The organism is Pseudoalteromonas sp. bablab_jr010 (genome assembly GCF_016464105.1).
Taxonomy (GTDB): domain Bacteria; phylum Pseudomonadota; class Gammaproteobacteria; order Enterobacterales; family Alteromonadaceae; genus Pseudoalteromonas; species Pseudoalteromonas simplex.
The window spans coordinates 1-46188 of the sequence record NZ_JACDWV010000084.1; the positions used below are offsets into that span (position 1 = coordinate 1).

Annotated in this window: 42 protein-coding genes, 1 tRNA gene and 1 pseudogene; 27 read left to right on the plus strand and 17 right to left on the minus strand. The window is 40.3% G+C overall.

The window, feature by feature from the left end:
- The 4 genes and pseudogenes from JIG37_RS07530 to JIG37_RS07545 all read right to left on the minus strand — a co-directional run.
- Nucleotides 1-270 (minus strand): annotated as a pseudogene (locus JIG37_RS07530) (transposase); the annotation flags it as partial.
- Nucleotides 271-476: 206 nt separating this feature from the next.
- Complete coding sequence (locus JIG37_RS07535; protein ID WP_199529092.1) at nucleotides 477-2192, minus strand: AMP-binding protein; 1716 nt, start codon at nucleotides 2190-2192, stop codon at nucleotides 477-479.
- Nucleotides 2193-2427: 235 nt separating this feature from the next.
- Nucleotides 2428-2880 (minus strand): DUF3010 family protein, encoded by a 453-nt coding sequence (locus tag JIG37_RS07540; protein ID WP_138601074.1) that lies wholly within the window; start codon nucleotides 2878-2880, stop codon nucleotides 2428-2430.
- Nucleotides 2881-2944: 64 nt separating this feature from the next.
- The gene (locus JIG37_RS07545) at nucleotides 2945-3958 is read right to left on the minus strand and encodes an endonuclease/exonuclease/phosphatase family protein (RefSeq protein ID WP_138601076.1); all 1014 of its coding nucleotides are present in this window, start codon (nucleotides 3956-3958) and stop codon (nucleotides 2945-2947) included.
- Between the two features lie 249 nt (nucleotides 3959-4207).
- Here JIG37_RS07545 and thrS point away from each other — a divergent pair, with 249 nt between their 5' ends.
- From thrS to JIG37_RS07595, 10 genes are all read left to right on the plus strand, one after another.
- Complete coding sequence (gene thrS, locus JIG37_RS07550) at nucleotides 4208-6118, plus strand: threonine--tRNA ligase (protein ID WP_054554889.1); 1911 nt, start codon at nucleotides 4208-4210, stop codon at nucleotides 6116-6118.
- A 57-nt stretch (nucleotides 6119-6175) separates the two neighbouring features.
- Complete coding sequence (gene infC, locus JIG37_RS07555; protein WP_082389338.1) at nucleotides 6176-6739, plus strand: translation initiation factor IF-3; 564 nt, start codon at nucleotides 6176-6178, stop codon at nucleotides 6737-6739.
- A gap of 209 nt (nucleotides 6740-6948) precedes the next feature.
- Nucleotides 6949-7149, plus strand: a complete 201-nt coding sequence (gene rpmI / locus JIG37_RS07560) for a 50S ribosomal protein L35 (RefSeq protein WP_054554888.1) — start codon at nucleotides 6949-6951, stop codon at nucleotides 7147-7149.
- Between the two features lie 15 nt (nucleotides 7150-7164).
- Nucleotides 7165-7524: a 50S ribosomal protein L20 gene (gene rplT, locus JIG37_RS07565; protein WP_036968189.1), complete on the plus strand. Its 360-nt coding sequence runs from the start codon at nucleotides 7165-7167 to the stop codon at nucleotides 7522-7524.
- A 199-nt stretch (nucleotides 7525-7723) separates the two neighbouring features.
- Complete coding sequence (locus JIG37_RS07570; protein WP_194441422.1) at nucleotides 7724-9520, plus strand: M14 family metallopeptidase; 1797 nt, start codon at nucleotides 7724-7726, stop codon at nucleotides 9518-9520.
- A gap of 1 nt (nucleotide 9521) precedes the next feature.
- On the plus strand, nucleotides 9522-10163 hold the full coding sequence (locus JIG37_RS07575; RefSeq protein WP_199529093.1) for an MBL fold metallo-hydrolase: 642 nt from the start codon (nucleotides 9522-9524) through the stop codon (nucleotides 10161-10163).
- A gap of 146 nt (nucleotides 10164-10309) precedes the next feature.
- Nucleotides 10310-10768: an Lrp/AsnC family transcriptional regulator gene (locus JIG37_RS07580; RefSeq protein ID WP_036968198.1), complete on the plus strand. Its 459-nt coding sequence runs from the start codon at nucleotides 10310-10312 to the stop codon at nucleotides 10766-10768.
- A 143-nt stretch (nucleotides 10769-10911) separates the two neighbouring features.
- Nucleotides 10912-12468 (plus strand): SulP family inorganic anion transporter, encoded by a 1557-nt coding sequence (locus JIG37_RS07585; protein ID WP_054554885.1) that lies wholly within the window; start codon nucleotides 10912-10914, stop codon nucleotides 12466-12468.
- 155 nt (nucleotides 12469-12623) lie between these two features.
- A complete protein-coding gene (locus tag JIG37_RS07590; protein ID WP_199529094.1) occupies nucleotides 12624-13697 on the plus strand; it encodes a histidine kinase in 1074 nt (357 codons plus the stop codon).
- Nucleotides 13694-14518 (plus strand): LytTR family DNA-binding domain-containing protein, encoded by an 825-nt coding sequence (locus tag JIG37_RS07595; protein WP_054554883.1) that lies wholly within the window; start codon nucleotides 13694-13696, stop codon nucleotides 14516-14518. Before JIG37_RS07590 ends, JIG37_RS07595 begins: the two co-directional genes overlap by 4 nt.
- A 244-nt stretch (nucleotides 14519-14762) precedes the next feature.
- Here JIG37_RS07595 and pyk read toward each other — a convergent pair whose 3' ends face one another.
- The gene (gene pyk, locus JIG37_RS07600; RefSeq protein WP_199529095.1) at nucleotides 14763-16196 is read right to left on the minus strand and encodes a pyruvate kinase; all 1434 of its coding nucleotides are present in this window, start codon (nucleotides 16194-16196) and stop codon (nucleotides 14763-14765) included.
- Nucleotides 16197-16619: 423 nt separating this feature from the next.
- Between pyk and gndA the strand changes: the two genes are divergently transcribed.
- A complete protein-coding gene (gene gndA / locus JIG37_RS07605) occupies nucleotides 16620-17993 on the plus strand; it encodes an NADP-dependent phosphogluconate dehydrogenase (RefSeq protein ID WP_054553937.1) in 1374 nt (457 codons plus the stop codon).
- 54 nt (nucleotides 17994-18047) lie between these two features.
- Here the strand turns inward: gndA and ansA are convergent, their stop codons facing one another.
- The gene (gene ansA, locus JIG37_RS07610; protein WP_054561413.1) at nucleotides 18048-19058 is read right to left on the minus strand and encodes an asparaginase; all 1011 of its coding nucleotides are present in this window, start codon (nucleotides 19056-19058) and stop codon (nucleotides 18048-18050) included.
- A 59-nt stretch (nucleotides 19059-19117) separates the two neighbouring features.
- Entirely contained in the window at nucleotides 19118-20983 is a 1866-nt protein-coding gene (gene sppA, locus JIG37_RS07615; RefSeq protein WP_199529096.1) for a signal peptide peptidase SppA, read from the minus strand.
- Between the two features lie 199 nt (nucleotides 20984-21182).
- Between sppA and JIG37_RS07620 the strand changes: the two genes are divergently transcribed.
- The 7 genes from JIG37_RS07620 (at nucleotide 21183) to JIG37_RS07650 (ending at nucleotide 26414) form a co-directional block, all read left to right on the plus strand.
- Nucleotides 21183-23144, plus strand: a complete 1962-nt coding sequence (locus tag JIG37_RS07620) for an NADPH-dependent 2,4-dienoyl-CoA reductase (RefSeq protein WP_199529097.1) — start codon at nucleotides 21183-21185, stop codon at nucleotides 23142-23144.
- A 61-nt stretch (nucleotides 23145-23205) separates the two neighbouring features.
- Nucleotides 23206-23916 (plus strand): DoxX family protein, encoded by a 711-nt coding sequence (locus JIG37_RS07625; RefSeq protein WP_199529098.1) that lies wholly within the window; start codon nucleotides 23206-23208, stop codon nucleotides 23914-23916.
- Between the two features lie 63 nt (nucleotides 23917-23979).
- Nucleotides 23980-24528: an NAD(P)H nitroreductase gene (locus JIG37_RS07630; RefSeq protein WP_199529099.1), complete on the plus strand. Its 549-nt coding sequence runs from the start codon at nucleotides 23980-23982 to the stop codon at nucleotides 24526-24528.
- Nucleotides 24529-24727: 199 nt separating this feature from the next.
- Complete coding sequence (locus tag JIG37_RS07635; protein ID WP_054553932.1) at nucleotides 24728-25105, plus strand: hypothetical protein; 378 nt, start codon at nucleotides 24728-24730, stop codon at nucleotides 25103-25105.
- A gap of 73 nt (nucleotides 25106-25178) precedes the next feature.
- Nucleotides 25179-25269, plus strand: a tRNA-Ser gene (locus JIG37_RS07640).
- 52 nt (nucleotides 25270-25321) lie between these two features.
- Nucleotides 25322-25723, plus strand: coding sequence for a hypothetical protein (locus JIG37_RS07645; RefSeq protein WP_054553931.1), 402 nt, complete (start codon nucleotides 25322-25324; stop codon nucleotides 25721-25723).
- Nucleotides 25724-25796: 73 nt separating this feature from the next.
- Nucleotides 25797-26414, plus strand: a complete 618-nt coding sequence (locus JIG37_RS07650; RefSeq protein WP_054561418.1) for an FKBP-type peptidyl-prolyl cis-trans isomerase — start codon at nucleotides 25797-25799, stop codon at nucleotides 26412-26414.
- A gap of 68 nt (nucleotides 26415-26482) precedes the next feature.
- Here the strand turns inward: JIG37_RS07650 and fur are convergent, their stop codons facing one another.
- The 5 genes from fur to JIG37_RS07675 form a co-directional block, all read right to left on the minus strand.
- Nucleotides 26483-26926: a ferric iron uptake transcriptional regulator gene (fur, locus tag JIG37_RS07655; protein WP_054561419.1), complete on the minus strand. Its 444-nt coding sequence runs from the start codon at nucleotides 26924-26926 to the stop codon at nucleotides 26483-26485.
- 190 nt (nucleotides 26927-27116) lie between these two features.
- Nucleotides 27117-27644: a flavodoxin FldA gene (gene fldA / locus JIG37_RS07660; protein ID WP_054553928.1), complete on the minus strand. Its 528-nt coding sequence runs from the start codon at nucleotides 27642-27644 to the stop codon at nucleotides 27117-27119.
- Between the two features lie 14 nt (nucleotides 27645-27658).
- Entirely contained in the window at nucleotides 27659-27937 is a 279-nt protein-coding gene (ybfE, locus tag JIG37_RS07665; RefSeq protein ID WP_004586673.1) for a LexA regulated protein, read from the minus strand.
- A gap of 2 nt (nucleotides 27938-27939) precedes the next feature.
- Nucleotides 27940-28161, minus strand: a complete 222-nt coding sequence (locus tag JIG37_RS07670) for a DUF2788 domain-containing protein (RefSeq protein WP_036968243.1) — start codon at nucleotides 28159-28161, stop codon at nucleotides 27940-27942.
- 99 nt (nucleotides 28162-28260) lie between these two features.
- Nucleotides 28261-29025: an alpha/beta fold hydrolase gene (locus tag JIG37_RS07675; protein ID WP_138616804.1), complete on the minus strand. Its 765-nt coding sequence runs from the start codon at nucleotides 29023-29025 to the stop codon at nucleotides 28261-28263.
- Between the two features lie 131 nt (nucleotides 29026-29156).
- Here JIG37_RS07675 and seqA point away from each other — a divergent pair, with 131 nt between their 5' ends.
- The 6 genes from seqA (at nucleotide 29157) to JIG37_RS07705 (ending at nucleotide 36586) form a co-directional block, all read left to right on the plus strand.
- Nucleotides 29157-29759 carry a replication initiation negative regulator SeqA gene (gene seqA / locus JIG37_RS07680; protein ID WP_054553926.1) on the plus strand — a complete coding sequence of 201 codons (603 nt, stop codon included), beginning with the start codon at nucleotides 29157-29159 and terminating at the stop codon, nucleotides 29757-29759.
- 16 nt (nucleotides 29760-29775) lie between these two features.
- A complete protein-coding gene (pgm, locus tag JIG37_RS07685) occupies nucleotides 29776-31413 on the plus strand; it encodes a phosphoglucomutase (alpha-D-glucose-1,6-bisphosphate-dependent) (RefSeq protein ID WP_199529100.1) in 1638 nt (545 codons plus the stop codon).
- 79 nt (nucleotides 31414-31492) lie between these two features.
- Nucleotides 31493-32548: a succinylglutamate desuccinylase gene (gene astE, locus JIG37_RS07690; protein ID WP_199529101.1), complete on the plus strand. Its 1056-nt coding sequence runs from the start codon at nucleotides 31493-31495 to the stop codon at nucleotides 32546-32548.
- 269 nt (nucleotides 32549-32817) lie between these two features.
- Nucleotides 32818-34032: a thiamine pyrophosphate-dependent dehydrogenase E1 component subunit alpha gene (locus JIG37_RS07695; protein ID WP_199529102.1), complete on the plus strand. Its 1215-nt coding sequence runs from the start codon at nucleotides 32818-32820 to the stop codon at nucleotides 34030-34032.
- Nucleotides 34032-35009, plus strand: a complete 978-nt coding sequence (locus JIG37_RS07700; RefSeq protein ID WP_054553922.1) for an alpha-ketoacid dehydrogenase subunit beta — start codon at nucleotides 34032-34034, stop codon at nucleotides 35007-35009. Before JIG37_RS07695 ends, JIG37_RS07700 begins: the two co-directional genes overlap by 1 nt.
- 8 nt (nucleotides 35010-35017) lie before the next feature.
- Nucleotides 35018-36586: a dihydrolipoyllysine-residue acetyltransferase gene (locus JIG37_RS07705; RefSeq protein ID WP_199529103.1), complete on the plus strand. Its 1569-nt coding sequence runs from the start codon at nucleotides 35018-35020 to the stop codon at nucleotides 36584-36586.
- Between the two features lie 61 nt (nucleotides 36587-36647).
- Here the strand turns inward: JIG37_RS07705 and JIG37_RS07710 are convergent, their stop codons facing one another.
- Both JIG37_RS07710 and JIG37_RS07715 read right to left on the minus strand, forming a co-directional pair.
- The gene (locus JIG37_RS07710; RefSeq protein ID WP_199529104.1) at nucleotides 36648-37820 is read right to left on the minus strand and encodes a putative manganese transporter; all 1173 of its coding nucleotides are present in this window, start codon (nucleotides 37818-37820) and stop codon (nucleotides 36648-36650) included.
- Nucleotides 37821-37891: 71 nt separating this feature from the next.
- Entirely contained in the window at nucleotides 37892-39517 is a 1626-nt protein-coding gene (locus tag JIG37_RS07715) for a M28 family metallopeptidase (protein ID WP_199529105.1), read from the minus strand.
- 110 nt (nucleotides 39518-39627) lie between these two features.
- Between JIG37_RS07715 and JIG37_RS07720 the strand changes: the two genes are divergently transcribed.
- Genes JIG37_RS07720 through JIG37_RS07730 form a run of 3 tightly spaced genes read left to right on the plus strand, consistent with a single transcriptional unit; the run spans nucleotide 39628 to nucleotide 42426 of the window.
- Nucleotides 39628-40440: a DUF3025 domain-containing protein gene (locus tag JIG37_RS07720; protein WP_199529106.1), complete on the plus strand. Its 813-nt coding sequence runs from the start codon at nucleotides 39628-39630 to the stop codon at nucleotides 40438-40440.
- The gene (locus JIG37_RS07725; RefSeq protein ID WP_054553917.1) at nucleotides 40437-41225 is read left to right on the plus strand and encodes an ATP-binding cassette domain-containing protein; all 789 of its coding nucleotides are present in this window, start codon (nucleotides 40437-40439) and stop codon (nucleotides 41223-41225) included. The genes JIG37_RS07720 and JIG37_RS07725 overlap by 4 nt, the downstream gene beginning before the upstream one ends.
- Nucleotides 41218-42426 carry an ABC transporter permease gene (locus JIG37_RS07730; protein ID WP_054553916.1) on the plus strand — a complete coding sequence of 403 codons (1209 nt, stop codon included), beginning with the start codon at nucleotides 41218-41220 and terminating at the stop codon, nucleotides 42424-42426. The genes JIG37_RS07725 and JIG37_RS07730 overlap by 8 nt, the downstream gene beginning before the upstream one ends.
- Nucleotides 42427-42475: 49 nt before the next feature.
- On the opposite strand, the gene JIG37_RS07735 is transcribed toward JIG37_RS07730, so the two are convergent.
- From JIG37_RS07735 to tsaA, 3 genes are all read right to left on the minus strand, one after another.
- On the minus strand, nucleotides 42476-43309 hold the full coding sequence (locus JIG37_RS07735; RefSeq protein WP_199529107.1) for a UDP-2,3-diacylglucosamine diphosphatase: 834 nt from the start codon (nucleotides 43307-43309) through the stop codon (nucleotides 42476-42478).
- A 141-nt stretch (nucleotides 43310-43450) separates the two neighbouring features.
- Nucleotides 43451-45175, minus strand: a complete 1725-nt coding sequence (locus JIG37_RS07740) for a proline--tRNA ligase (protein WP_138599556.1) — start codon at nucleotides 45173-45175, stop codon at nucleotides 43451-43453.
- 113 nt (nucleotides 45176-45288) lie between these two features.
- Nucleotides 45289-45993, minus strand: coding sequence for a tRNA (N6-threonylcarbamoyladenosine(37)-N6)-methyltransferase TrmO (gene tsaA, locus JIG37_RS07745; protein WP_138599557.1), 705 nt, complete (start codon nucleotides 45991-45993; stop codon nucleotides 45289-45291).
- Between the last annotated feature and the right edge of the window lie 195 nt (nucleotides 45994-46188).

Genomic DNA, 46188 nt, shown 5'->3' on the forward strand with positions numbered 1-46188 from the left:
CGCTTTATTATTCAAACGATTTGCTTTTGCTATATCAATATGAAGTACTAGATGAGTATGGTTACTCATAACTGCGTAAGCACAAACATCAATACAAAATATACGACCAAGTTGAAGTAGTTTCTTTTCAACCCAATCGCGCCTGTGTTCATATGAACGACCAGTTAGTGGGTCTTGCCCGCACAAAAAAGCGCGACGAACGCAGCGTGAAATGCAGTGATAATAAGGCGTGTTTGAAACGCTAATTAAGTTTCTACGTGGGGTTGCCATGCTCTTCTCCTCCATGAGTTGAACACTATAAGCTTAGCTGTAATTCCAAAAATTGAGAAATATTAAGTTGGATGTCTACATAAATTTAGTCTTTATATATGAAGCTCGGTTAACTCTTCAAATTTAAAATGGGTGTCTTAATAAATTAAAAAAGCTCAGCGGTGCTGAGCTTGCTTTAAATTAGGGTGTACTTTGCAAGTGAATGATTACGAAAATGCCTTTTCGCTTAGGAGTTCTTGCATTTGTTCGCGCATTTTAAATTTTTGAAGCTTGCCTGTTACTGTCATTGGGTATTCTTCAACAAAGCGGATGTGCTTTGGTACTTTGAAATAGGCAAGTTTATCTTTTAAAAAATCACGAATGGCATTTTCATCAAGTACCGCATCATCTTTTGGTTTGATCCAGGCGCACACTTCTTCGCCGTATTTTTCATCGCTAATACCAAATATGGCTGCATCTTGAATACCTGGATAGGTGTAAAGTACTTCTTCTATTTCTCTTGGATAAATGTTTTCTCCACCGCGAATGATCATGTCTTTTATCCGGCCAACGATAGCAACAAAGCCATCTTCGTCCATCACACCTAAGTCACCAGAATGTAACCAGCCGTCTTGATCAATTGTTGCTTTCGTTTTTTCTTCATCATTCCAATAGCAGCGCATAATTCCAGCACCACGGCTACATACTTCACCCGGTATACCAACTTTTTGAATATCACCCAGCTCGTCGATGATTTTCACTTCAGTATGGGCTAATGCACGGCCCACTGTGGTAACTTGTTTTTCGAGAGGCGAGTCGGTTTCGGTTACGTTATTTATCGGGCTACATTCAGTTTGGCCATAACCAATTACAACTTCTTTCATATGCATTAATGAGTGAACTTTACGCATAACTTGCTCAGGGCAGGTTGAGCCGGCCATTACGCCTGTTCGGAGGCTAGATAAGTCATAGTTTGCAAAATCTTTAAGCTCTAACTCGGCGATAAACATTGTTGGAACACCATGTAAGCCTGTACAGCGTTCTTTTTCAACAACTTCAAGGGTTGTTTTAGGGTCGAAAGAATCACCCGGAAAAACAGCGGTAGCGCCTTTACTTATACATACTAAATTGCCAAGCACCATACCAAAGCAGTGATATAGCGGTACCGGAATACAGAGTTTATCTTCATGTGTCAGCTTCATCGCTTGGGCCATCAAAAATCCGTTATTGAGGATGTTTTTATGGGATAAGGTCGCTCCTTTTGGATTACCCGTAGTACCAGAAGTAAATTGAATATTGATATCTTGGTCACAATGTAAAGTGGCCGCAATGGCATCAAGCTCCAGCTTATGGGCATCTGTAGCGCGCTGCATGATATCGCTAAAGCTAAACATGCCAGCAGCAGGTTCATCACCAATACGAATAATGTTTTTTAGGTGTGGCAGGGCGTTTAAATTTAATTTACCTGCTTGTGAATCTGCAAGCTCCGGTGCGAGCTCATTGAGCATGTTTATATAATTACTGGCTTTAAATTCAGTTGCTGTGATAAGTTTTGAGCACTCAACACTATTGAGTGCGTATTTCAATTCGCTTGGTCGATATGCAGGGTTAATGCACACCATGATTGCACCAATTTTAGCTGTGGCAAATTGAGTTAAACACCATTCGATATTATTGGGTGACCAAATTCCAACACGATCGCCAGGTTTAACGCCAAGTGATAATAATCCCATTGCTAACTGGTTAATCTGCTGCTGGTATTGTCTATAGTTTAATCGGATCTGTTGATGATGAACCACAATTGCGGGGTGATCAGGGTGATTGTCGACAATATTATCAAGGTACTGTCCAATTGTTTGTTCTATCAATGGAATGTCTGTACGGCCTTGATAATAGCTTTGAGTAAGTGGAAGCGCATTACAGTGTGTGTTCTTTGTCTGCATTGTATTCTCCGTGTCCGGTTAATTTGTTGTCATGGACTTGATGCAAAAGAATTGAAACAACCATTTAAGTTGATTTCAAAACATGCGTACCTGATTAACTAAACATAGATTGTCGACAAAGAAAAGCTTTATAAGACTAATGTACAGAGTGTAATTTTAATAAAGCAGAATAAAGAATGGGTTTTGAGGTATAAAAAAACGTGCCGTAGCACGTTTTTTTAAGAATAAGCAGCAATTAAGCTTTTGACTCATCTTGCTTATAAGTTTTACGCATGATGTACACGTAAGCACTAATGAATGCGTTTTCTTGGAATTTTTTCAGGCCTGTGTCTTCAAAATCAATAGGCACTGGGTTGCGCTTAAGCTGCTCTTTGATTTCAGTTGCAGATAAAATTTGCACATCTAAGCGTTCAATTAACTGAATAGCCGTTTCCATTTTGAAACCTTTTGCGCTGCCAGCAAACTTACCTTTAGCTTGGCGCTCTTTAATTGCTACAGAGTCAATTTGGTAATCCTCCATTAATTTTTTGAAATCAAATTGGAATTTACGCATTACTTCTGTGTCATTACCATTGCCTAAGGTAAAACGTGTTTGTCTGACATCACGTATATCAAATACGTCATTGTCTTTGGTTAAAATGCACAGCAGTACATCACTACCTGTAATTTCTACACCACATGTTCTCATGGTCTTTCTCTAAATAACTTAATTTGCGCAATTATAGCAATTAACGTTATGAAAAACAGGTGCTTTAAAAATGAATTTTAATAGAGATAACACCGTGGTCACTTACACTAATATCTTCGGTTAATTTACTTGGCGAAATATGCTTATCATAACTTTCGTAGTCGAGCACTTTAACTTTCGAAGCTTGGCAATCGGGATTAAAATGCGCTGAAGCAAGAATATAATCTAATACATTCCCTTTTCCTTGGTAATAATGGCTAAATGGTTTGTTTTTATTATCATAATATGAGCGGCTAAACTCATAGCTGTCGGTCAGACCAACAACGAGTTCGTTCTGTTCTATACAAGGTTCACAGCGAGTGGGGTGAAAGCCTTGAGTCATAAATGATAAAGTTGGGCTGGTAAGTACATCATTAAAGTCTCCCATAACAAGTGTTGCACATTGCATTTCTCGCTGCGTTTTCAGTGCATCATAATAGACAATAGACGCTTCTAATGAGCGGGATATTTGCGACTGCATGGTACCTACCGTTTGATGTAGTAACTGCAGGAGCGGATCTTCAAGGTTATGAATATTAAGAATGTGAGCCATTGATTGCACACGCTGTGACTTAAAATGAACAACATAAAAACAGACTTCACCAAAATCAGGTAAATCAATGATGCATTTAATCGGTGTGCGATTAAATTTGAACTCATTTTGATTGTTTAAGTACTCAAGTAATTCAGGGCATGGCGTCAGTGCATCGGCTGATTTAAACGGGTATTTACTCGCAATTGCAACTACAGGGTTGAATAACACTTGCGGATAGAGCGCATCATGGGACGGGCTATCGACTGTTTTAAAATAATCATAACCCGCTTCTTTACACTGCACTTCTAATGCGTGTTGACTAAACACTTCTTGAAATGCCACCACATCAGGGGTTGACTCACTTAAGAAATTAGCAACAAATAATTGTTTTTGCAGCCATTGTGTATTGTTATAGCGTTCATGTAATTGGTAAAACGAGTAGGGTGGCGCGGTATAATTTAATAAGTTAAATGTAGCAAACTTGAAAGAACGCGTGTTTGGCATTTTCATCACCCTAAAAGTACTGACTCATTAAGTATGAAATGAGTTAACTAATTGTCAATTTACTCTTCTAACTACTTGTATTTGAGCACGTGAGCAGCGACAATAGCCGCTTGTATTTGCGAAGACTCAGTAAATACAAGCTTAAATAGCAATGCTTATTCGTAAAAGCGTTGCAGAGTTACATAAAATTTTTTTAAAAATATTACATGTGATGCATTGTAGGCATCACCACTGTATTAAGGATTTATAATGCCAGTTATTACCCTCCCTGACGGCAGTCAGCGTAGTTTTGAAAACCCAGTAAGCACATTTGACGTAGCGAGCGATATCGGTCCAGGTCTTGCCAAGGCAACGATTGCAGGCCGTGTTAATGGTACTCGTGTTGATGCATGTGACTTAATCACCGAAGATGCGCGTTTAGAAATTATCACAGCAAAAGATGATGATGGTTTAGAGATTATCCGTCACTCATGTGCGCACCTTATTGGTCATGCAGTTAAGCAGCTTTTCCCTGAAGCAAAAATGGCAATCGGTCCGACCATCGATAACGGTTTTTATTACGATATCGACATGGAACACTCTTTAAGCCAAGATGATTTAGATGCTATCGAAAAGCGTATGCTTGAGCTTGCTAAAACAAACTACGACGTTGTTAAAAAGACCGTAAGCTGGCAAGAAGCACGCGATACTTTTGAAGCGCGTGGTGAAACATATAAAATGGAAATCCTAGACGAGAACATCGCGAAAGATGATCGTCCAGGCTTATACCATCACGAAGAATACATCGACATGTGTCGTGGTCCACACGTTCCAAACATGAAGTTCTGTCAACATTTCAAAATCATGAAAGTGGCAGGTGCTTATTGGCGCGGTGATTCTGAAAACAAGATGCTGCAACGTATCTACGGCACTGCATGGGCAGATAAAAAGCAACTTAAAGCGTATTTAAAACGCTTAGAAGAAGCTGAAAAACGTGATCACCGTCGTATTGGTAAAGCGCTTGATTTATGGCACTGGCAAGAAGAAGCGCCAGGCATGGTGTTTTGGCACAATGATGGCTGGAGCATTTACCGTGAACTAGAAGACTTCGTTCGTGAAAAATTACGTGAGTACGATTACGAAGAAGTTAAAGGCCCATTAATGATGGATCGTGGTTTATGGGAAAAATCAGGTCACTGGGACAAATACGCAGATGCGATGTTCACAACTGAATCTGAAAAGCGTGAATACGCAATCAAACCAATGAACTGTCCGGGTCACGTACAAATCTTTAACCAAGGTTTAAAATCATACCGTGATCTTCCATTACGTATGGCTGAGTTTGGTTGTTGTCACCGTAACGAACCATCAGGTGCATTACACGGCTTAATGCGTGTACGTGGCTTTACTCAAGATGATGCGCATATCTTCTGTACTGAAGAGCAAATCATGGATGAAGTTTCTGCATGTATCAAAATGGTTTACGACACATACGAAACGTTTGGTTTTGAGAAGATCGTTGTAAAACTATCTACTCGTCCAGAAAAACGCATCGGTGAAGATGAAATGTGGGATAAAGCTGAGCTTGCGCTAGCTGATGCATTAAAAGCAAACGACATTGAGTTTGATTACCTACCAGGTGAAGGTGCATTCTACGGTCCTAAGATTGAGTTTACACTTTATGACTGTTTAGACCGTGCATGGCAATGTGGTACTGTACAGCTAGACTTCGCATTACCAGGTCGTTTAGGTGCAACTTATGTTGCTGAAAATAACGAACGTCGTACACCTGTTATGATCCACCGCGCGATTTTAGGTTCAATTGAGCGTTTCATCGGTATTTTAACTGAAGAATACGCTGGTTTGTTCCCAACGTGGCTTGCTCCTAAGCAAGTTGTGATCATGAACATCACGGACAAACAAGCAGATTATGTGCAAGAAATTGTACAAAAATTAAATAAACTTGGAATTAGAGCCGCTGCTGACTTGAGAAATGAGAAGATTGGCTTTAAAATCCGTGAACATACGTTAAAACGTATTCCATATTTACTTGTTGTTGGCGATAAAGAAGTTGAACAACAAGAAGTGGCAGTACGCACTCGCACAGGTGAAGACCTAGGCAAATTTAGTGTTGATGATTTCATTGCAAAAGTAAGCGAAGAAATTAAAAATCGACAATAAATCATGAGCGTGTAGGGCAAAACAAACAGCCAACTACACGCTTTTTATTTTATATTCTTGGAGGATCGTACCATTAGAGGCGGCAAGAAAGGGCAACAAACAGCTCAAAAAAATCGTATCAACGAAGATATTACAGCTAAAGAAGTTCGTTTAATTGGCATCGACGGCGAGCAAGCTGGCATCGTGTCATTAAAAGAGGCGCAAGCTATCGCTGATGATGCGGGTGTAGATCTTGTAGAAATCAGTCCTAATGCTGAGCCACCTGTTTGTAAGGTTATGGACTACGGTAAGTTCATCTTTGAAAAAAGCAAAGAACTAAAAGAACAAAAGAAAAAGCAAAAGCAAATCCAGGTTAAAGAAATCAAATTCCGTCCAGGTACGGATGAAGGTGACTACCAGGTTAAGCTACGCAACTTACGCAAGTTCTTAGAAGCGGGTGATAAAGCTAAAATCACTATCCGTTTCCGTGGTCGTGAAATGGCTCACCAAGAAATTGGTATCGAATTATTAAACCGTGTTAAAGCCGATTTAGAAGATGTTTCACAAGTTGAATCATTCCCAAATCGTGTTGAAGGTCGCCAGATGGTTATGATGATGGCACCTATTGCTAAAAAGCAATAAACAGGGTATATTACGCACCGATTTTATTTCAGGTCTGCAAGTGACAGTTTACTGTTCACCTGAAATAACCGGTTATAAGTAAGGTTGCACTGCTTTTGTAGTGAGCCTTCACCGGATTATGGCAGTAAGTTAGGCCTTAAAAAGTAGAGCTATTTTTATATCTCTCGCCTGCTTGCTAATTTTTAAGCAATACATTTGGAGTTATTGCAATGGCTTACAAGCTAAAAACTCACAGAGGCGCGGCTAAGCGTTTCAAGAAAACTGCTTCTGGCGGTTTCAAGCGTAAACAAGCGCATCTTCGTCACATTCTGACTAAGAAAACTTCTAAGCGTAAATTACACTTACGTCCTAAGATGATGGTTCATAAGAATGACCATGGTCTAGTTTCACGTATGTTACCATTCGCTTAATAGGAGTCTTCAGAAATGGCAAGAGTTAAACGCGGTGTTATCGCACGTGCACGTCACAAAAAAGTTTTAAAGCAAGCTAAAGGTTACTACGGAGCACGTTCACGTGTTTACCGCGTAGCTTTCCAGGCAGTTACTAAAGCGGGTCAATACGCTTACCGTGACCGTCGTGCTAAGAAACGTACTTTCCGTCAACTTTGGATTGCACGTATCAATGCAGCAGCTCGTCAAAACGGTCTTTCATACAGCCGTTTTATCAATGGTCTTAAAAAGACTTCTGTAGAAATCGATCGTAAGATCCTTGCAGATATCGCTGTTTATGACCAAGTTGCATTCGCAGCGCTTGTTGCAAAAGCAAAAGAAGGCCTAGCGGCTTAATTTCGCTTTTCATAAAGTTTAAAAAGGAGCCTAGTGCTCCTTTTTTTGATCTTAATTAATATTCATAACTAACAACGATTTTGCATAGCGTATGTCGTTTGCTCCATTTTTTTGTTGAATCACCGCAGTTTACGCAATCCATTCAGATTAGTTGTTATAATTTCCCCAATATAGAATAAGTACCGCACTTGAGAGTGATATGTTTGCGAGTTTAGTGTTTTTATCTGCTGCAGTAACTTTAGACAGCCACTTACCCCCATTATTGCCATGGCAAGGCGATAGTGTGTCTTTAATGCAAGAAAAAGGACCTTTAACCACAGATTTTGAATTAAGCGAAGGCACTTTATCGCCTGATTATGCAGACACTATGGCGTTCGTAGATCGCCTTGTTGCCGCAAACCCAACACAATTCAAAGTAACGACTATTGCGACAAGCAGTGCGGGTCGTGCGGTTAAGATGTTAGTGGCGAATGAGCAAGGTTTGTTTGATGCCAAACAACTTGTTGCTGATACAAAACCAACCATCTTTATTCAAGCAGGCATTCACAGTGGTGAAATTGATGGCAAAGACGCCATGTTTATGTTGCTACGCGATATTGCAACAGGTAAACGCCGCGATATTCTTAGCAAAGTCAATATTCTTTTTATTCCTATTTTAAACGTTGATGGTCACGAGCGTAGTAGCCAATACAACCGAATTAATCAGCGTGGCCCAGTAGAAATGGGCTTTAGAACGAATGGTCTAAATTTAAATTTAAATCGTGATTACACTAAGCTTGATACACCCGAAGTACGAGGTGTGATGCAGGTTATTAATCAATTTAAGCCAGATTTATACGTGGATGTCCATGTAACCGATGGCGCTGATTATCAGTATGACGTGACCTACGGTTATAATCCGGTTTTTTCGAGTGAATCACCGAGTGTCTCACAAGCGCTGGATAATCTATTTAAACCTGTTATTGATGCCAAACTCGAAAAAGCAGGGCATATTCCTGGTCCACTTGTGTTTGTAATGGACAAGCGGGAATTTAAAAAAGGGTTAGCGGGTTGGGTGGCAACACCACGTTTTTCAAATGGCTGGGGTGATTTACGTTCATTACCGACTATCTTAGTTGAGAACCACTCTTTAAAACCTTATAAGCAGCGCGTATTAGGTACTTATGTATTTATTGATGGTGCCATTGATGCTTTAGCTGCAAACGATAAAGCCCTTAATGAAGCAGTTCAAAAAGAGCTCGATTTCAAACCTACGCAATTAGTTGTTGAACGTGGTTATGCAAAAGAGCCAGATACCATCGAATTTAAAGGGATCGCCTATTCAAGAACTGAAAGCGCATTGTCTGGGCAACCTGAAGTTAAATATTTAGGTGAAGCTAAAAACTATGACGCTTTGCCTATTTTTTGGCAAAAAGAAGTTAAAAAGACTGTTAACGTACCTGCTGCGTTTTATATTCCGCCGGCGTACAGCCAATTGGTAAGTAAGCTTAAATTACACGGCGTAGAGGTAACGACGTTGAATGGTTCTGTTTCTGAGCCATTAACGCAAGCAAGCGTTGCTGATTACTCATTTGCAAAAGCACCTTTTGAAGGACGTTTTCGTGTAGAGGCGACATTTGATTACAATACCGTAGAAAATGTCGATATGACCAGCTGGTACAAAGTCTCAACTGAGCAGCCATACTCAGAACTGGCTACACACTTACTACACCCAGAAGCACCAGATTCATTCTTTGCTTGGGGCGAGTTTAATACTATTTTTCAGCGCACTGAATACGTTGAGAATTACGCTTTAATGCCGTACGCACGTCAAATGCTAAAAGAAAAACCTGCATTGGCTTTAGAGTTCGATAAAAAAATTCGTGAAGATAAAAACTTTGCTAAAGATGCTGATGCGCGCTTGCATTGGCTTTATGAGCGTACACCGTTTTATGATCAAGGCTATTTAAAATACCCAATTTTAATGGCGTTTGAGCAGTTACAAAAAGGACAATAACATGAAAGTGAAAGCTGTTCCTGTTACTGGCTTTGCGCAAAATTGCCGCATTATTATTTGTGAGCAAACGAATAAAGCGGCCTTGGTTGACCCTGGTGGCGATGCTGAAAAACTTCAAGCAGAACTTGCTGCTTTAAGTTGCCAATTGGAGGCAATTTATTTAACACATGGTCACTTAGACCATGTCGGCGCTGCAAAGCAACTCGCAGAGCATTTTAGCGTTGATATCATTGGCCCACATTTAGATGATAAATTTTGGTTTGATGCCTTGCCAATGCAAGCGCAAATGTTTGGTTTTGCACCAATTACACCATTTTATCCAACGAAGTGGCTAAATCATGGCGATACAATCACAGTGGGTGAACTTGAATTATCTGTACGCCATTGCCCAGGGCATACGCCTGGTCATGTTGTTTTTTACCACCAAGCTTCAGAACAGCTGATAGTGGGTGACGTGATTTTCCAAGGCTCTGTTGGTCGTACTGACTTTCCAAAAGGGGATAGTGCGCAATTAATCGAATCAATTAAGTCTGAGATTTTATCATTCTCTGATGAAGTTGCTATTTTGCCAGGCCACGGTCCGAATACCACCGTAGGGCATGAGCGAAAAACAAATCCATTTATTAGTGGGCGTTTTGGTTGATATTTACTCGCAATAATGGCTAATTTTTTAATTAAGTGGATTGGTATAAAGTTGCAATTTTTTTGCACAAACAGTAGAAAATAGGCAGACTGATATTTAAATCAGTTATATAATTTAACCAGTATTTTTACAGAAAAAGAAATAAAATGTCTCTGAACCAAGTAGATCGCCAAATTTTGGCATTATTACAGCAGGATGCTAGCTTATCTACGGCAGAAATTGCCGATAAAGTTGGTTTATCTCAATCTCCATGTTGGCGTCGTATTGCTAAGCTTGAGCAAGATGGTTATATCAAAGGTAAAGTTGCTTTGCTTGACGAGAAAAAGCTTGGCTTTGATATGTTGGTTTATGCCCATGTTCGTCTATCTAACCACGGTAGAACGAACCTAGCTGAGTTTGAACGTTTAATTATGAGCTATGATGAAGTAACCGAGTGTTACAGTATGGCGGGTACGATGGACTTCATGCTTCGTATTATTTCAAAAGGTATTGAAGGTTATGAGCAGTTTGTTCGTGATAATCTACTAAACCTTGAGTTTGTTCAAGAAGTTCACTCAAACGTGACCATGACATGTGTTAAGCGTAGTACGTCTTTACCTCTTTAATCTTTTTCTACTACGTTTTATTTTTCGAAAACGGTTAGTGCTTTTAGGTACTAGCCGTTTTGTTGTTAATAATTGTTAACTTTTGCGGATTTTGCTAGAATTCTGCGCCTTGCCGAAATGCATTCACTATAAAGAGGATCTTAATGTTTAACTTACTCAGCAAAGCGCCAAGCTCTGCTAAAAACGATATTCTATCAGGCCTGACTGTTGCGTTGGCATTGGTACCAGAAGCGGTTGCGTTTGCTTTTGTTGCTAATGTTGAGCCTTTGGTTGGTTTATATGCCGCATTTATTGTTGGCTTAATTACGGCTATTTTTGGTGGTCGTCCAGGTATGATTTCTGGTGCTACCGGTGCACTAGCCGTTGTAATGGTAAGTTTAGTTTTAGATCATGGTGTAGAGTATTTATTTGCAACCGTCTTATTGATGGGGATTCTGCAAGTACTCGCAGGTATCTTCAAGCTTGGCAAGTTTATTCGCATGGTTCCGCACCCTGTAATGCTTGGTTTTGTAAATGGTCTTGCGATTGTTATTTTCTTGGCGCAACTGGGTCAATTTAAAGTACCAGACGGTATGGGTGGCCAACAGTGGATGGAAGGGCAAGCACTTTATATTATGCTTGGCTTAGTAGCGTTAACTATGGCTATTATTCATTTCTTACCTAAGCTAACTACTGCTGTACCTTCATCGTTAGCTGCCATTGTAACGGTAACAGCGATTGTGATTGGCTTTGATTTAGAAGCGCGCACTGTACTAGATTTCTTAAAAGGAATGACAGGTAATGAGCAGGCAACGATCGCCGGTGGCTTGCCGGAGTTTCATATTCCTATGGTGCCATTTAATCTTGAAACATTAAAAATTATCTTCCCTTACGCTTTAGTTTTAGCGGCGATTGGTTTAATTGAATCGTTATTAACACTGACCTTAATTGACGAAATTACTGAAACCCGTGGTCACAGTAACAAAGAGTGCATTGGTCAAGGCGCTGCAAACATTACCTGTGGTTTCTTCGGTGCAATGGGTGGTTGTGCGATGATTGGTCAATCTATGATCAATATTAACTCGGGCGGTCGTTCACGTTTATCTGGTATTAGTGCCGCAATAATACTGCTAGCATTCATCATTTTTGCAGCCAGCCTCATTGAGATGATCCCACTCGCTGCCTTAGTTGGCGTAATGTTCATGGTTGTACTTGGTACCTTCGAGTGGGCAAGCTTCAAAATGATGAAGCGTGTACCTAAGTCTGATGCTTTTGTTATCGTACTTGTTTCTGGCGTAACCGTAGTAACAGATCTTGCGATCGCGGTATGTGTGGGTGTGATTGTTTCGGCTTTAGTTTTTGCTTGGCAGCATGCGAAACACATTTACACAAGCAATTACATTGATGAGCAAGGCTCTAAAGTGTACGAGCTTCATGGTCCTTTATTCTTTGGTTCGGTTAAGAACTTTGCCGAGTTATTTGATGTTAAAAATGACCCAGAAGACGTGATCATTGAATTCAAACATAGCCGTGTTGCTGATCACAGTGCGATTGAAGCGATTGACAGTCTTGCAGAAAAATACGCAAAAGTGGGTAAGAAACTGCATTTGCGTCATTTAAGCCCTGATTGTATTCAACTATTACACAATGCGCGTGATTTAGTTGAAGTGAATGTGATTGAAGATCCAAATTATAAAGTGGCTTCAGATAAACTAGCTTAAAAATAAAGCAGAGAAAAAGCGAAGGCTGTTGTGGCCTTCGCTTTTTTAATGTCTGAAGAATGCGGTAAGGCTATAAAAAATTAAGATAGGCGGCAGTGCTTTGCTCTCGTGACTATCGGTATAATAAAAATAATTATGAAAGGTAATCTGATATTTTGAATTGGCAATCATTAGTTGATAATCGACAACGCTTTTTCTGGGTTTTGCAAATTGCAGGCTGGATAGGGTATGCGTTAGTTAATTATATCGGCTCAAAAGTCTTTGAAATGCGTGATATTTACGTATTTGTTATTGTATTAAACGCTTATGCAGGCTGTTTAATGACAGTACCTTTACGTTATATGTATCGTAAAGTGTGGAATGCCTCACCTTGGGTATTAATGGTTGTCGTTTTTGGTGCTTCCTATGTAACTGGCACATTATGGGCCGTTGTACAAAAATTCAATTTATGGGAAATCTACCGTCACGGTTACCGTCCAAATGAATGGTTTTATTACTTTCAACAAGGTTTAGATTCAGTTTATATCATCCTTTGTTGGAGTGGTTTGTATTTTGGTATTAAGTATTACCAGCTATTGCAAAGTGAGCGTCAAAAGGCTCTAAAAGCAACCACTATGGCTCATGAAGCTCAGCTGAAAATGCTGCGCTATCAACTTAATCCGCACTTTTTATTTAATACCCTAAATGCAATCTCAACCTTAATTTTGGTAAAAGAGAACAAAGATGCAAATTTAATGGTGTCAAAATTGAGTGACTTCTTACGATACACACTCAATACTGACCCAATAAAAAAGGTGCCGTTAGAGCAAGAAATTCATGCCCTCATGCTGTACTTAGAAATTGAAAAAGTACGCTTTGATGAACGTTTACAAGTCAATGTAGATGTAAGCGAGCAGGCAAAAGAAGCCTTGGTACCAAGCTTGATCCTCCAACCTATTATCGAAAACTCGATAAAGTATGCGATAGCGCAACTAAATGAAGGTGGTGTGATTGATATTAAAGCACAAGTTTTTGCAAATGAACTATTATTGGAAGTAGGCGATAATGGTCCTGGCACTGAGCTTAAAAATGGCCAACTGGTTAATTCTCAAGGCGTTGGCATAGCTAATACACAGGACCGCTTAAAAACACTTTATGAGAACAACTACTCGTTTGTTCTCTCTGACAATACGCCAAGTGGATTAAAAGTTAATCTGCGCGTTCCGTTTGAAAAGGCTGTTAAGAAATGAGCAAAATTAGAACTTTGATCGTTGACGATGAACCGCTAGCAAGAAAGGGCTTAGCTGTTCGACTTTCTGAATTTGACGATTTAGAAGTCATTCGTTTATGTAGCAATGGTCAAGAAGCAATTGATGAATGCTTATCGGGCAATATTCAATTGGTTTTCTTAGATATTCAAATGCCAAATATGAACGGTTTTGAAGTTGCAAGAGCACTTAGCGAGAGTGTTAATCCATTACCCGCTATTGTGTTTGTAACGGCTTTTGACCAGTTTGCAGTTAAAGCATTCGAGATTCATGCGTTGGATTATATTCTTAAACCAGTCGATGACAACAGACTAAAACAGGCGGTAGAAAAAGTGCATACCTATTTAAAAACGCAACAAGATAACGCCCATAAGAAAAAACTAGCGAGCTTTGTTGCAGGTATTACAGGCAATAATTGCGAAGAAATTTTAAAGAAGTTAGCAACGGGCGATAGCCTTGCTGATCGTCGTTACCCGGAATCATTAGCAGTAAAAGAGCAGGGCGAAATTGTTCGTGTGCCAGTCATTACGATTCAATGGGTTGATGCGGCTGGTGATTATATGTGCCTTCATTGCCAAGATGGGCAAACACATATCCTTCGTAAAACAATGAAAGAGCTTGAACAAGAGCTTGATCCACAACTATTTGTGCGAGTTCATCGCAGTGCCATTGTGAATACAAAGCAAATTAGCAAACTTGTAACTCAAGTAAGCGGTGAATATCTTTTAGTGTTAGATAATGGCCAAGAACTAAAAGTAAGCCGTAGCTATCGCGATAAAGTGAAAGCAGCTCTGGCGAGCTAATACCAACCCGCAATAATACTTAATCATTTTGAGGGATCAAACCTGTCGCTAACTGCGTTAAAAATTTCTCATTTAGAACAACTAAATAACGAAATTTTTGCCTTGTAATCAACGAGGTTTTATTGCCTCAAAATAGACTACTTAATTAAGCGGATTGGTATAATAGCTATTCAAAATTTAATAAGTTAAAAACAAAAAAGGCGCAATTATTAATTGCGCCTTTTTAATGAAAATTTGTAATAGTTTAAACTGTTACAATCTTCATAGTGTTAGTTGCACCAATCGTTTCCATTGCATCACCATGAGTTAAAATCACAGTATCACCTGCAACTAGTGAGCCTTGCTCAACAAGTGTGTTTAATGCATCACGTACCATGCTTTCGTCTTCACACTTCGTTGAATCAAAGAATACAGGATAAACACCACGGTAAAGTGCTGTTTGGCCCAGCGTACTTGGATGACGTGATAATGAATAAATTGGTAAACCAGAGCTGATGCGTGACATCAATTTAGCTGTGCTACCTGATTCAGTCAGAGTCACAATTGCTTTAACAGAATCTAAGTGGTTAGCTGCATACATCGCAGATAATGCAATTGATTCAGCATTTGATGAAAAACGGCTGTCTAAACGGTGCTTAGAAACGTGTGTTTCTTTTTGTGATTCAGCACCTAAACAAACGCGAGCCATAGTCGCTACTGTTTCTTCAGGGTAGTCACCAGCGGCTGTTTCAGCAGATAACATAACTGCATCAGTACCATCTAATACGGCGTTTGCTACGTCCATAACCTCTGCACGTGTTGGCATAGGGTTATCGATCATTGATTCCATCATTTGTGTTGCAGTAACAACGGTACGGTTAAGTGAACGAGCACGGCTAATGATAAGCTTTTGTTTACCAACTAGGGCTGCATCACCAATTTCAACACCTAAGTCACCACGCGCAACCATCACTGCGTCAGAAGCAAGTACGATATCGTCAATTGCTTCAACAGTTTCAACGGCTTCTGCACGTTCGATTTTTGCTAATAGTTGTGCGTTTGAGCCAGCAGCTTCTGCTAAAGAGCGAACATAACGCATGTCATCACCACTGCGTGGGAATGAAACAGCAATATAATCAACGCCAATCTCAGTGGCAGTGATTAAATCTTCTTTATCTTTATCAGTGAAAGCAGGGGCTGTTAAACCACCGCCTAAACGGTTGATACCTTTGTTATTTGAAAGTACGCCACCAACAGTAACAGTCGTGTGAACTAGGTCACCGTCAACGCTATCTACTGTTAATTGAATTAAACCGTCGTTTAATAACAGTAAGTCGCCTGTTTTAACGTCGTTAGGTAGCTCTTTATAGTCGATACCTACTGCATTAACGTCGCCTTGGCCTTTTTCCATTTTCGCATCAAGGGTAAATTTTGCGCCAACTTCTAGGTTTACTTTACCGTCTTTAAACGTTGATACACGAATTTTAGGACCTTGTAAGTCTGCAAGGATAGCAACGTGTTTGCCTAAACGCTTAGCAATGCTGCGTACCGATTCTGCGCGGTCTTTGTGATCTTGTGCTACGCCATGTGAGAAGTTCAAACGAACCACATTTGCACCTGCACGAATAATTTTTTCTAGGTTGTTATCGCGATCGGTTGCCGGTCCAAGGGTCGCAACAATTTTTGTGCGTCTTAGCATCAAATTCTCCTGTGCGCTCAAATATATTAAGCGAATTGATGGTTATCTATTAAAATGTCGTGCTATAAACCTTTAATATCGGCTTATACATAAGCACAATGTAGAACTCATAAGTAAAAAATGATTGTTTTTACTTATGAGAATCTGGCTCTTTGTATTAATTATAGAGTATACAAAGGGTGAATGACGTTATTATGACACCGGTGTCAGTTAGCGTCAATACACATACCTTTTTAAAGGGTATTATAAAAATCTGGTCCGATGCCTTGGTTATTTTGATATACTGGGGGCAACGTCGCTTCATGATTTCGATGATTTATCTCAAGTTGGCTGTCAAGCTCGCATTTTTGGGCTGCTTGGGTATAATGCGCGCGTAATTATTTTGATTAACTAACCAATAGTTGTTACCGAGGAGGACACTAAATGCAAGTTGCATTAGTAGGGTTAGGCGTTATGGGTAAAAATCTTGCCCTCAACCTGATTGAAAAAGGGCTGACATTAGTAGCTTATGATAAAAACCCAGATGCGGGTGCCGAGTTACTAAGCTGTGCGAAAGCACTAGGTTTGGCAGACCGTTTACATATTGTGTCTGATTTAAATGATATGGTTAGACGCTTAGAGCCGCCTCGTTCGATTCTTCTTTTAGTTCCTGCTGGTGAATTGGTTGATAAAGTATGTACAGAGCTTGCAGAAGCAGGTGTTGACTGTGATGACATTATCGTAGATTGCGGCAACAGTAACTACAAAGATGGCATTAGCCGTAAACTTAAATATCAAAACAAATTTGAATTTGCCACTATGGGTATTTCTGGCGGTGCAGAAGGCGCACGTCACGGTCCTGCAATGATGGCAAGTGGTTCAGAAGGCGGCTGGGAGCGTGTTGAGCCGTGGTTTGAAAAAGTAGCGGCAAGCTACAAAGGTGAGTCGTGTTTTGCACGTGTAGGCCAATCTGCAAGTGGTCACTTTGTGAAAATGGTTCATAACGGTATTGAATATGCGTTAATGCAATTAATTGCAGAAATGTATCAACTATTACGTTTAGGTACTAATCGTTCACCAAAAGAAGTGGCTGACATTTTCAATGAATGGTCTGAAGGCACTTTAAATAGCTACTTACTGTCAATTTCAAGCCATATCTTAAGCCTTGAAACGACAGAAGGCGAGCCGCTAGTTGATTTAATCGACAATAAAGTTGGCGCGAAAGGCACGGGTTTATGGACTGCACAAAATGCTCTAGAGCTTGGTATTGCAGTGCCATCACTAGTTGCAGCTGTTCAAGCACGTCACTTAACAAATACGTGTGATACGCATGCTGCTAAAGAAATGACTTACGCTGCTAAAGCAACTGATACCGTTGATTTAGACTTAGCAGAGCTAAAAGATGCATTCACATTGGCAAGTTTACTTGCTTACCGTCAAGGTTTAGCCCTTATCAAAGGTGCGTCTCGTGCTCATCAGTGGAAAGTAGATCTTTCTAAAACGCTACAAACGTGGCGCGCAGGTTGTATCATCCGTGCTGATTACTTAGACAATGTCGCTGAAGGTGTAGAATTTATTGATTCTATGCAGCGTGAATCAGCAGCATTACGTAAGGTAACGGGTGCAGCAGTTGCATCTGGTCTTGCATTCCCAGTGTTAACTGCAACGCAAACTTACATTGCGACGTTAACAACACCAAGTAATGGTCACCTTGTTCAAGCACAACGTGACTACTTCGGTGAGCATGGTATTAAAACTCACAGTGGTGAGATATGCCATTTAACAGACTTAGTTGAGATTGACGAAAAAGTTCGTTAATTATCAAAAAGCATAAAAAAGGCACCAATTGGTGCCTTTTTTCTATTTGCTGCATTAACGACTTAGCTCACCGCGCAGGTTGTCTTGCATCAAGTGACGAATTGTTTCTACTTCAAGCTTTTGACTAAATAAGTAGTGTAACTTGGTCAAACAGGCTTCTAATGTCATATCGTAGCCACTGATCACACCACAATTTAATAAGGCATTACCGGTTGCATAACCGCCCATATTAACTTGGCCTTTTAAGCACTGCGTTAGATTAACAATCACCATACCGCGTTTACTTGCATCATTAAGAATATCTAAAAATGCGGGATCTTGCGGGGCATTACCGACTCCAAAACTTAATAACACAAGTGCTTTGATGTCGTCATTAACTAAACTTTTAACCACTTTTGGGCTGATCCCAGGATAGAGATAAAGCACACCAATTGGCTGTGGTGTGATATTTGACACCTGTAGTTCGTTATCAACATATGGGCTAAGTTGCCCTTTGATCAGTTGAATATTAATTCCAGACAGTGCTAATGGTTCAAGGTTTGGTGATGCAAAGGCATCAAAGCCATCAGCATGGGCTTTTGTTGCACGGTTACCACGGAACAACTGGTTATTAAAAAACAGGCTTACTTCAGCAATTGGGTAATTAGCGGCTAAATACATGGCATTAAGTAAGTTTACTTGGCCATCAGAACGAAGTTGCGACAATGGAATTTGTGAGCCTGTCACAATCACAGGTTTTGTTAGGTTTTCGAACATGAATGACAAAGCAGAAGCTGTGTAGGCCATGGTATCGGTACCATGCAAAACCACAAAGCCATCATAGTCTTGGTATTTACTCTTAATATCGTCAGCAATTAATTGCCAGTGGGCAGGGGACATATCTGAAGAATCAATGAGCGGGCAATATTCGTGAATATCAAACAAAGGCATTTCATCACGATTAAACTCTGCATTATTGACCACTGTTTCGGTTAAAAAACCTTCCGCTGGAACATAGCCACGGCTCGATTTTTTCATACCGATAGTACCACCCGTATAGGCGATATATATACGTTTACGTTTCATAAAAAAAGCCCAGTTAAATAACTGGGCTTAGTATACCTAAAATCGCTTAGCTAAGTAACTTATTGAATTACATTACACACTAAACAACGAGCGTAAACGCCTTGTGGATCGTTGTAATCTTTTAGATTATCGATCTCACTACTTAACTGATTAATAAGGCTTTGTAAGTTAGCTTGTGTTGCGAGTACTGAGTGTGATGAATCAGACTTAGCAAAGAAGCTCTTAACAGCCGCGGTGCCAAAGATATCTTGCAGCATTTGCTCTTGTGGTGTTAATGACTGTTTGATGGTCTTAACATCATAATGATTAAGCTTAGCAAGCTCAGCTGCCGCCTTAATTGCATCTTGCTTATCGCCAAGTTTATCAACTAAACCCAGTTCTTTTGCTTGAGTTGCAATCCATACACGGCCTTGGGCAATTTTATCAACTTGCTCAGGCGTCATGTTACGTGCTTCAGCCACTACATTTAAAAAGCGTTTATATGCATTTTCAACGCTCATTTGAATGATGTCTGACATTTTCTCGTCAAGTGGGCGTGCAATAGAGAAGCCAGCAAGGTCAGTTGTTGCAACACCATCTGAGTAAATACCTAATTCAGCCATGGTATTTTCAAACGTCATGAAAGTACCAAATACACCAATTGAACCTGTAATTGTGCTAGGGGCTGCCCAAATTTCATTGGCTGCAGATGCAATCCAGTAACCACCTGATGCAGCCACTGAGCTCATTGAAGCGATAACCGGTTTACCCGCTGCTTTAAGAGCTAATACTTCAGCACGGATAACTTCAGAAGCAAACATACTACCACCACCTGAATCGATGCGTAGTACAACGGCTTTCACTTTGTCATCAAGACGTGCTTTGCGAAGCAGGGCAGCAGTAGAGTCTCCACCGATTTCACCTGCTTTACGTTCGCCATCGACAATGGTGCCTTTAGCAACAACCACAGCTACTTTTTCAGTAATTGGGTTATCGAACTCAACAGGCGGTTTTACAAGGGATAAATACTCACGGAAGCTTACTTGTTTAAATGTTTTACCTGTTTCTTCTGCACCCACTAACTCAATAAGCTGTTGGCGAATTTGTTGTGAGGTTTTTAAAGAATCAACCCACTGATTATTTAGCGCGTATTGGCCCGAGTTACCGTCAACTGCTTGCATTTTTGCAAGGTAAACATCCATGTCTTCATCGAAATTGCTTTCATCGAATGGACGGCTCGCAGCAACGTCAGTCTTATACTCGTTCCAAAGTGCAGTTAACCAAACGCTATTCGCTTCTTTTGCCGCATCTGACATATCATTACGAATGAATGGTTCAACCGCTGATTTATAAGTACCCACACGGAAAATATGTTGAGTTACTTTTAATTTTTCAAGTGCATCTTTGAAGTAAAGCGGGAACATACCGTAGCCTTCAATGCTCACACCACCATAGGGGTGCATAGACACTTCATTAGCATGGGCAGCAATATAATATTGTGCTTGTGTATAGTAGTAGCCCGTTGCAATAACTTGCTTGCCTGCATCTTTAAAGGCATCAATTGCTTTCGTTATTTGTTTTAGCTTATTGATGTGAGCACTTGGCATTTTTTGTAGATCAAGAAGCATCACACTGATGCGATCATCTTTAGTTGCTTGGTTGATCACCTCAATGACATCATCAAGAAGAATTTCTGATGGTGCTTCTTTACCCATAGTTGCATCGTTGATTGCTGCTTCAACAGGATCAACATAGGTTTTTTCTTCAACAATAGGGCCATTTAAGTTCAGGCGTAGCACGGTTCCGTCTGCTACTTTTACTTGGTCTTCTTCACCTGTGATGGCAACAAAGAAGAGTATTACTAGTAATAGAAATAATATGTTTAGGACCAAACGGCGGGAGAAATTAATCCCGGTCCAAATGCCTTTAAATATCTTTGCTAGCAAAATAAATCCTTAATTCAGTACAGCTTAGTAGTGATCTCATCTTAGCTTAGAATAACTTTAAAATTAACTGTTAAATAGTAACAGAGTGTTTAAAACGACAATTTGCTACAGATTAATTAGCAGTGAAAAGTTGATTATTCTAAGTTATTGCCGCAGAATCTATTTCAAATAGAGGTTCGACCAGTTAACGGGGCACACAATGTTAGAACAAAAATTACAATTACCGCATACCGAACTTCGTAATCGTTTGGTTATGGGCTCAATGCATACCGGCTTAGAAGAAGGCTGGCATAACCGTAAACGCTTACGTGCATTCTACGAAGCACGTGCTAAAGGTGGCACGGGTTTAATCATTACAGGTGGCTACAGCCCAAATATTCGTGGCAAGTTATCTCCGTTCGCATCAACATTTAATTCTTTCTATGATGTGATCAAGCACAAAGCATATACTGATGCAGTGCATCAACATGGCGGAAAAATTTGCTTACAATTATTGCATGCAGGTCGCTACGCGTATCATCCATTCAATCAAGCACCAAGCTCGATTCAGGCTCCTATTAATCCATATAAACCTAAAGAAATGTCGTTAGGTTCAATTAAAAAAACCATCAAAGACTTTGCAAACTCAGCAAAACTGGCTGAAAAAGCAGGCTATGACGGTGTTGAAATTATGGGTTCTGAAGGCTATTTGATTAATGAATTCATGGCTAACCACACCAATAAAAGAACAGACATCTATGGTGGTAGTCTAGAAAACCGCATGCGCTTGGCGGTAGATATTGTTAAAGCTGTACGCGCTAAAGTAAGTCAAAAGTTCATTATTGTATTTCGTTTGTCTGTGATGGATTTAATTCCTAATGGATCAACGCCTGATGAAGTAAAGCAACAAGCCCTGGCACTTGAACAAGCTGGCGTTGATATCTTTAACACGGGTATCGGTTGGCACGAAGCTCGTGTCCCAACCATTGCCAGTATGGTACCAGCAGGTGCCTTTAAAGAAGCATCAAAACGCTTAAAAGATACGGTATCAGTGCCAGTTATCGCGGTTAACCGTATTAACACTCCAGAAATTGCCAATGGAATTTTAGAAGCAGGCGAGTCTGATTTAATCTCAATGGCGCGTCCTTTATTAGCAGATCCAGAGTTTTTCAATAAATACGTTAATAATAAGTCTGAACAAATCAATATTTGTATTGGTTGTAATCAGGGTTGCTTAGACCATGTGTTTAAAAATAAACGTGCCACCTGTTTGGTTAACCCACAAGCGGCTTTTGAGTTAGATTACAGCCTTGAAAAAGCTCCATCTTCTCGATTAGTTCTGGTTGTGGGTGCTGGCCCTGCTGGCCTTGCTGCAAGTTGTTACTTAGCAGCGAAAGGTCACAAAGTGACTTTAATTGAACGTAAAGAACAAATGGGTGGCCAATTTAATTTAGCCATGCAAGTGCCGGGTAAAGAAGACTTTAACCATACCCTTAACTACTTTACTAATGAATTAAAGCGTTTAAATGTCGATTTACAGCTCGGTACTGAATTTACTGACAATATGCTCAATCAATACGATGATGTGGTTTTTGCAACAGGCGTACGTCCGCGCGAAGCCAAAATAGAATGCGGTGATGGCAAACGTGTATTCGCTTATGATGAAGTAATTCGTGGTGAAGTAGAACTCGGTGAGAAAATTGCGATTCTAGGTGCCGGTGGTATCGGTTTTGATATGGTTGCCTTTTTAAGTGAACACAAAGGCCAAACAATTGAGCAATTCAAAACTCAATGGGGTATTGAATGCGAAGCTAAGCCTGAAAAAGACAATCGCCAAATTTATATGCTTAAGCGAAGCGCAGGGCGTTTTGGTAGTGAACTGGGTAAAACAACGGGTTGGATCCACCGTCAAGTTGCCAAACAGCATGGTGTTAAACAAATCGCTGAGTGTCAGTATCTAAGCTTTGATAAGCAAGGTTTGAAGATAACGGTAAAAGGTGAAGAGCAAATCCTCGATGTTGATACCGTGATTGCTTGTATTGGTCAGGTATCAAATACTGAAACGTTCGACAATCAAACCGAAAACGCGAAAGTACACGTTATTGGTGGCGCAAAACTAGCTGCCGCTATCGATGCTAAACGTGCAATTTTTGAAGCGTTACAAGTCGCTCGTAAAATTTAATTGAAAGTAAACTAGAAAACGTGCGGTCTATGTGATTAATCTATTTAGTCACGAGACCGCTATGTTGAACACACACCTAATACCCCTTTACCAACACACCTTAAAGAAACTGCAGTTTTTAGATGGACTACCGAGTCTATTAATTCGCTTGATTTTAGCCCCAGTGATGATCATTGCAGGCTTTAATAAGCTTGCTTTAAGCGGTGATGTTACTCATTTTTATCAATACTTTTTAGCATCTGAAGATATTGTTGCATGGTTTGGAAATAGTGACCGGGGTTTAGGCCTACCCATGCCCTCTGTATTGGCCTTTTTAGCTGCATGGACTGAGTTTTTAGGGGGGATCTTTATATTATTGGGTTTATTTACTCGTTTAACCGCAATTCCTTTGATGATCACCATGCTGGTTGCAGCAACAACAGTACATGCCAGTAATGGCTGGTTTGCTGTAACACCTACCGATGCCAGCACCAGCCCAGCGAGAGTACTCAATTGGCTTGCAATACCTGGTAGTGAAGCTAGCCTAGTTAATTCTGATGAAGCCAGCGAAAGATTAACCAAAATGCGTGAGTTGCTAGAAACGCATGGTTATACAGAGTACCTTTATGCGAAAGGGAAACCTGTGATCTTAAATAATGGTATTGAGTTTTCTGCCATATATTTTGTTATGTTATTGAGTTTATTTTTTACAGGGGGTGGTCGTTACGTTAGTTTAGATTATTGGTTAACTAGAAAAGTATCGAATAGCTTTCTTGCTCATAAAGATAAATGATAAGCTTGGGTTTTCTGCCCCGATTATTAAGGGGCGTCGTACTTAAGCATTTACGGAATATTCATGGACGCTTTAACGCTATTACAAACTCGACAATCAGATCCTCGCCTTATCGCACCTGGACCTACTGCAGAACAACTTGAAATTATTAAGCGAGCGGCCATTAAAGTGCCTGATCATGGCTGTATTGCGCCTTGGCGATTTATTGTCGTTGAAGGCGATGCACGTAATAAATTAGGCGATATCTATCATCAGGCCGCTGTTGCTGAAAACCAAGATGATAGAACCATTGAGCGCGCTAAAGAACTACCGCTGCGATCTCCGATGATGATCATTGCCATTGCAGATGTAACTGAAAACCTAAAAGTGCCACGTATTGAACAAGTACAAAGTGCAGGCTGCGCTGTACTTGCAATGCAACAAGCGGCATTCGCCCAAGGTTTAGGGGGTATTTGGCGCACAGGTTATTTTGCACAGAGCCCAGCTGTTAAAGCGGCACTCGGTTGTAAAGAACAAGATGAGATTGTTGGTTACCTCTATTTAGGTACGCCAGAAATAGACATTAAAAAACCTATCAGACACAAGCCAGAGACGTTTTTTGAGAATTTATAAATAGTAGGAACTTTTTTGCAGTTAAGCAGTCTGAGACTATTAAGCTTACTTATGTTAGTTTTTTTAGATTTAGCTTAGCTGTAAGAAGCGCACGGATGCAAAAAACGAAATAATTCTTCTTCAGTGTGTTTTTTAATCGGTTATTTTTTGTTAACGTATGGAAAGTCTTAAAAAAATAACGATAAAGAAGACGAGAACAATGGGAAACTTATTTTTACGTGAAAAAGAAAATTGGTTCGCTTGGTCAATTTGGGGCTTAGTTGGCGCTGTTGTCACATTTTTTGTTGCCATGTCTACAAAACAACCTCATTACCTTGGCTTGTCTGCTGTAGTGGTATTACTTCTATTGACATGGTGGATGCAAAGCACTAAACGTTTCGATTTCGGCCGCGCTTTTAAAATTTGTTGCTACGTTTTAACGATCACCTGCTTACCCGCCTTCGCATTAGTTATTGTACCGAGTTATAACCTCAATAAAATTGACGTAATAGTGCAGGGCTCAGGTTTTGCAATTGTTAGTTTAATTGTTTGTTTAGTTTGCTCTTTAATCGCAAAGCGTCCGAAGCAGTACTATTAAAAATACTTTTTTAAAGTTTTTTACATTTAAGGCTTTACAACGAACGCAGTAAACACTATTATGCGCGCCGTACGGAGAGATGGCAGAGTGGTCGAATGCACCGGTCTTGAAAACCGGCAGGGGTTTGTAGCCCCTCTAGGGTTCAAATCCCTATCTCTCCACCATTATTTAGAAAAACCGCCTTTAGGGCGGTTTTTTGCTATCTGGAGATAGGTAATGTCAGCAAGCGAGTCTTCTTCTACACTAATGCGCATTGTTAAACATGTTCTGCTTTGGTGTATCTTTTCTTATTTTTATCACAGCGGGATCAATGTACTTGTAGCTATGGCCCATGATGCCCAGCCTGATTACGGGCTAATATCTTCAATCGCTTATGGTATTGGGTTTAATGTGTTAGTAGGGCACCTTATTGGCAAATACGACAAGCATTGGCCTGTTATTGCAGCATGTGTGATTTCTACTGTGGGTCTTATTGCTGTGCCTTTAATTATGTTAGGCAAAGATGGTTTAATGAGCGGCTTTTTTATTGCTTCGATGATCGCTACATTACCTGTTGCGACATTTGTAATTGATAAAATAAAGCAGCGAATTAGTGCAAACACTGAGCAAACGCAGTAAAACTAGGCGATATTCGTTGTTTTTTTATGTTAGTATGAGCACGTCTTTTAACTAAATAAACGTGAATTAAAACATGTCAGATAATTTTACAACAGACGCTGAAAAAGCAAGTTACGGTATTGGTTTACAAATGGGTGAGCAATTAAAAGCGAATCCATTCGAAGGTTTAAACTTAAATTCTGTATTTGAAGGTATGAAAGACGCATACACTGGTAATGATTTCCAAGTTGAAATCCCAGAAATTCAAGCAGCTTTTGAGAAAATCAACGCTGAGATCCAAGCTCGTCGTGAAGAAGAAGCTAAAGTTCTTGCAGCTGAAGGTATTGCATTCTTAGAAGAAAATGCAAAACGTCCTGAAGTAACAGTAACTGAATCAGGTCTTCAATACGAAGTACTTACTGCAGGCGACGGTGAAAAACCAACTGCAGATTCAACAATCCGTGCACACTACCACGGTACACTAATCAACGGTACAGTATTTGACAGCTCATACGAGCGTGGTCAACCAGCTGAATTCCCAGTTGGCGGTGTAATCAAAGGTTGGACTGAAGCAGTGCAAATGATGGGTACTGGTTCTAAGTGGCGTTTATACGTACCACACGAACTTGCTTACGGTGAGCGCGGTGCTGGTGCAGCAATCGCTCCTTTCTCAACGTTAATCTTTGACGTTGAGCTATTAGAAATCATCTAATCGATTTCAAATAGACATAAAAAAACCTGCTTTAAGCAGGTTTTTTTATATCTGAACCAAACAGCTAATTAGCTATTTGATTCAGCGTATTCTTTACACGCAGCAGTGTCTTCACATTCACCATATAGGTAAAGAGAGTGGTTCGTCAGTTTAATACCATTCTCTGTTGCGATTTCTTCTTGACGACGTTCAATAGTGTCGTCTTCAAATTCAACTACCTTACCACATTTTAGGCACACTAAGTGGTCATGGTGAGTGCTACCTGATAATTCAAATACTGACTTGCCGCCTTCGAAGTGGTGGCGAGATACAATACCTGCATCATCAAATTGGTTAAGAACACGGTAGACAGTTGCAAGACCAATCTCTTCGCCTTTGTCTAAAAGAATTTTATAGACATCTTCAGCGCTGATGTGTTGGTTGTCTGGAGATTGTAGAATCTCTAAAATTTTAATACGTGGCAAGGTTACTTTTAACCCTGCTTTTTTTAATTCCAAGTTGTGATCAGTCATTCAATCTGTCTCAATTTTATTTAGTTATACTAGGCATCATCAAGATGCACACGACACATTAGCAACTATTAGAATAACGTGCCTAGTTACTAAGTGCAAAGAACAATTCGTCTATTTGCCGATTTTTCAAACAAAAATGAACTGGTTGTGCATCTTTACATCAGCTAGTAAATGCGAGTAGTACTTGTTATTAATCAGCAAGTTCCGCTAAACACATTTCGTCATAAACCTGAGCACACCAGTCTTTAACACGCTTTTCAGTAAGCTCTGGTTGACGGTCTTCATCAATACCAAGGCCAACAAAGTTGCTGTCATCTACGAGTGCTTTTGAAGCTTCGAAGTCGTAGCCTTCAGTCGACCAATGGCCCACTACGATTGCGCCACGCTCAGTAACGATATCGTTGATCATGCCCATTGCATCTAAGAAGTACTCTGCATAGTCTTCTTGGTCACCGCAGCCGAAAATAGCAACGAGTTTACCTTCGAAGTCAACTTCTTCTAATTCAGGGAAGAAATCATCCCAGTCACATTGAGCTTCACCGTAGTACCAAGTTGGAATACCGAATAACAATAAATCGAATTCAGCAATCTCTTCTTTAGAACTTTTTGCAATGTCGTGAACAGCTACAAGCTTTTTACCTAATTCTTTTTGAATCATTTTAGCTACGTGTTCAGTATTGCCTGTGTCACTTCCGAAAAAAATACCTACGCTTGACATGGATTTAAAACCTTCTATCTATCAATAGCCAATCTTTCTTGTAAAATTGTTTCAATCAACGCGCTACGGCTAATATTCTGCGCATCTGCCATATCGCTTAATGCTTGATATAACTGTGATGAAACCTTAAATTCTACACGCTTTAAACCACGTGCTTTATCTCGTTTTATTTGGTTACGTTTATTTACTTTTAATTGCATATCGCGAGGTAGGGGATTTGTTTTCGGCCTACCTGGACGCTTTTCGTATTCAAATAAATCGGGTGTTGTTCTATCTGTTTCTGACTTTGCCATGTCTAGCCCACACCTGCGCCTTGCCAGAAGACTTGAATAAGTCCTTTCGCTATAAACCCAGAACAGCCTAAAAATAGCACTAACCAAACGATGTATCGGCCAAATCGTGGTACATCACCTTTTTTAAGGACGTCTTGAATTGCCATTCCAATAAAAAAGAAAATACCGGCTAAGCCAAAATACAACCCTAAGGTATCAAATTCGTTAATTAACTGACTGACCATCAACGTATAAACCTTTAAATTAAACGGCGCGTACTATATCACACAAATTTGTAATAATTTAGTGCGCACGATCAAAAACAGCGAATTTAATCAGCTCTATTAATGAGCTAAAAAATCGCTGATTGCTTTATTAACAGCAAGTGGTTTTTGGGCATGTAGCCAGTGACCAGCACCATGAATAATTTTTGCTTTTGCATTAGGGAACAACGCCATAATAGCAGGGCGGTGCTCTGCTAAAATGTAGTCAGAATCATTACCTTTAATGAACAAAGTATCACATAAACAAGAATCATTTTCACTAACTTGCGCTAAAATATTTTCATATTGCTGGTATAAAACAGCTAAATTAAAGCGCCATTGATAGTGACCTTCATCATTTTTAGCAAAGCTTTTTAATAAAAATTGACGTACGCCCATTTCCTCAATGTGCTTGGCAAGTATTTCATCAGCCGATTTTCTATCTTTGATATTAGACTGTGCAACTTCGTTTAGGCCTGCAAATATGGCACTGTGGCGAGGGTTATTAGCAACAGGAGAAATATCTAACACGACAAGCTTATCGATAAGTGAAGGGTGATTAAGTGCTAATTGCATGGCCACTTTGCCACCCATTGAATGACCTATGATGTGCGCTTTACTAATAGTTAGATGTTCAAGTAACTCACTGACATCTTTAGCCATAGCATGATAATTCATGGTATCGCTATGGAATGATTTACCGTGGTTACGTAAATCGATATTCGTTACACGATAATTTTCAGCTAATGCTTTTGCGATTACATTGAGGTTTTCAAGTGAGCCAAACAAACCGTGGATCAATACAACGTCTGAACCTTGACCCATTTGTTGGTAGTTTAATAGCATTTTCAACTCCTATTTTTAATGGCAGTATTTTGCCTAGTGAAATTACAAAATGCAAAACATAGAGAATTGCTGCGAGCTTAGGTATAATCATTGAGAACTTTTAAAATGTGACCCGTAAAGACAGGAATAACATGAAAAAAATCGACATAGACGACGAGTTATATCAATACATTGCAAGCAACACGCAAAGTATTGGTGAAAGTGCATCAACCATTTTGCGTCGTTTATTAAACCTCTCTGATGGCACCAATGCCCCAGTTGAAACAACTACTAAAACTGAACAAGAAACCCCAGTTGTTGAAGTACAAGAACAAGCAGAACAAGAATCAAGCCCTGAACCAAGCAACGAAAATGTTGAAGAGGCTGCAGAAACTGTCACAGCATCGACACAAGTGAAAGGTAATGTGTTTAATGTATTAAACAAAGAAGAGCTGGCAATGCAAAAAGGTGTTGTTGGTCGATTCTTATTTATACTTGCTGCTTTATATAGAACGCATAAAAAAGATTTTGCTAACGTGCTTGAAATTAAAGGCCGTGATCGAGTTTATTTTGCCACAAGCAAAGAAGCACTTCTGGAAAGCGGTAGCAGCATGAATCCAAAAAATATCACTGATACTGAGTATTGGGTGATGACAAATTCAAATACAACCAGAAAAAAAATGATGCTTCACGAAGTAGCACTGTGCTTAGGTTACAGCGCAGATGAAGCAGAAAAAATTCGTGATTACTTATAATCCATAAGGAAATAATATGGCGATTCATCCAGATGCAGGTAAACCTGCACCGCAATCAAGCTTAGTGAATGTACCAAAACTGATCTCGGCTTATTACTTAAATGAACCAGACCTAGAACAAAACCCAGAGCATTGTGTTGCTTTTGGTACATCTGGCCATCGTGGTTGTTCGTTCGATGTAAAATTTAATGAATCGCATATTTTAGCGATCACTCAAGCAATTTGTGATTACCGTAAAGAAAACAATATTTTTGGCCCACTTTTCTTAGGTAAAGATACACATGCATTGAGTGAAGCGGCTTTTAACTCTGCTATTGAAGTACTTGTTGCAAACGAAGTGCAAGTCATTGCACAAGAAAATGACGATTACACGCCAACGCCGGTAATCAGTCATGCTGTTGTTTGCCATAACAAAGAAAATCCAAATGAACTTGCTGATGGTATTGTGGTAACACCTTCACATAACCCGCCAGAAGATGGTGGTTTTAAATATAACCCGCCAAATGGTGGCCCAGCAGATACTGATGTTACTAAGTGGATTGAAGACAGAGCAAATCAATTACTTTTAGAAGACTTAGTTGAAGTAGAGTTATTTCCATATGCTAAAGCATCACGTTCTGGTTTTATTAAGTACCAAGACTTAATTACCCCTTATGTTGATGACTTAGTTAATATCGTTAATCTAAAAGCAATTAGCGATGCGAAAATCAAAATTGGTGTGGATCCACTTGGTGGCTCTGGTATCAACTTTTGGCCAGTCATTGCAGAAAAATATAATTTAGACTTAACGGTCGTAAATGAATCTGTTGACCCAACATTTTCGTTCATGCCTTTAGATAAAGACGGCAAAATCCGTATGGATTGTTCATCTCCTTATGCAATGACAAACCTTATTGCATTGAAAGATGACTATGATATCGGTATAGGTAACGACCCTGATTATGACCGCCATGGTATTGTTACGCCTGACGGCTTAATGAATCCAAATCACTTTTTAGCAGTTGCAATTGACTACTTGTTAAATAACCGCGAATGGTCAAAAGAGGTCGAAATTGGTAAAACGCTGGTATCAAGCGGCATGATTGATAAAGTAGTTGCACGGAATAACCGCGAAGTAAAAGAAGTACCGGTAGGCTTTAAATGGTTTGTTGAAGGCTTAAGCAAAGGTACCCTTGCTTTTGGTGGTGAAGAAAGTGCAGGGGCGTCATTCTTACGCTTTGATGGTACAGTTTGGAACACTGATAAAGATGGTTTCATCTTAGGTCTACTTGCTGCAGAGATTTTAGCTGTAACAGGTAAAACACCATCACAGCTTTATAAAGAACTTGAGCAAGAGTTCGGTGCGCCTATTTATAAACGTATTGATGCGCCAGCTAATGCAGAACAAAAATCACGTTTAAAAGCGTTATCAGCGGATGATGTAACTGCAAGTACCTTAGCGGGTGATGCCATTACGCAAAAACTAACCCATGCTCCTGGTAATAACGCTGCTATCGGCGGTTTAAAAGTTGTTACTGAAAACGGTTGGTTTGCTGCACGCCCATCTGGCACTGAAGACATCTATAAAATTTACCTTGAATCATTCAAAGGTGAAGAACATTTAGCATTATTAGAAAAAGAAGCGAAAAAGCTGGTTGATTCAGTAATTAGCTAATTCCTCTTTTACCTATTAAAACGGCTGAGTTTCTCAGCCGTTTTTGTATTCTACTCTCACGCATTTTTAGGATAGAACAATGAGCTATTCAACTCCTTCATATCTCGAACAATTAAAAAGTACTGGCGACTTTTTAACCCTGACTCGTAACAATGAATTTTCACTCGAACCTTGTGCATTTACCCTTGAAAACGGTACTGATGTCACTGTTCACGACACGGGTATCATTGAGTTTCAACCTGCGCAGCAGACAAACAAAGATATTGTACTTTCAAGTGCGGTACATGGTAACGAAACTGCGCCAATTGAAATCTGCGATCAATTAATCAAGTCAATCGTTACAGAACAACTTACCTTGCAGCAGCGTGTACTGTTTATTTATGGTAATCCTAAATCTATTAATATCGGTAAGCGTTTTGTAGATGAAAACTTAAACCGTTTGTTTAATGGTCATCATACTGTAGAAGGCATTGCTTCAAACCCTGAGCGAGTTCGTGCAAAGCTACTTGAAGACGTGGTTACTGATTTCTTTGCTAGAGGCAACCAGGACAGTGAGCGTTTTCATTATGATCTTCACACAGCAATTCGTGGCTCTAAAAATGAAAAGTTTGCAGTCTATCCTTTCTTACATGGTAAACCGTGGAAAAAATCACAACTGCAATTTTTACTTAGCTGTGGCGTAAACACGGTACTAATGATGAAATCAGCGGCAACTACCTTCAGTTACTACTCGTCGTTTGTACATGGAGCTGACTCATTTACGGTAGAACTTGGCCAAGTAAAACCATTTGGCGAAAACGACATGTCGCGATTTGAGAAAACCAAACAAACCTTAATTGCATTAATTAGTCAAAAATATGTTGAATATAAAGAATTCAATGCAGAAGATTTCGAGTTGTTTTCTGTATATAGAACAATAAACCGTACTTGCGAAGACTTTAGTTTTCCATTTGCTGATGATGTGGAAAATTTCACCGGTTTCGCAAAGGGCGAATTAATGGCAACTGATGGTCAGACCAGATATGAAGCGGAAGTAGACGGTGAAGCTATTATCTTCCCAAACGCTGATGTAGCCTTAGGTCAGCGCGCTTTGCTTACCGTTATTCCAATGCAAGTTGATAGCAACTTTATTTAAAATCTCTGCATTAACACCCATCTAAATTTAGTTAACTATATGATTGTAAGGAATTTATCTTGTTGTATAGTTAACTTTCCATGCGTTTTTAGCCATTTGTCATCTATTCGTCTATGATTAGTTGAATAACAACTTACGTTAACGTAAAGTGACGGCAGTTTAATTTAATTAGATTGAATATTGCGCAAACTTTATCCTTACAGCTCATGCTGATAAAAATATAATTAAGGGCAGTAGCGTAGGTTTCTGACAACGAAAGAAGGTAGGTTATGAGTAATCCAAATAACGTATCGCTAAGCATTAATCATGAACTGTCATTTATTGATGGTCACGCATTAACGATCCCTACATTAAGTATTCTTAATGAGGAAGGCGACATCTACGAAGGTGCAACCGCACCTGATATCGACAAAGCAACGGCAATCCGTCTATATGAAACAATGCGTTTTATTAGGGCACTTGATGAGCGTATGCAAGCAGCACAGCGTCAAGGCCGTGTTAGCTTTTATATGCAATGTCTAGGCGAAGAAGCGGCTGTAACAGCATCAGCTGCTGCGCTTGATCAAAACGATATGATCATGGCCCAATACCGTGAGCAAGCAGCTTTACGTTATCGTGGTTTTAGCCTTGACCAATTCATGAATCAAATGTTCTCAAATGAAAAAGATTTGGGTAAAGGTCGCCAAATGCCAATTCACTATGGCTCACGCGAACTTAACTACATGACTATTTCATCACCGCTTGGTACACAAATTCCACAAGCAACAGGTTATGCATATGGTCAAAAAGTTCGTCATATTGATGCCCAAACCGGTGAGTTAAACAGCACTATTGATAACATCACTATTTGTTACTTTGGTGAAGGCGCTGCGTCTGAAGGTGATTTCCATGCTGGTTTAAATATGGCCGCAGTTCATGAAGCACCGGTAATTTTCTTTGCTCGTAACAATGGTTATGCGATTTCTACACCTGCTGATGAGCAATTTAAAGGTGATGGTATTGCATCACGTGGTGTTGGCTATGGCATTAAAACAATTCGTGTTGATGGTGCTGATGCACTTGCTGTTTATGCAGCAACTAAAAAAGCCCGTGAAATTGCAACGACTAAAGGTGAACCTGTTTTAATTGAATCGATTGCCTATCGTCTTGGCGCTCACTCAACCAGTGACGACCCTAGTGGCTATCGTACAAAAGATGAAGAAGCAAAACATAAAGGCTGTCCAATCGAGCGTTTCCGTAAGTGGTTATTAAAACAAGGTTGGTTAGATGAAGCGCAAGACGCAAAAGACAAAGAAACAATTCGTGAAGAAATTTTAGCGGCTCTTAAACGCGCTGAAAAAGTAGCAAAACCATCATTAGAAGACCTTATTTCTGATGTGTATGATAAGCCAATCCCATCACTGCAAAAACAATATGAAGAACTAAAAGAGCACATTTTGCAGCATCCTGATGCTTATCCAACAACTGCAGGGAGATTAAAGTAATGGCTAAAATGAATATGCTTCATGCAATTAACTCTGCCCTTGATATCACCATGGCAGAGCATCCAAATGCATGTATTTTCGGTGAAGATGTTGGTTATTTTGGTGGTGTATTCCGTGCTACATCTGGCTTACAAGAAAAATATGGTAAGCATCGTGTGTTCAATACTCCGTTAACTGAGCAAGGTATTTTAGGTTTTGCTAATGGTTTAGCGGCGTTCGGTGCACCTGCTTTAGCTGAAATTCAATTTGCTGATTATATTTTCCCTGCATTTGACCAAATCGTGAATGAATCAGCTAAATTCCGTTACCGTAGTGGTAATGAATTTAATGTTGGCAATCTAACAATCCGTACACCATACGGTGGTGGTATTGCAGGTGGTTTATATCACTCACAATCACCAGAAGCTTATTTTGCTCACACACCGGGTTTAAAGTTAGTTGTGCCACGTAACCCATATCAAGCAAAAGGTTTGCTTCGTGCATCAATTAAAGATGATAACCCTGTTATTTTCTTTGAGCCGAAACGTTTATACCGTGCATCAACAGGTGAAGTGCCAGAAGAAGATTACAGCATCGAGCTTGGTAAAGCTGAAATCGTGCAAGAAGGCACTGATGTCACTGTACTTGCTTGGGGTGCTCAGATGGAAATCATCGAAGACGCCGCTAAAAAAGCTGCAGAGCAAGGTATTAGCTGTGAAGTGATCGACTTACGTACCATTTTACCATGGGATGTTGAGACCATTGCTAAATCAGTGACTAAAACAGGTCGTTTAGTGGTAAGCCACGAGGCACCAATCACGAATGGTTTTGGTGCAGAGATCGTTGCAACAATTCAACAAGAGTGTTTCTTACACCTTGAATCGCCAATTACTCGCGTGTGTGGTTTAGATACGCCATACCCATTAGCACTTGAAAAAGAATATGTGCCGGATGCACTTAAAGTGCTTGCTGCGATCAAGCAATCAGTAGAGTTTTAGGAGTCAGTATGTCTAAAGATTTTATCTTGCCAGATATCGGCGAAGGCATCGTAGAGTGTGAAATTGTTGAATGGTTAGTTGCAGAAGGCGATTCTGTAAAAGAAGACCAGCCTATTTGTGATGTTATGACCGACAAGGCGCTTGTGCAAATTCCTGCTGTTCATGATGGTGTGATCAGTAAGCTCTATTATGCAAAAGGGGATATTGCGAAAGTACATGCACCATTATTTGCAATGGATGTTGATGGCGAAGCACCAACACAAAGTGAAGTAGTTCAAGCTCCTGCAGCAACTGAAGCATCATCTGAGGCGGCTGAGCACTTAGAAGATTTCATATTACCCGATATCGGTGAAGGGATCGTTGAATGTGAAATCGTTGAGTGGTTAGTCAGTGAAGGCGATGAAATCGTAGAAGACCAAGCTGTGTGTGATGTAATGACAGACAAAGCATTGGTGCAAATTCCGGCTAAATACACAGGTAAAGTTGAAAAGCTTTATTATCAAAAGGGTGATATTGCAGCGGTTCACAGCCCATTATTCCAAATGAGCATTGCCGGCCAAAGTGCAGAGCCAGATGTAAGTTCTGCGGTAGTTAAAGCACAAACAAATGCAGCAACTAAACCAGCACAGAAACCTGCGGCTTCAGCAAGTGAAACTAAACAACTTAATAAGAAAGCGGTTGCTTCACCTGCTGTGCGTCGTAAAGCCCGCGAACTTGATGTTGATTTAACGCAAGTACCAGGCTCTGGTAAAAACGGCCGTATTTATAAACAAGATATCGAAGATTTCTTGAATGAAACACCAAGCCAAGCAGCATCACAACAAGCTTCGCCAAAAGCGGCAGAGCCTGTATCAACGGTGGTGTCTTCTGGTGGCAGTCGCGTAGAGCCTATTAAAGGCATTAAAGCGGCAATGGCTAAGCAAATGGTTGCTTCAGTTTCGACAATTCCTCACTTTACTTTCTGTGATGAAATTGACCTCACTAAACTGATTGCAATGCGCAGTGAGCTTAAAGAGCAGTATAAGCAGCAGGGCGTTAAGCTCACTATGATGCCGTTCTTTATCAAAGCACTGTCGTTAGCGATCAAGCAATTCCCAGTACTAAACTCGCAAGTAAATGATGATTGCAGCGAGCTAACTTACTTTGACGATCATAACATCGGTATGGCGGTTGATTCTAAGATTGGTTTACTGGTACCAAACATTAAATCATGTCAGTCAAAGAGTATCGTCGATGTTGCAAACGAAGTGACCCGCTTAACTGAAGCAGCACGTGATGGTCGTGTTTCACCGGATGATTTGAAAGGCGGCACTATTAGCATTTCTAACATCGGTGCGATTGGCGGCACAATTGCAACCCCGATCATCAATAAACCTGAGGTAGCGATTGTTGCTTTAGGTAAACTGCAGCATTTACCTCGCTTTGATGCACAAGGTAATGTGATTTCAGCAGCAATTATGCAAGTAAGCTGGTCTGGTGACCACCGGGTGATTGATGGCGGAACAATTGCCCGCTTCAATAACTTATGGAAGTCTTACTTAGAAGACCCTGCAAAAATGATGATGGCGATGAGCTAGCATTAGTAAGCATTAAAAAACCAGCCTCGGCTGGTTTTTTTAATTGTAAATTTTATATTTGCTATTTACCGTAAAAATACAACCCATAACCGAGTAACAGCGCTGGAATTGTTGAATACACCGTCGCGATTAAGGCCGCTTTTGGTGCTAATGCGATAGCTGGGAATAGGGCATCGCCGTCATTTGAAATTGCATTAGCTGCCATCGCACTAAATGGAATAATACCTTGAATATAAAGTGTCATCACGACGATTTGTGGCCCGCAGCCGGGTAATAAGCCAATAGCAACAGCCACCAGCGGTGCAAGATAAGCATACTCAGAAAACCACGCTGTTAAATCAACACCAACTAGGTTAACGAGAATTTCAAACAGCATAAAACTGGCAACAACCCAGGCCGTAACAAAGTGCGTGTCCATTAACACTTTCGTGAGTTTTGAAGGAGGTGTGCAAGGTGCTTCTTCACTGGTTACTTGCTTATAACTGCTGCCTTTTGAAGACAGTGCCCACACAACTACAGTGAACAGGGCCATGATTGAGCCAAATACAGTAATGCCCTCATTAATACCACTGCCAAATACACTTAAGTCGGTATTGGTGGCGATAACAAAAGCAACAATCAAGCTCGGTACTAAAGCAAATTTCCATACTGGTCGGCTAAACTTTAACGCTTTTGGTTGGCATTGTGGCTGCTCGTTGTATTCGCTAGCCTCATCAGGCTGAAATTTATCTGGGCTATGAAATGTATTAACTAATTGACCACTAATAACGCCTACAGCAACACCTATTAACATCATTAATAAGCCATCAAGCGGACGGGTTGCTAACAGTAAAAAGGCGGCATCACCCATGGTTGCGGTTAAGACAGCAACAACAGAGCCAAAGCTAGCCTGCTTTTTAGTAAATTGGGTTACCACAATAATGGCACCCCCACAGCCAGGTAAAGCACCTAAAATTGAGGCAAAACTCACCTCTAGAATGCCTGATTTAGCGCGTAGATAGCTCAGCTGTAACTGAGGAAGTTTATCAATAAGGTAGTAATAGATTAATAAGGTGGCTGCAACAAATACAGATACTTGAAAAAAAGCATCACTTAGCGCTTGTAGGGTGAATTCTCGGCTTGCAGGTACCGCCAAAGAAATTAGTAATAAAAGGGGTAAAAATAAGCGTTTATTGTCCGTAATGTAACACCTCGCTTTGTTAGGAATAAACCTCGTTTGTGTTAGTGAGAGCATACAGTGCAACCTTAAAATTAATCAGGTTACACTGTAGTACGATTTTAAATGAAAATCAATCTCATTTGTATCTATTTGCGTTGGAACTCAGAAGTGGCATTCCAGGTCGGCCATTCTTTTCGTTCTGAGATATCAAAACCTACTTGATAGAATAACTGAAGGTCCTGAACGGCACCTGATAAATCCCATTCATCACGGTAACGGTCGCAAGGCTGATGATAACAACCACGAAGCACTAGGCTCATACGCTTACGGTAATTTGCCGTTTCTTCATCAAGGGCTTCACTACCACCACCGGCATACATTGCTGGTACACCCATGTTTGCAAATGCAAAGTGATCAGAGCGGTAGTAACCACCTGAAGACGGTTTAGGGTCGCCAGATACTGTACGGCCTTGCGCTTTTGCAGCTGTTTCTAGTAGGTTATCCATTTCAGATTTGCCAATACCAACAACACTGATGTCTTTTACTTTACCTAATAGGTTTAAGCTATCCATATTGATGTTTGCAACCGTTTGTGATGCTGGGATCACTGGGTTTGCAGCATAATATTTCGAGCCAAGTAAACCTTGTTCTTCAGCAGTAACGGCTAAGAAAGTCATTGAACGGCTAGGGTGCTCAGGTAGGGTCGCGAATGCTTCAGCAACTTCTATTAAGCCAGCAGTACCCGTTGCATTATCGTGGGCGCCATTATAGATTTGGTCGCCTTTGCGGGTTTTATCAGTACCAAGGTGATCCCAGTGAGCTGAATAAATGATGTGCTCATCAGGCTTTTCGCTACCCGGTAACGTCGCGATAAAGTTATACGAAATTGATTTTTTAATTGTGTTATTTACTTCAACACTTGCAGTTAGGTCGCCCATATCAACATGGTAAGCGCCTTTTGCCGCATTCGCTTTCATGGTATCGAAATCTAAGCCTGCTTTTGTGAAAAGCTCTTTAGCAACATCAGTTGTTACCCAGCCTTCGACAGCAACACGGTCCATGTTGTTATTTTCTTTTTGGAAACCAAATTGCTCACCGCTCCAAGAGTTTTCAACAACTGACCATGGGTAAGAAGCCGGTGCTGTTTCGTGGATGATAATCGCACCTGCTGCACCTTGACGGCTTGCTTCTTCATATTTGTATGTCCAACGACCGTAATAGGTCATGGCATCGCCCGTGAATAAATCAGGGTTTTTCGTCGCAAAACCAGGATCGTTTACCAGCATAACAACGGTTTTGCCTTTAACATCTAGGCCTTCGTAGTCGTTCCAGTTGTACTCTGGTGCATTAACACCGTAACCAACGAATACTAATTCAGAATCTTTAATGCTTTGCTTAGCACTAATACGGCTACTACCCATTACCATATCTTTTTTGTATTGGTAATCTTTGCCGCCAATGGTAAGTACCATGTCTGAATCAGCTTCTAATGAAACAAGCGGTACTTCTTGTAAGAAGCTATCACCGTTACCCGGCTCAAAACCCAATGCTTTAAATTGGTCGGTTAAATAGGCAAGCGTTAGCTCTTCACCTTTCGATGATGGTGCACGGCCACCGAACTCATCAGAGGCAAGCACTTTAATGTGTTCTGCTAGTTGCTCTGAGTTAATGCTTTGATAGGCTTTTTCGACATCACTTGATGTGATACTTGTTGAAGCACAGCCCGCAAGAATAGCACTTGCAAGGACTGTCATTGGAAAATAGCGTTTCATAATAGCTCTTTTTTTGTTTTATGGTGACGTTAGTATATGAGGTTCTATTAATGAGAACCAGTTTTTACGGTAAACTACCCACAATACATCAATAAGTTAAAAAATAAGCAATGAAACGATTTACTGCTCCCGAGCAATGGTCAACGCAATACCTTACAACGGGTGCCTTTAGTGACCTAGTAACGCTATTTAATATTGATAAACTCTCAGATTGGCCATCTTGCCAGTGGTTTAATCAATATCTAAATGCGAAAACTACACAGGGCAAAGCCATAACCTTTGTTGAAGATGAAAAGTTTGCCGATGAAACCCGTTATTATGAGCAAATCATATTTGAAACAGGGCAAGTACCAACAAGACAACAAAATTGGCATGACCTTTTTGGTGGCTTTATTTGGTGTTTATTCCCAAAAACCAAAGCGCTGATTAATCATCAGCACATTGAAGAAATTAAACTGCATGGTCTAAAAGAGCGTAGTAAACACCGAAACGCACTGACCTTATTTGATGAATGCGGCGTGGTGCTGGCAATTACTGAACAAAGCTGGCAGCAGCAATTACGCGACCACCAATGGCAGCAAGCCTTTGTAGAACAGCGTGAACAGTGGGGTAAAAGCATTAGACCATTTATGTTTGGCCATGCTAACTACGAAATGCTCACACAGCCTTATATTGGTTTAACGGGGAAAGCATTATTTGTAATTGTTCCTGATGACATATTTTGTAAAGATTTAACCGAGCAATATGCGTATCTAGATCAACGTCTTTATGAGATGATTAAGCATGATGATTGTTTGCGTGATAACAAAAATTTATCACCCTTACCCTTGTTAGGCGTACCGGGATGGTGGACTGACAATGAAAATCCAGAATTTTACAGTAACACTGATTACTTTAGACCGAAACGAAGGAAACGCACATGATTGAAGTGGCAGGGCTTAAAAAGAAGTTTAAGCTAACAAAAGATCATAAAAAAAATAAAACGGACAACGTAGACCCCCGTGAAGATAAAGAGTTTTTTCATTCTGTAAGAGACGTCAGCTTTCAATGTAACAAAGGTGAAGTACTCGGGTTACTCGGCCCAAATGGTGCCGGTAAAACAACCACCCTTAGAATGATTTCAACAGCCTTAAAACCAGATGAAGGTAGCATTACCATCTCTGGTCACGATATCGTTAAAAAGCCATTAGTTGGCCGCAAATCAATTGGATTTCTGTCAGGTAGTACTGGCTTATATGGGCGTTTAACAGTAAAAGAAAACGTTGAATACTTTGCCCGTTTACATGGCATGAGTAAAAAAGCGGTCGCCGCTCGTTGTGATGAGCTATTCACCTTACTTGATATGCACAGCTTTATTGATAAACGCGCCGAAAACCTTTCAACAGGTATGAAGCAAAAAGCCAATATTGCCCGTGCTGTTGTTCATCATCCTGATGTGGTTATTCTTGATGAGCCGACAACTGGTTTAGATATTATGACTACGCAAACCGTCATTAACTTTATTCGCGGCCTTAAAGAGCAGGGCACACCAGTTATTTTCTCAACGCACCATTTAGATGAAGTTGCCTTACTGTGTGACCGTGTTGCAGTGATAAACCAAGGAATTAGTTGCTTTGATGGCACCTTAGATGAGTTTAAACAAACAGGTCAAAGTGAAGAATTAAACCAAGCGTTTATGAATATTTTAACGGAGAGCCGTAATGTTTGAAGTATTTAAAAAGGAATTAAAAGAGCTATTACGTGACCGTAAAACATTGATTTTCGTTGTTGCACTACCGGTTGCTATCTTCCCACTGTTATTTGCTGTTATGGCCTTTATTAGTTCACAAGCGGCGTTAGAGGCAGAACAAGAGGTCCATACTTACGCTATTATCAATGGTAATTACGCGCAAGATTTTACAGATAAAGTGTTTTACCATAAGAGCTTTGCTTTATATAAAGGTGATGAAACCTTTAATACGGTAGAAGATCTCACTAAAGCGGTAAAAGCAGGTACCATAGACATGGGTATCTATTTACCGTCAGACGCTAAGCAAACGTTAGATGATGCAAAGCAAAGTGAATGGCAAGTTGTGTATAACGACGCAAAAGCAATTAACTTCCTATTTGACCGTGTAAAAGAACTGGCAAAAGAATATGGCGATACGCTGCGTACAAACAAACTATTAAGCTTTGGTGTATCAGAAGAGCAGCAAGCCGCTATTATCGAGCCTATTAAAGTGGTGAAGGTCGACACTGCAGATAAACGTGAAAATCTGGGGGAGAAAATTGGTGGGTTTATTCCTTATCTACTTATTCCTCTGGTATTGATGGGCGCAACGTACCCGGCGATTGATTTAGGAGCTGGTGAAAAAGAGCGTGGTACGCTCGAAACCTTGTTACTTACACCAATCACCCGTACACAGCTGGTGTTAGGTAAGTTTGTAACCTTACTTGCTTCTTCTATTGCAACAACCACCATTACCGTACTCAGTATGGGTGTGTGGATATCAGTGGCCATTGCATTTGTAGATTTAGCCGTTGTTAAAAACGCATTTAGCTCTTTAACTGTATTAGATTTAGGGCTAATTTTTGTGCTGTTATTACCTATTGCTGCAATCTTCTCATCATTAGCGTTGGCTATTTCTATCTATGCGCGAACCTTTAAAGAAGCACAAAACTACATGGCACCACTTAGCATGGGTGTAATTTTTCCAATTATGGTTGCCTTAATGCCTAATGTTGAGCTTACGAGCAAAACAGCATTTATTCCTGTGACAAATGTAGCTCTGGCAATCAAAGAAATCATTAAAGGTACAGTTGATTACACACTCGTGGGTTTAATTTTCTTAGCGACAGTCATTGTGGCAGGTGCATTACTTGCGTTTTGTGTTAAATGGTTCAATAAAGAAGATGTACTATTTAGATAGTAAATTACAATAAATTTAAGCCCCGAGTAGGGGCTTTTTACGTTTAGGTCTAGGCTGCATCTTGGTTTTTATCATAAGCAGTCTTTGGTGTAAGTTTGCTAATGTCTGCCGAGTGAATCACTTTTTTAGTTTCACTCCAGTGCAATAACTCTATACGCCCAGAGCTGTTCTCTACTAATGCAGTGCAGCTCTCAATCCAGTCGCCATCATTGCAATACAAAATTCCATCAACCACTTTAACGGCTGGGTGATGAATATGCCCACAAATGATGCCATCGACGGCTTGTTTTTTTGCTTCGTGGATGGCCGCTTTTTCAAATGCGTCAATTGCTTCACGTGCTTTATGCACTCGCGCTTTTATCCAAGAGGCCAATGACCAATAATTACCGCCAAATAAACGGCGAATGCGATTAGTCCAGCGATTTAAAAAAAGTAAAAAGTCGTATCCTGCATCGCCCGCAATACTGATTAATTTGTTGTAGCGGGTTGCTGAATCAAAATCGTCGCCATGCAACAGTAAAAACCGTTTGTTGGCTTTTGTGGTATGGATATATTGTTTATGTACTTCAATACCGAATAATGAATCATTGGCATAATGGCGAAAGGTTTCGTCGTGGTTACCCGGTATATAGATAACTCGTGTGCCATCTTTCGCTTTTTGTTGGATAAGCGCTAATACATCATAATGACTAGGGTGCCAAAAGAACTGTCGTTTCATCGACCATAAATCGACAATATCACCGACCAAATACAGAACATCGCATTCAATCGCATTTAAAAAGTCTAGTAAATACTGCGCTTGGCAGTCTTTATAACCTAAGTGAACGTCGGAAATCCAAACGGCAGGATAGTGGGTTTTACTACTGCAAGTGGTGTTATTCATGGCATTTACTCATGGTGTAATAAAGTAAATGCTAGGCAGAATCAATGACAGTTAAAAGACGCTTTAGCGAAACATCTATGACAATTAATAAAACAAAAAAACCGCCGAAGCGGTTTTTTAAATTTTGTTGAGAAGACTTAATCAGCCTTTAACAAGTGCGGCAATTTCAGAAGCGGCACTATCTAAATCAAGCATTAGCTTTTCGCCAGTACGACGGTTTTTAAGCTCAACCTTGTTTTCATCAAGGTTACGCTCACCAATTACTAATGTGAAAGGCACACCTAGTAATTCCATATCGTTAAACATAACACCTGGGCGCTCTTTACGGTCATCAAACAACACATCTAAACCGGCATCTTTCAAGCCTTTGTAAAGGTTATCAGCAATATCAGGAATACGATGAGACTTATGCATGTTCATTGGCACAATCGCTAAATCAAATGGTGCGATAGGTTGCGGCCATTTAATACCGTATTGGTCATTGTTTTGCTCAATAGCGGCAGCTACGATACGTGATACACCAATACCGTAACAACCCATTGTCATTACTTGGTTTTTACCTGTTTCACTTAATACGCCAGCTTTCATTGCTTCTGAGTATTTAGTACCAAGTTGGAAAATATGACCTACTTCAATGCCACGTTTGATTTGCAGTGAACCTTGACCACATGGGCTTGGGTCGCCTTCAACGATATTACGGATATCAGCCACTTCGTAGTTTTCTACATCGCGATCCCAGTTGATACCGCTGAAATGTTCACCATCTTTATTAGCACCTGCTACAAAGTCAGCCAAAACGTTAGCTGTGCGATCAACAATAATTGGCATTGATAGACCAACAGGGCCTAATGAACCTGGTTTTGCGCCAATAGCAGCAACGATGTCTTCTTCTTTTGCCATTTCAAGCGGTGAGTCTACAAGTGGATGCTTCTCAGCTTTTAACTCGTTTAATTCATGGTCGCCACGTAATACAAGAGCAACTAAACCACGTTGTTCGTTTTCATCTGGTGCGCCATACACGATTAATGTTTTCACGCCGCGATGAGGTTTAACACCATAGTGCTCTTTAAGCTCAGCAATAGATTTTGCATCAGGCGTTGGGAACGCTTTTAACTCTTTACTTGCTGCTGGGCGCTCTTCAGTCGGTGCTAATGCTTCTGCTTTTTCGATATTTGCAGCGTAATCACTTGCATCACTAAATGCGATTGCATCTTCGCCTGATTCTGCAAGTACATGGAACTCATGTGAAACGCTACCACCGATAGAGCCGGTATCCGCGATAACAGGGCGGTAATCAAGACCAAGGCGCTCGAAGATGTTGCAGTATGCTTTGTGCATTACTTGGTATGTTTTCTCTAAACACTCATCACTTAAGTGAAAAGAGTACGCATCTTTCATGGTAAATTCACGGGCACGCATCACACCAAAACGAGGGCGAACTTCGTCACGAACTTTTGTTTGTACTTGGTAAAGAGTAAGCGGTAATTGCTTATAAGAGCTCACTTCTTTACGTACAAAATCTGTGATCACTTCTTCGTGTGTTGGGCCAAGTGCAAATGGGCGGTTGTGACGGTCATTAATACGCAGTAATTCAGGGCCGAATTGCTCCCAACGACCAGACTCTTCCCAAAGATCAGCTGGTTGAATAATAGGCATTAACATTTCGATAGCGCCTGCTTTATCCATTTCTTCACGTACGATGTTTTCTACTTTTTTAAGTACGCGTAGACCAGAGGGCAACCATGTATACAAACCCGACGCAACGCGGCGGATCATGCCTGCTCGTAGCATTAATTGATGAGAAACAATTTCTGCATCAGACGGAGTTTCTTTAAGTGTTGCGAGTATATATTGACTGGTACGCATCTCTATTCCAAGTAGTGTTAAAATTATTATCGTTTACTCAAGACGTTTGAGTAATAACAAGGCGCTAAGTTTACCAGTGGAAGCACTGACACTAAAGCGCTATATGCTAAAAACTAGCATTTTTCAATGCAGGTCACTGTATTATGATTGTCCTGAACATGCCACCTAATATTAAAATCATATAAGGTCATGCCGTAGCTTTGTTCTGAGTCACGTTGCTTTTTATAAGCTGGGCGAGGATCTTGCTTTAATACATTGCTTATAAACGCTTTTAATTCAGGTTGTTCGGTCTGTTTTTCGATAAACGCAAGGGCTTCTTCGCTAAACTCAACGCTCATATCGGTTTCTGGTCGGGTATCGGCAAAGCCTGCGGTGGCATCGGTCATTGCGTCTGAGTAGGGCAAATATGGCTTAATGTCTAAAATAGGTGTGCCATCGAGTAAATCGATACCTGAAAGCAATAAGCTTAACTGACCATTTTTATATTCAATGCCTTCAAGTTTTACAGCACTCATGCCTATAGCATTTGGGCGAAAGGTTGCACGTGTTGCAAATACACCTTTACGTTCATTACCGCCTAGGCGAGGGGGTCTCACCATTGCTGAGTAACCTTTATCTGCGGTTTCATGAAATCTAAATAACAGCCAAATATGGCTAAATTCATCGAGGCCGCGTACAAACTCTTCACGATTAAAATCGCTGCTGAATACCAGCTTTGCTTTAGCCTCAGGAACCAAACGAGGTTGGCGAGGTATGGCAAACTTTTGTTTATAAGGAGATTGAATATGGCCGACGGCAGTTAATTGGTATTCGCTCATTGTGCATTGTCGTTAAGAAAATCTGCCGACATTTTATATATATACCCAAACCATCTCAAGATGCGAGTTTCAGTTGGAATTAAAAGCGATTTAGGCAAGGCATTGATTGCAAGTAATAGTGGTTCTATTGTTAAAATCAATAACGCAGTATAAATCGCTTTTAAACCAACCCTTCGGGCGCTTCACAGGCACTTA

What these genes read in the sequence shown, in the direction of transcription:
- JIG37_RS07535 (WP_199529092.1), bottom strand. Translation starts at nt 2,192, where the DNA reads ATGCAGACAAAGAACACACACTGTAATGCGCTTCCACTTACTCAAAGC.
- JIG37_RS07540 (WP_138601074.1), bottom strand. Translation starts at nt 2,880, where the DNA reads ATGAGAACATGTGGTGTAGAAATTACAGGTAGTGATGTACTGCTGTGC.
- JIG37_RS07545 (WP_138601076.1), bottom strand. Translation starts at nt 3,958, where the DNA reads ATGCCAAACACGCGTTCTTTCAAGTTTGCTACATTTAACTTATTAAAT.
- thrS (WP_054554889.1), top strand. Translation starts at nt 4,208, where the DNA reads ATGCCAGTTATTACCCTCCCTGACGGCAGTCAGCGTAGTTTTGAAAAC.
- rpmI (WP_054554888.1), top strand. Translation starts at nt 6,949, where the DNA reads ATGGCTTACAAGCTAAAAACTCACAGAGGCGCGGCTAAGCGTTTCAAG.
- rplT (WP_036968189.1), top strand. Translation starts at nt 7,165, where the DNA reads ATGGCAAGAGTTAAACGCGGTGTTATCGCACGTGCACGTCACAAAAAA.
- JIG37_RS07570 (WP_194441422.1), top strand. Translation starts at nt 7,724, where the DNA reads ATGTTTGCGAGTTTAGTGTTTTTATCTGCTGCAGTAACTTTAGACAGC.
- JIG37_RS07575 (WP_199529093.1), top strand. Translation starts at nt 9,522, where the DNA reads ATGAAAGTGAAAGCTGTTCCTGTTACTGGCTTTGCGCAAAATTGCCGC.
- JIG37_RS07580 (WP_036968198.1), top strand. Translation starts at nt 10,310, where the DNA reads ATGTCTCTGAACCAAGTAGATCGCCAAATTTTGGCATTATTACAGCAG.
- JIG37_RS07585 (WP_054554885.1), top strand. Translation starts at nt 10,912, where the DNA reads ATGTTTAACTTACTCAGCAAAGCGCCAAGCTCTGCTAAAAACGATATT.
- JIG37_RS07595 (WP_054554883.1), top strand. Translation starts at nt 13,694, where the DNA reads ATGAGCAAAATTAGAACTTTGATCGTTGACGATGAACCGCTAGCAAGA.
- pyk (WP_199529095.1), bottom strand. Translation starts at nt 16,196, where the DNA reads ATGCTAAGACGCACAAAAATTGTTGCGACCCTTGGACCGGCAACCGAT.
- gndA (WP_054553937.1), top strand. Translation starts at nt 16,620, where the DNA reads ATGCAAGTTGCATTAGTAGGGTTAGGCGTTATGGGTAAAAATCTTGCC.
- ansA (WP_054561413.1), bottom strand. Translation starts at nt 19,058, where the DNA reads ATGAAACGTAAACGTATATATATCGCCTATACGGGTGGTACTATCGGT.
- JIG37_RS07620 (WP_199529097.1), top strand. Translation starts at nt 21,183, where the DNA reads ATGTTAGAACAAAAATTACAATTACCGCATACCGAACTTCGTAATCGT.
- JIG37_RS07625 (WP_199529098.1), top strand. Translation starts at nt 23,206, where the DNA reads ATGTTGAACACACACCTAATACCCCTTTACCAACACACCTTAAAGAAA.
- JIG37_RS07630 (WP_199529099.1), top strand. Translation starts at nt 23,980, where the DNA reads ATGGACGCTTTAACGCTATTACAAACTCGACAATCAGATCCTCGCCTT.
- JIG37_RS07635 (WP_054553932.1), top strand. Translation starts at nt 24,728, where the DNA reads ATGGGAAACTTATTTTTACGTGAAAAAGAAAATTGGTTCGCTTGGTCA.
- JIG37_RS07645 (WP_054553931.1), top strand. Translation starts at nt 25,322, where the DNA reads ATGTCAGCAAGCGAGTCTTCTTCTACACTAATGCGCATTGTTAAACAT.
- JIG37_RS07650 (WP_054561418.1), top strand. Translation starts at nt 25,797, where the DNA reads ATGTCAGATAATTTTACAACAGACGCTGAAAAAGCAAGTTACGGTATT.
- fur (WP_054561419.1), bottom strand. Translation starts at nt 26,926, where the DNA reads ATGACTGATCACAACTTGGAATTAAAAAAAGCAGGGTTAAAAGTAACC.
- fldA (WP_054553928.1), bottom strand. Translation starts at nt 27,644, where the DNA reads ATGTCAAGCGTAGGTATTTTTTTCGGAAGTGACACAGGCAATACTGAA.
- ybfE (WP_004586673.1), bottom strand. Translation starts at nt 27,937, where the DNA reads ATGGCAAAGTCAGAAACAGATAGAACAACACCCGATTTATTTGAATAC.
- JIG37_RS07670 (WP_036968243.1), bottom strand. Translation starts at nt 28,161, where the DNA reads ATGGTCAGTCAGTTAATTAACGAATTTGATACCTTAGGGTTGTATTTT.
- JIG37_RS07675 (WP_138616804.1), bottom strand. Translation starts at nt 29,025, where the DNA reads ATGCTATTAAACTACCAACAAATGGGTCAAGGTTCAGACGTTGTATTG.
- seqA (WP_054553926.1), top strand. Translation starts at nt 29,157, where the DNA reads ATGAAAAAAATCGACATAGACGACGAGTTATATCAATACATTGCAAGC.
- pgm (WP_199529100.1), top strand. Translation starts at nt 29,776, where the DNA reads ATGGCGATTCATCCAGATGCAGGTAAACCTGCACCGCAATCAAGCTTA.
- astE (WP_199529101.1), top strand. Translation starts at nt 31,493, where the DNA reads ATGAGCTATTCAACTCCTTCATATCTCGAACAATTAAAAAGTACTGGC.
- JIG37_RS07695 (WP_199529102.1), top strand. Translation starts at nt 32,818, where the DNA reads ATGAGTAATCCAAATAACGTATCGCTAAGCATTAATCATGAACTGTCA.
- JIG37_RS07700 (WP_054553922.1), top strand. Translation starts at nt 34,032, where the DNA reads ATGGCTAAAATGAATATGCTTCATGCAATTAACTCTGCCCTTGATATC.
- JIG37_RS07705 (WP_199529103.1), top strand. Translation starts at nt 35,018, where the DNA reads ATGTCTAAAGATTTTATCTTGCCAGATATCGGCGAAGGCATCGTAGAG.
- JIG37_RS07710 (WP_199529104.1), bottom strand. Translation starts at nt 37,820, where the DNA reads ATGCTCTCACTAACACAAACGAGGTTTATTCCTAACAAAGCGAGGTGT.
- JIG37_RS07715 (WP_199529105.1), bottom strand. Translation starts at nt 39,517, where the DNA reads ATGAAACGCTATTTTCCAATGACAGTCCTTGCAAGTGCTATTCTTGCG.
- JIG37_RS07720 (WP_199529106.1), top strand. Translation starts at nt 39,628, where the DNA reads ATGAAACGATTTACTGCTCCCGAGCAATGGTCAACGCAATACCTTACA.
- JIG37_RS07725 (WP_054553917.1), top strand. Translation starts at nt 40,437, where the DNA reads ATGATTGAAGTGGCAGGGCTTAAAAAGAAGTTTAAGCTAACAAAAGAT.
- JIG37_RS07730 (WP_054553916.1), top strand. Translation starts at nt 41,218, where the DNA reads ATGTTTGAAGTATTTAAAAAGGAATTAAAAGAGCTATTACGTGACCGT.
- JIG37_RS07735 (WP_199529107.1), bottom strand. Translation starts at nt 43,309, where the DNA reads ATGAATAACACCACTTGCAGTAGTAAAACCCACTATCCTGCCGTTTGG.
- JIG37_RS07740 (WP_138599556.1), bottom strand. Translation starts at nt 45,175, where the DNA reads ATGCGTACCAGTCAATATATACTCGCAACACTTAAAGAAACTCCGTCT.
- tsaA (WP_138599557.1), bottom strand. Translation starts at nt 45,993, where the DNA reads ATGAGCGAATACCAATTAACTGCCGTCGGCCATATTCAATCTCCTTAT.